63 protein-coding genes, 4 tRNA genes, 2 pseudogenes and 1 riboswitch (1 of these 70 cut by a window edge) are annotated in these 54,965 nt (G+C 57.5%); of the genes and pseudogenes, 15 read left to right on the top strand and 54 right to left on the bottom strand.

What is annotated here, in order from left to right; all coding sequences use genetic code 11:
- The 10 genes from brnQ to dacB form a co-directional block, all read right to left on the bottom strand.
- A protein-coding gene (brnQ, locus tag A6764_RS12130) for a branched-chain amino acid transport system II carrier protein (RefSeq protein ID WP_255309596.1) crosses the window boundary here: on the bottom strand, positions 1-1,027 show its 5' portion. Its footprint begins 284 nt before the window's first position; only the first 1,027 of its 1,311 coding nucleotides appear in the window; it begins with the start codon at positions 1,025-1,027; its stop codon lies off the left edge, out of view.
- A gap of 282 nt (positions 1,028-1,309) precedes the next feature.
- Positions 1,310-2,146, bottom strand: coding sequence for an alpha/beta fold hydrolase (locus A6764_RS12125; protein WP_065066402.1), 837 nt, complete (start codon positions 2,144-2,146; stop codon positions 1,310-1,312).
- A gap of 71 nt (positions 2,147-2,217) precedes the next feature.
- Positions 2,218-3,498 carry a purine/pyrimidine permease gene (locus tag A6764_RS12120; protein ID WP_065066403.1) on the bottom strand — a complete coding sequence of 427 codons (1,281 nt, stop codon included), beginning with the start codon at positions 3,496-3,498 and terminating at the stop codon, positions 2,218-2,220.
- A gap of 1 nt (position 3,499) precedes the next feature.
- Positions 3,500-4,291 (bottom strand): putative hydro-lyase, encoded by a 792-nt coding sequence (locus tag A6764_RS12115; RefSeq protein WP_035297595.1) that lies wholly within the window; start codon positions 4,289-4,291, stop codon positions 3,500-3,502.
- 87 nt (positions 4,292-4,378) lie between these two features.
- The gene (locus A6764_RS12110; RefSeq protein WP_065066404.1) at positions 4,379-5,566 is read right to left on the bottom strand and encodes an NRAMP family divalent metal transporter; all 1,188 of its coding nucleotides are present in this window, start codon (positions 5,564-5,566) and stop codon (positions 4,379-4,381) included.
- A 21-nt stretch (positions 5,567-5,587) separates the two neighbouring features.
- The gene (locus tag A6764_RS12105; protein ID WP_044898126.1) at positions 5,588-6,355 is read right to left on the bottom strand and encodes a LamB/YcsF family protein; all 768 of its coding nucleotides are present in this window, start codon (positions 6,353-6,355) and stop codon (positions 5,588-5,590) included.
- 11 nt (positions 6,356-6,366) lie between these two features.
- On the bottom strand, positions 6,367-7,371 hold the full coding sequence (locus A6764_RS12100; protein WP_065066405.1) for a 5-oxoprolinase subunit C family protein: 1,005 nt from the start codon (positions 7,369-7,371) through the stop codon (positions 6,367-6,369).
- Positions 7,368-8,111: a 5-oxoprolinase subunit PxpB gene (pxpB, locus tag A6764_RS12095; RefSeq protein ID WP_065066406.1), complete on the bottom strand. Its 744-nt coding sequence runs from the start codon at positions 8,109-8,111 to the stop codon at positions 7,368-7,370. Before pxpB ends, A6764_RS12100 begins: the two co-directional genes overlap by 4 nt.
- Positions 8,108-8,272: a hypothetical protein gene (locus A6764_RS12090; RefSeq protein ID WP_176703216.1), complete on the bottom strand. Its 165-nt coding sequence runs from the start codon at positions 8,270-8,272 to the stop codon at positions 8,108-8,110. Before A6764_RS12090 ends, pxpB begins: the two co-directional genes overlap by 4 nt.
- 171 nt (positions 8,273-8,443) lie before the next feature.
- Positions 8,444-11,338, bottom strand: coding sequence for a D-alanyl-D-alanine carboxypeptidase/D-alanyl-D-alanine endopeptidase (gene dacB / locus A6764_RS12085; RefSeq protein WP_264622244.1), 2,895 nt, complete (start codon positions 11,336-11,338; stop codon positions 8,444-8,446).
- Between the two features lie 199 nt (positions 11,339-11,537).
- Between dacB and A6764_RS12080 the strand changes: the two genes are divergently transcribed.
- Positions 11,538-12,080 (top strand): hypothetical protein, encoded by a 543-nt coding sequence (locus tag A6764_RS12080; RefSeq protein ID WP_051967910.1) that lies wholly within the window; start codon positions 11,538-11,540, stop codon positions 12,078-12,080.
- 139 nt (positions 12,081-12,219) lie between these two features.
- Positions 12,220-13,356 carry a glycosyltransferase family 4 protein gene (locus A6764_RS12075; RefSeq protein ID WP_035297582.1) on the top strand — a complete coding sequence of 379 codons (1,137 nt, stop codon included), beginning with the start codon at positions 12,220-12,222 and terminating at the stop codon, positions 13,354-13,356.
- 452 nt (positions 13,357-13,808) lie between these two features.
- Here the strand turns inward: A6764_RS12075 and A6764_RS12070 are convergent, their stop codons facing one another.
- The 9 genes from A6764_RS12070 to A6764_RS12030 form a co-directional block, all read right to left on the bottom strand.
- Entirely contained in the window at positions 13,809-14,843 is a 1,035-nt protein-coding gene (locus A6764_RS12070; RefSeq protein WP_264622243.1) for an ABC transporter substrate-binding protein, read from the bottom strand.
- Positions 14,844-14,858: 15 nt separating this feature from the next.
- Entirely contained in the window at positions 14,859-15,638 is a 780-nt protein-coding gene (locus A6764_RS12065) for an ABC transporter permease (RefSeq protein ID WP_044898117.1), read from the bottom strand.
- On the bottom strand, positions 15,638-16,414 hold the full coding sequence (locus tag A6764_RS12060) for an ABC transporter ATP-binding protein (RefSeq protein ID WP_264622242.1): 777 nt from the start codon (positions 16,412-16,414) through the stop codon (positions 15,638-15,640). Before A6764_RS12060 ends, A6764_RS12065 begins: the two co-directional genes overlap by 1 nt.
- Positions 16,399-17,079 carry a thiaminase II gene (gene tenA / locus A6764_RS12055; protein WP_065066421.1) on the bottom strand — a complete coding sequence of 227 codons (681 nt, stop codon included), beginning with the start codon at positions 17,077-17,079 and terminating at the stop codon, positions 16,399-16,401. Before tenA ends, A6764_RS12060 begins: the two co-directional genes overlap by 16 nt.
- An 8-nt stretch (positions 17,080-17,087) precedes the next feature.
- Entirely contained in the window at positions 17,088-18,356 is a 1,269-nt protein-coding gene (locus A6764_RS12050; RefSeq protein WP_413541991.1) for an acetylornithine deacetylase, read from the bottom strand.
- Between the two features lies 1 nt (position 18,357).
- Positions 18,358-19,131, bottom strand: coding sequence for a thiazole synthase (locus A6764_RS12045; protein WP_029099177.1), 774 nt, complete (start codon positions 19,129-19,131; stop codon positions 18,358-18,360).
- A gap of 1 nt (position 19,132) precedes the next feature.
- Entirely contained in the window at positions 19,133-19,336 is a 204-nt protein-coding gene (thiS, locus tag A6764_RS12040) for a sulfur carrier protein ThiS (RefSeq protein ID WP_029099176.1), read from the bottom strand.
- 231 nt (positions 19,337-19,567) lie between these two features.
- Positions 19,568-19,678, bottom strand: a riboswitch (TPP riboswitch).
- Positions 19,679-19,717: 39 nt separating this feature from the next.
- A complete protein-coding gene (locus tag A6764_RS12035) occupies positions 19,718-20,104 on the bottom strand; it encodes a kinase-associated lipoprotein KapB (protein WP_065066411.1) in 387 nt (128 codons plus the stop codon).
- A 27-nt stretch (positions 20,105-20,131) separates the two neighbouring features.
- Positions 20,132-21,352, bottom strand: a complete 1,221-nt coding sequence (locus tag A6764_RS12030) for an alanyl-tRNA editing protein (protein WP_065066412.1) — start codon at positions 21,350-21,352, stop codon at positions 20,132-20,134.
- 97 nt (positions 21,353-21,449) lie between these two features.
- Between A6764_RS12030 and A6764_RS12025 the strand changes: the two genes are divergently transcribed.
- Entirely contained in the window at positions 21,450-21,839 is a 390-nt protein-coding gene (locus A6764_RS12025) for a DUF2203 domain-containing protein (RefSeq protein ID WP_065066413.1), read from the top strand.
- Positions 21,840-21,881: 42 nt separating this feature from the next.
- Here A6764_RS12025 and A6764_RS12020 read toward each other — a convergent pair whose 3' ends face one another.
- The 3 genes from A6764_RS12020 to A6764_RS12010 form a co-directional block, all read right to left on the bottom strand.
- The gene (locus A6764_RS12020) at positions 21,882-22,109 is read right to left on the bottom strand and encodes a 50S ribosomal protein L7ae (RefSeq protein ID WP_065066414.1); all 228 of its coding nucleotides are present in this window, start codon (positions 22,107-22,109) and stop codon (positions 21,882-21,884) included.
- 104 nt (positions 22,110-22,213) lie between these two features.
- A complete protein-coding gene (locus tag A6764_RS12015; protein WP_065066415.1) occupies positions 22,214-23,497 on the bottom strand; it encodes a glycoside hydrolase family 18 protein in 1,284 nt (427 codons plus the stop codon).
- 66 nt (positions 23,498-23,563) lie between these two features.
- Positions 23,564-23,875 carry a thioredoxin family protein gene (locus tag A6764_RS12010; RefSeq protein ID WP_065066416.1) on the bottom strand — a complete coding sequence of 104 codons (312 nt, stop codon included), beginning with the start codon at positions 23,873-23,875 and terminating at the stop codon, positions 23,564-23,566.
- A gap of 202 nt (positions 23,876-24,077) precedes the next feature.
- Here A6764_RS12010 and A6764_RS12005 point away from each other — a divergent pair, with 202 nt between their 5' ends.
- On the top strand, positions 24,078-24,575 hold the full coding sequence (locus tag A6764_RS12005) for a GNAT family N-acetyltransferase (RefSeq protein ID WP_065066417.1): 498 nt from the start codon (positions 24,078-24,080) through the stop codon (positions 24,573-24,575).
- 88 nt (positions 24,576-24,663) lie between these two features.
- Here the strand turns inward: A6764_RS12005 and A6764_RS12000 are convergent, their stop codons facing one another.
- From A6764_RS12000 to tlp, 6 genes are all read right to left on the bottom strand, one after another.
- Entirely contained in the window at positions 24,664-25,038 is a 375-nt protein-coding gene (locus A6764_RS12000) for a DUF779 domain-containing protein (RefSeq protein ID WP_065066418.1), read from the bottom strand.
- Between the two features lie 33 nt (positions 25,039-25,071).
- On the bottom strand, positions 25,072-26,592 hold the full coding sequence (gene adh, locus A6764_RS11995) for an aldehyde dehydrogenase (protein ID WP_065066419.1): 1,521 nt from the start codon (positions 26,590-26,592) through the stop codon (positions 25,072-25,074).
- Between the two features lie 211 nt (positions 26,593-26,803).
- Positions 26,804-27,316: an ACT domain-containing protein gene (locus tag A6764_RS11990; RefSeq protein ID WP_035298325.1), complete on the bottom strand. Its 513-nt coding sequence runs from the start codon at positions 27,314-27,316 to the stop codon at positions 26,804-26,806.
- Positions 27,317-27,358: 42 nt separating this feature from the next.
- The gene (locus A6764_RS11985) at positions 27,359-27,685 is read right to left on the bottom strand and encodes a hypothetical protein (RefSeq protein WP_029099165.1); all 327 of its coding nucleotides are present in this window, start codon (positions 27,683-27,685) and stop codon (positions 27,359-27,361) included.
- Positions 27,686-27,706: 21 nt separating this feature from the next.
- Positions 27,707-28,819, bottom strand: coding sequence for a tRNA 2-thiouridine(34) synthase MnmA (gene mnmA / locus A6764_RS11980; RefSeq protein ID WP_029099164.1), 1,113 nt, complete (start codon positions 28,817-28,819; stop codon positions 27,707-27,709).
- Between the two features lie 127 nt (positions 28,820-28,946).
- Positions 28,947-29,168 (bottom strand): small acid-soluble spore protein Tlp, encoded by a 222-nt coding sequence (gene tlp / locus A6764_RS11975; protein WP_029099163.1) that lies wholly within the window; start codon positions 29,166-29,168, stop codon positions 28,947-28,949.
- Between the two features lie 161 nt (positions 29,169-29,329).
- On the opposite strand from tlp, the gene A6764_RS11970 reads away from it, so the two are divergent.
- Positions 29,330-29,542 carry a hypothetical protein gene (locus A6764_RS11970; protein WP_035297559.1) on the top strand — a complete coding sequence of 71 codons (213 nt, stop codon included), beginning with the start codon at positions 29,330-29,332 and terminating at the stop codon, positions 29,540-29,542.
- Here A6764_RS11970 and A6764_RS11965 read toward each other — a convergent pair.
- The 3 genes from A6764_RS11965 to A6764_RS11955 form a co-directional block, all read right to left on the bottom strand.
- Complete coding sequence (locus A6764_RS11965; RefSeq protein WP_065066420.1) at positions 29,539-29,889, bottom strand: DUF952 domain-containing protein; 351 nt, start codon at positions 29,887-29,889, stop codon at positions 29,539-29,541. The genes A6764_RS11970 and A6764_RS11965 overlap by 4 nt on opposite strands.
- Positions 29,890-29,912: 23 nt before the next feature.
- Positions 29,913-31,280 carry an FAD-binding oxidoreductase gene (locus A6764_RS11960; RefSeq protein ID WP_264622241.1) on the bottom strand — a complete coding sequence of 456 codons (1,368 nt, stop codon included), beginning with the start codon at positions 31,278-31,280 and terminating at the stop codon, positions 29,913-29,915.
- A gap of 74 nt (positions 31,281-31,354) precedes the next feature.
- Entirely contained in the window at positions 31,355-31,600 is a 246-nt protein-coding gene (locus tag A6764_RS11955; RefSeq protein ID WP_065066423.1) for a hypothetical protein, read from the bottom strand.
- Positions 31,601-31,802: 202 nt separating this feature from the next.
- Here A6764_RS11955 and A6764_RS11950 point away from each other — a divergent pair, with 202 nt between their 5' ends.
- Entirely contained in the window at positions 31,803-32,081 is a 279-nt protein-coding gene (locus A6764_RS11950) for a phospholipase A2 family protein (RefSeq protein WP_065066424.1), read from the top strand.
- A 91-nt stretch (positions 32,082-32,172) separates the two neighbouring features.
- Here the strand turns inward: A6764_RS11950 and A6764_RS11945 are convergent, their stop codons facing one another.
- Positions 32,173-33,870: a WG repeat-containing protein gene (locus tag A6764_RS11945; RefSeq protein WP_065066425.1), complete on the bottom strand. Its 1,698-nt coding sequence runs from the start codon at positions 33,868-33,870 to the stop codon at positions 32,173-32,175.
- Between the two features lie 430 nt (positions 33,871-34,300).
- Here A6764_RS11945 and A6764_RS11940 point away from each other — a divergent pair, with 430 nt between their 5' ends.
- A complete protein-coding gene (locus A6764_RS11940) occupies positions 34,301-34,525 on the top strand; it encodes a hypothetical protein (RefSeq protein WP_029099157.1) in 225 nt (74 codons plus the stop codon).
- Between the two features lie 267 nt (positions 34,526-34,792).
- On the opposite strand, the gene A6764_RS11935 is transcribed toward A6764_RS11940, so the two are convergent.
- Positions 34,793-35,815, bottom strand: coding sequence for a Delta(5) desaturase DesA (locus A6764_RS11935; RefSeq protein WP_065066426.1), 1,023 nt, complete (start codon positions 35,813-35,815; stop codon positions 34,793-34,795).
- Positions 35,816-36,268: 453 nt separating this feature from the next.
- Here A6764_RS11935 and A6764_RS11930 point away from each other — a divergent pair, with 453 nt between their 5' ends.
- Together A6764_RS11930 and A6764_RS11925 are read left to right on the top strand one after the other, a co-directional pair.
- A complete protein-coding gene (locus A6764_RS11930; protein ID WP_065066427.1) occupies positions 36,269-37,060 on the top strand; it encodes a DUF2935 domain-containing protein in 792 nt (263 codons plus the stop codon).
- A gap of 491 nt (positions 37,061-37,551) precedes the next feature.
- On the top strand, positions 37,552-37,716 hold the full coding sequence (locus tag A6764_RS11925) for a hypothetical protein (protein ID WP_176703217.1): 165 nt from the start codon (positions 37,552-37,554) through the stop codon (positions 37,714-37,716).
- A gap of 93 nt (positions 37,717-37,809) precedes the next feature.
- On the opposite strand, the gene A6764_RS11920 is transcribed toward A6764_RS11925, so the two are convergent.
- The 3 genes from A6764_RS11920 to A6764_RS11910 all read right to left on the bottom strand — a co-directional run bounded on the left by A6764_RS11920 (position 37,810) and on the right by A6764_RS11910 (position 40,037).
- Positions 37,810-38,163 carry a hypothetical protein gene (locus tag A6764_RS11920; protein WP_065066428.1) on the bottom strand — a complete coding sequence of 118 codons (354 nt, stop codon included), beginning with the start codon at positions 38,161-38,163 and terminating at the stop codon, positions 37,810-37,812.
- On the bottom strand, positions 38,148-38,390 hold the full coding sequence (locus A6764_RS11915; protein WP_065066429.1) for a LexA family protein: 243 nt from the start codon (positions 38,388-38,390) through the stop codon (positions 38,148-38,150). The genes A6764_RS11920 and A6764_RS11915 overlap by 16 nt, the downstream gene beginning before the upstream one ends.
- Positions 38,391-38,876: 486 nt before the next feature.
- The gene (locus A6764_RS11910) at positions 38,877-40,037 is read right to left on the bottom strand and encodes an iron-containing alcohol dehydrogenase (protein WP_065066430.1); all 1,161 of its coding nucleotides are present in this window, start codon (positions 40,035-40,037) and stop codon (positions 38,877-38,879) included.
- A gap of 398 nt (positions 40,038-40,435) precedes the next feature.
- Between A6764_RS11910 and A6764_RS11905 the strand changes: the two genes are divergently transcribed.
- A complete protein-coding gene (locus A6764_RS11905) occupies positions 40,436-40,882 on the top strand; it encodes a hypothetical protein (protein ID WP_029099150.1) in 447 nt (148 codons plus the stop codon).
- Positions 40,883-40,994: 112 nt separating this feature from the next.
- On the opposite strand, the gene A6764_RS11900 is transcribed toward A6764_RS11905, so the two are convergent.
- The 4 genes from A6764_RS11900 to A6764_RS11885 all read right to left on the bottom strand — a co-directional run bounded on the left by A6764_RS11900 (position 40,995) and on the right by A6764_RS11885 (position 43,693).
- Positions 40,995-41,981, bottom strand: a complete 987-nt coding sequence (locus A6764_RS11900; protein ID WP_029099149.1) for an NADPH:quinone oxidoreductase family protein — start codon at positions 41,979-41,981, stop codon at positions 40,995-40,997.
- A 205-nt stretch (positions 41,982-42,186) separates the two neighbouring features.
- Positions 42,187-42,981, bottom strand: a complete 795-nt coding sequence (locus tag A6764_RS11895; RefSeq protein WP_035289447.1) for a DUF817 domain-containing protein — start codon at positions 42,979-42,981, stop codon at positions 42,187-42,189.
- Complete coding sequence (locus tag A6764_RS11890; protein ID WP_065066431.1) at positions 42,978-43,265, bottom strand: hypothetical protein; 288 nt, start codon at positions 43,263-43,265, stop codon at positions 42,978-42,980. Before A6764_RS11890 ends, A6764_RS11895 begins: the two co-directional genes overlap by 4 nt.
- 221 nt (positions 43,266-43,486) lie before the next feature.
- On the bottom strand, positions 43,487-43,693 hold the full coding sequence (locus A6764_RS11885) for a hypothetical protein (protein ID WP_065066432.1): 207 nt from the start codon (positions 43,691-43,693) through the stop codon (positions 43,487-43,489).
- A 112-nt stretch (positions 43,694-43,805) separates the two neighbouring features.
- Between A6764_RS11885 and A6764_RS11880 the strand changes: the two genes are divergently transcribed.
- Together A6764_RS11880 and A6764_RS22425 are read left to right on the top strand one after the other, a co-directional pair.
- A complete protein-coding gene (locus A6764_RS11880; RefSeq protein ID WP_141669584.1) occupies positions 43,806-44,072 on the top strand; it encodes a hypothetical protein in 267 nt (88 codons plus the stop codon).
- A gap of 183 nt (positions 44,073-44,255) precedes the next feature.
- The gene (locus tag A6764_RS22425) at positions 44,256-44,441 is read left to right on the top strand and encodes a DUF6199 family natural product biosynthesis protein (protein WP_065066434.1); all 186 of its coding nucleotides are present in this window, start codon (positions 44,256-44,258) and stop codon (positions 44,439-44,441) included.
- 140 nt (positions 44,442-44,581) lie between these two features.
- On the opposite strand, the pseudogene tnpC reads toward A6764_RS22425, so the two are convergent.
- The 4 genes and pseudogenes from tnpC to A6764_RS11865 form a co-directional block, all read right to left on the bottom strand.
- A pseudogene (gene tnpC / locus A6764_RS11875) lies at positions 44,582-46,031 on the bottom strand (IS66 family transposase); the annotation flags it as partial.
- 4 nt (positions 46,032-46,035) lie between these two features.
- Positions 46,036-46,452: an IS66 family insertion sequence element accessory protein TnpB gene (gene tnpB, locus A6764_RS11870; RefSeq protein ID WP_083989723.1), complete on the bottom strand. Its 417-nt coding sequence runs from the start codon at positions 46,450-46,452 to the stop codon at positions 46,036-46,038.
- Entirely contained in the window at positions 46,446-46,715 is a 270-nt protein-coding gene (tnpA, locus tag A6764_RS22420) for an IS66 family insertion sequence element accessory protein TnpA (protein ID WP_413541990.1), read from the bottom strand. The genes tnpB and tnpA overlap by 7 nt, the downstream gene beginning before the upstream one ends.
- Positions 46,716-46,813: 98 nt before the next feature.
- On the bottom strand, positions 46,814-47,023 hold the full coding sequence (locus A6764_RS11865; protein ID WP_255309597.1) for a GNAT family N-acetyltransferase: 210 nt from the start codon (positions 47,021-47,023) through the stop codon (positions 46,814-46,816).
- Between the two features lie 314 nt (positions 47,024-47,337).
- On the opposite strand from A6764_RS11865, the gene A6764_RS11860 reads away from it, so the two are divergent.
- Positions 47,338-47,625, top strand: coding sequence for a DUF6440 family protein (locus A6764_RS11860; protein ID WP_065066433.1), 288 nt, complete (start codon positions 47,338-47,340; stop codon positions 47,623-47,625).
- Positions 47,626-47,855: 230 nt separating this feature from the next.
- Positions 47,856-48,050: pseudogene (locus tag A6764_RS11855) on the top strand (GAF domain-containing protein); the annotation flags it as partial.
- A gap of 34 nt (positions 48,051-48,084) precedes the next feature.
- Here the strand turns inward: A6764_RS11855 and A6764_RS11850 are convergent.
- The 9 genes from A6764_RS11850 to A6764_RS11810 all read right to left on the bottom strand — a co-directional run bounded on the left by A6764_RS11850 (position 48,085) and on the right by A6764_RS11810 (position 52,669).
- Complete coding sequence (locus A6764_RS11850) at positions 48,085-49,311, bottom strand: IS256 family transposase (protein WP_065068428.1); 1,227 nt, start codon at positions 49,309-49,311, stop codon at positions 48,085-48,087.
- Between the two features lie 507 nt (positions 49,312-49,818).
- Positions 49,819-49,892 (bottom strand) — tRNA-Gly (locus A6764_RS11845).
- Positions 49,893-49,919: 27 nt separating this feature from the next.
- Positions 49,920-50,005 (bottom strand) — tRNA-Leu (locus A6764_RS11840).
- A gap of 42 nt (positions 50,006-50,047) precedes the next feature.
- Positions 50,048-50,132, bottom strand: a tRNA-Tyr gene (locus tag A6764_RS11835).
- Between the two features lie 13 nt (positions 50,133-50,145).
- Positions 50,146-50,221 (bottom strand) — tRNA-Thr (locus tag A6764_RS11830).
- 113 nt (positions 50,222-50,334) lie between these two features.
- Entirely contained in the window at positions 50,335-50,643 is a 309-nt protein-coding gene (locus A6764_RS11825; protein WP_065066443.1) for a hypothetical protein, read from the bottom strand.
- A 355-nt stretch (positions 50,644-50,998) separates the two neighbouring features.
- A complete protein-coding gene (locus A6764_RS11820) occupies positions 50,999-51,565 on the bottom strand; it encodes a thioredoxin family protein (protein ID WP_065066435.1) in 567 nt (188 codons plus the stop codon).
- A gap of 337 nt (positions 51,566-51,902) precedes the next feature.
- Positions 51,903-52,103: a hypothetical protein gene (locus A6764_RS11815; RefSeq protein WP_029099144.1), complete on the bottom strand. Its 201-nt coding sequence runs from the start codon at positions 52,101-52,103 to the stop codon at positions 51,903-51,905.
- A 272-nt stretch (positions 52,104-52,375) separates the two neighbouring features.
- On the bottom strand, positions 52,376-52,669 hold the full coding sequence (locus tag A6764_RS11810) for an Mpo1-like protein (RefSeq protein WP_029099143.1): 294 nt from the start codon (positions 52,667-52,669) through the stop codon (positions 52,376-52,378).
- 316 nt (positions 52,670-52,985) lie between these two features.
- Between A6764_RS11810 and A6764_RS11805 the strand changes: the two genes are divergently transcribed.
- Positions 52,986-54,164: a CapA family protein gene (locus A6764_RS11805; RefSeq protein WP_065066436.1), complete on the top strand. Its 1,179-nt coding sequence runs from the start codon at positions 52,986-52,988 to the stop codon at positions 54,162-54,164.
- A gap of 218 nt (positions 54,165-54,382) precedes the next feature.
- On the opposite strand, the gene A6764_RS11800 is transcribed toward A6764_RS11805, so the two are convergent.
- On the bottom strand, positions 54,383-54,838 hold the full coding sequence (locus tag A6764_RS11800) for a hypothetical protein (RefSeq protein WP_141669585.1): 456 nt from the start codon (positions 54,836-54,838) through the stop codon (positions 54,383-54,385).
- Positions 54,839-54,965: the final 127 nt, after the last annotated feature.

Raw genomic sequence — 54,965 nt, 5'->3', positions numbered from 1 at the left:
GATAGATCGCTCCCAGGATCGGTACGGAGACCGCGAGAATTTGCGTCAGCCCCAGGTTGGCAATCGCCATGCTTACGAGACAGAGGACGCTCACCCAGGCCCGGTACGAGAGGCGCGGCAGCAGGCTGTTGAAGTACTGGCTGCACGAGGTGACCAGGCCGATGGAAACGCAGAGACAAGCCACCGTAAACACGACGCCCAGGAGAACTTTCCCGCTGGGGCCGAACAGGTAGCCCATCACGCTGGTCAGAATCTGCGCCCCGTTGTCCGCTTTTCCCAAAAACGAACTGGCGGAACCGATCATCCCCAGCATCACGTAAATGACGCCCAACAGCACGCCCGCCCCCAGACCGGCGCCGATCATGTAGACGGACAGGCGCCCTTTGTCTTCGATGCCCTTGGCGCGCAGCGTGTTGGCCACGACAATGCCGAAGACCAAAGCGGCCAGCGCGTCCATGGTCAGGTACCCGTCCAAAAACCCCTGAAACGCGGGATGTTCTGCGTACGGCCCGACAGGCTGCGCTGACGGCCCCATCGGAGACAGCAGGCTTTTGGCGAAGATGAGCACAATGATCGCCAACAGCGTCGGGGTCAACAGCTTGCCGAAGCGATCCACCAGCTTGGACGGGGACAGGCTCAGCCAGAAGACCACCGAGAAAAAGACGGCGGAGTAAACGGCCAGCCCCCACGGCTGCGCGGACCAGGTAGCCGGCAGAAACGGCGCCATTCCCATCTCGAACGCCAGGCTTCCCGCGCGCGGAATCGCCAGACCCGGACCGATCGAGACGTAGATCAAGAGCGGGAACAGCCAGGCAAAGACCGGATGCACGCGTTTGGCCAACGCGGAAAAGCTGCCCGCCTTGGCGATGGCCACCACCCCGAGAATCGGCAGCCCAACCGCCGACAGCAGAAAGCCTGCGAGGGAAAGCCACACCTGCTCGCCGGCCGATTGGCCGAGAAACGGCGGAAAAATGAGATTTCCCGCCCCAAAAAACATGGAAAACAGCATAAAACTGATCAGGACCATGTCCTTTTTGGACAGCGTATGTTTCACGGTGCAGTTCCCTCCTCCCATATCGAAAGGGATTCTATCAACTTTTCCGCCGCGAATCCAGTAGTAACGCGATATTCGTAATGTTCAAGAAAGTGAATGATTTCAATTTATTTTAAAAAAATCAGCTCCTGTACAGGATGGTACGTCGTGTCCTGTGGCCTGCACGCTGGAATTGATACTCGTGCTGACGACGGACGGGGGCGGCAGGTGCTGCAGATGTTGGCGGAAAAAAACCGGCAGTCTGTGCGACGCAGACTACCGGTTTTCCCTGCGAAGCTCCTCCTCCACGCGGTCCAGCCATTCGTGAACGAGAGCGGTAAACAGCCGGCTTTGCTCGATCTGCAGGTTGTGGCCCGCGCGATCCAACATGACGAAGCTGGCCCGCGGAAAATGCTCCAGGATCGTCCACGCGTCCCGGTACCCCGTGCGGTCATCCTGCCGTCCGGTCAGGATCAGCACCGGTTTGTCATACCGCCCGACCAGCGGTTCCACGTCAAACGAAAACGCGTACCGCCGCTTCAGCTTTTCCAGAAAGCGCATGTCGGCCATCCGCACGCCGGAGAGGATTTCCCGCTCAAAGCGCTCCCAGTTGCAGCGGTCCTGCACGACGGCAATGGAGGCAAACTCCTCTCGCTCTTCCGGCGTCAGCTCGGCCAGCAGTTTCTCATCCCGAGCCAGCACGGTAAAGGGGGGCAGGTCCCGTTTCTCCTTTTCCGCGTGAATGGCCGCACAGATCAGCAGCATGCCGGCCATTCGATGCGCCTGCCGGGTGAGCAATCCCCTGGCCAGATAGCCTCCGTAGGATTCACCCGCGACCAAAAACGGCGCCCCGGCCGGAATCAGCCGCTCCACCACCCGCTCGACGACCGCCAGCATGTCGTCCGATCCTGTGATCCAGTCCGCTCCTTTGGTCCGTCCCATCCCGGGGAGGTCCAGATAGATCCGCCGCCAGCCCGGGCGGTCGGCGAAGACAGGCTCCATGCAGCCCGTCATCAGCCGATGATCGGGTGAGAATCCGTGCAGCATCACTACAGGGAATCCCTCACCGTACTCTACATAATGAACCGTCACGTCGTCCAGCACGCATTCCATTCGCCCTTCCCCCTGACTCGAACATTTGTTCCGTCTGTTATCATACCACGTTTGCAGAAAAATGGAAAGAATCATTCGCTTTCCCGACTGAATGCAGGCCGCGAGCGGACCAGCCGCTCCAGTGCCATGCAGATCAGCACGCCCATCAGCAGCCCGTTGCTGACGAGCGGACTGATGTAGGGCGGAAGCTGCGCCAGGAATGAGGCGGGCAAAAACATGCAGCCGACACCGGCCATCAGCGCAACGCCGACGATATATCCCTGCCGTTCATCCAGCCCGCTTTTGGCGATCTCCCGGATGCCCATGCCAATCATGTTGGCAAACGAGAGAAACACGCTGGCGTACCCTACCGAGACGGGAATCGAGGCAAACCACAGCGTGACCGCCGGAACGAAACTGACCGCCACCAGCAGCAGACTGCCCATCAGAAACGGCCATTTTTCCTTCATCCGCGTGGTCAGGATAAAGCCGGCCGTGTAGGAAACCGGCACGAAGCCGATCGTGGAAAACGCGGCGGACAGCAGTTGGCTGATGCCCATGATCAGGCCGGACCGGTTGGCGCTGACGGGCTCGGCAGGGTGGACCACCCGTTCCACCGCTTCCATGCTGGCGATCAGGTTGCTCAGCAAAAGGACGGTGACGATGAGCGAGGTCAGCATGATTCCGCCGTCAACGTGCGGCCATCCCCACGACAGCAAATGAGGCAGGGCTACCCAGTTCTCCGCCGGGGCTTCGATTTTGTGGTACAGACCCGCCAGGACGAACAAGGACCAGCCAAACGCGATGGCGATCAGCACCGAATAGCTGCGCAGCAGTTGGTGCCGGCTCCTTGCAAGGACCAGCGACACGGCGAGCGTGGCGAGCGAAATCGTCGCCGCTTTCCCGTCAATCGCGCCCGATTTTGCGCCCAGGATGCCGGTGACAAACGGTCCGCTCATCTGCGCCACCAGCAGGAGGAAATAAGTGCCGACCACCGTCGGCGAAAACAGCCGGCGAATCGCGTCCATCCAGCCGCACGCGCTCACGGCGAGGAAAATAAGGCCGCTTGCGGCCAGACCCAGTTCCAGGGCGGGGAGCACCTCGCGCGGATGGAGTCCCATCGCGGGAGCCAGGGAAGCAAACAGGAGAAACACGCCCCACCACAACGCCGCGGGCCCTTCGGCGATGGGCAGACGGTGTCCCCAGAGGGCCTGCAGGACCGATACGACCCCCAGGACAAACAGCGAGCGCTGCACAAAGTCGGCGATTTCCGCCGGCGTCATGCCGTACGCCTGCCCGATGGCAAGCGGAGCCACCACGCTGCCGGCGAGGATAAACATGGCCCACTGAATGGTCGACAGCGCCTGCCGCATGTTACAGGACCCCGTACTGCGCGTCCCGTTGGTCGGTGATAAACATGTGCCCCGGAGCGTGGGTGATCATCAACTCCGGCTTGCAGCGCATCGCCACGGCTTGCGGCGTCACGCCGCAGGCCCAGAAGACAGGCACTTCGCCCGGATAAATCGGGACGGGGTCGCCAAAGTCTGGGGTGTTTACATCGGCAATCCCGATCTGCCGCGGGTCGCCGATGTGGACGGGAGCGCCGTGCACCGCCGGAAAGCGGGAGGTGACCTGTACCGCCCGCACCACCTGATCGTGCGGGATGGGCCGCATGCTGACCACCATCGGGCCGGAGAATCGGCCCGCCTTTGCACAGTCCAGATTGGTCACGTACATGGGCACGTTGCTGTTTTGTTCGATGTGGCGAACCGGAATGCCGCTGTCCAGGAGCGCCTGCTCAAAGGTAAAGCTGCAGCCCAGCAAAAAGGCGACCATGTCCTCCCGCCACAAATGGTCAATCCGGGTGACTTCCTCCGTCAGTTCACCGTTCCGGTACACGCGGTATCGGGGAAGATCGGTGCGCAGGTCGGCGTCCGGAGCCACCAGTGCCGGAACGGGTGATCCGGGTTCAGTCACATCCAGCACGGGACACGGCTTCGGATTGCGCTGACAGAACAGCAAAAAGTCGAAGGCGAGCGCCTTTGGCAAAATCACCAGGTTGGCCTGCGCATATCCGGCGGCCATTCCTGCCGTCGGCTTGTCCCAACGCCCCTCCCGCATCAACAGACGGGCCTCTTTCGGATGCATCGACGCAAACTCGTTCATTCTCAATCCCTCCCATTCGGTCGTGAATCGCACGGAAAACACCGCAGGCGGCGCGGCGAGCGTCCTGCGGCCTCTACCATTTTCCGATTATTGGAACAGTTTTGGCAGCTCGTTCACCATGGTGTACACGCCCATGACCGCCATGGTGACGGTGACGATCAGGCCGAAGATGGTCATCCACAGCGGGTGCTTGTAATCCCCGACGATTTTTTTGCGGTAGGCGGCGATCAGCATGACCCCGAGCGTGAGCGGGAGGATCAAGCCGTTCAGGGCCCCCACCAGGACGAGGATTTTCACCGGACGGCCGACCAGCACAAAGACCAGCGTGGAAACGGCGATGAAGCCGACGATGATCCAGTTGTGGAAACGGTCGATCTTTTCATGGAACGTACGAATAAACGAGACTGATGTGTAGGCGCTGCCGATGACCGAGGTGATGGCCGCGGCCCACATGACCACGCCGAAGATCTTGTACCCCACCTGCCCTGCCGCCAACTGAAAGACGGACGCGGGCGGATTGGACGGGTCCAACTGCAGCCCCTGGGCTACAATGCCCAGCGCCGCGAGAAACAGGATGATGCGCATGACAGACGCGATGACGATGCCGGAGACGGAGCTTTTCGTCACTTCCGGCAAGGAGGAAACCCCCTTGATGCCCGCGTCCAGGAGACGATGGCCGCCGGCAAACGTGATGTATCCCCCGACCGTGCCGCCCACCAGGGTGACGATCGCCAGCACGTCGATGGTGTCGGGAACAAAGGTTTTGATGACCGCTTCACCCACAGGCGGCGACGAGGTGACCGCGACGTACAGGGTCAGGGCAATCATGACAACGCCCATGAGCTGGGCAAATCGGTCCATCAGTTTGCCTGCCTCGCGCACGAGGAAAATCCCGATGGCGATGATTGCACTTACCAAAGCCCCCGTCTCTGCGGACATGCCAAACAGCACGTTCAATCCCAGACCCGCTCCGGCGACGTTCCCGATGTTGAACGCCAGGCCGCCCAGCACGACCAGCAGGGCGACGAGGTACCCCAAGCCGGGCAGGACCAGGTTGGCGACGTCCTGGGCCCGCCTTTCCGACACCGCGATAATGCGCCACACGTTCATCTGTGCCCCGATGTCGAGCAGGATCGACATCAGGATGACAAAGCCAAAACTGGCGGCCAGCTTTTGCGTAAAAACGGTCGTCTGCGTCAGAAAGCCCGGTCCGATGGCGGACGTAGCCATCAAAAACGCAGCGCCCAACAGCAAGCTGATTCTCGATGCTTTCATGAAATATCCCCCCGTTTGTCTCTACGCTGGATGATTCATCGCCTTGACCGCGATGCCGGACGCTTCCAGCGCCGCGCGAATGTTGCGGGCGAACGTCAGCGCGTGCGGACCGTCGCCGTGGATGCAGACGGTTTCCGCCGCAATCTCGATGTCCGTCCCCTGCCGTGTGGTCACCTTTCCTTCCTTGACCATACGGATCACCTGGGAGACCGCCTGTTCGTCATCGGCAATCAGCGCATCCGGTTGGCTGCGCGGCGTCAGCGACCCGTCCTGCTGATAGGTGCGGTCGGCAAAGACCTCGCTCTTTACCCGCAGGCCGATTTTTTCTCCCTGCGCAACAAGCTGACTGCCCGCGAGGCCAACCAGGTAGAGCTCCGGATTGACCCGGTAGACGGCTTCGGCAATCGCCCGGGCCAGCTCCGGGTTGGCGGCCGCCATGTTGTACAGGGCGCCGTGCGGTTTCACGTGCTGCATCGCGCCGCCTTCCGCCTGCACAAACCCCTGCAGCGCTCCCACTTGATAAACGACCAGATCGTACGCCTCCTGCGGGGAAATGGCCATGTTGCGCCGGCCGAAGCCCTGCAGATCGGGCAGGCCCGGATGGGCGCCGATCATGACGCCGTGTTCCAGCGCCAGCTTCACCGTCCGGCGCATCGTGCCCGGATCGCCGGCGTGAAAGCCGCAGGCGATGTTGGCCGACGTGATGTACGGCAGGATCGCTTCATCGTTCCCGATCCGGTAGGCGCCGAAGCTCTCTCCCATGTCGCAATTCAAATCCACGCGGTACATGCAAATCCCTCCTATGCGAGTTTGAACTGAATGCCCAGCTTGGCCTGGCGAATGCTGCACTCCCTGTCCAGCAGCAGCGCCTCCGCTTCGTCCCGGCTGATTTCGACGAACCGGATCACATCCCCCGGCTTGGTCTGGGCGATGAGCGGCAGATCGACACTGGCAATCTGGGCGATTTTCGGGTAGCCGCCCGTCGTCTGTCGGTCGGCCAGCAGCACGATGGGCTTTCCCTCGGCCGGGACCTGCACCGTGCCGAACGACACGGCTTCGGAGATCAGCTCCGTCTGCCGGACGAGGGACAAGACAGGTCCCTCCAGCCTGTAGCCCATCCGGTCCGATTGCGGCGTGACCCGAAACGGCTGCGAAAAAAACGCCTCCTGGCTGTCTGCCGCAAACCAGTCCCACTGACTGCCGCGGATGGCCCGAATCACCGGTTGGGATTCGTACATCGGCAGCAGTTCCGGTCCGATTCCCCACTCGGCCGAGACAAACGCGCCCTCTTCCGCGTGCGTGCGCAGGTGGCGGATCATCAACGCCGACTGCTCCGGCAGCGGACCGGATTTCAAAACGTCTCCGGCACGAAGCGGCCGCCCCTCATGACCGCCGATTCCGGCCCGCAGGTAGGTGGATCGGCTATTCATCACCACCGGCACCTGTATCCCCCCAGCCACGGCCAGGTAGCTGCGAGCCCCAAAACGGCAGCCGCCCGACTCCAGGACGGTGCCCTTTTTTACCCACACCGGTTTCCACAGCGGCACGGGAACGCCATCGATCGTGGGTGACAAATCGGCGCCGCAGATGGCGATCAGCGCGTCCTCCGTGAATTCGAGGGCGGCCCCGATCAGCGTCATTTCCAGCGTGGCGTCCGAATCGCGGTTGCCCACCAGCAGATTGGCCGCCCGGTGGGCAAACGGGTCCATGGCCCCGCTCACGATGACGCCGTGTTTTTGATAGCCGTAGCGCCCTGCATCCTGGACCGTCGTCAGCAGTCCGGGGCGGATGACGCGCATCGTCATGCCGATCCCTCCTCGTATGCGCGAAATTCCTCTTCGGTTACGGGAACAAACCGGACGCGGTCCCCCGCCTGCAGCAGGCTGGGCGGATCCGCTTCCGGACGGAACAGCCTTAGCGGCGTTCGGCCGATAATCTGCCAGCCTCCGGGTGTCTCCAGCGGATAGATGCCGGTCTGCTTGCCGGCGATGCCGACGGAACCTGCGGGGATGGACAGCCGGGGCGACTGTCTCCGGGGAGTGGCGATTTTCTCCGGCATCCCCCCGATATAGGGAAATCCGGGCGCGAACCCGATCATGTACACCTGGTAGTCGCCTGAGGCATGCGTTTCGATCACTTCCTGCTCCGTCAGGTTGTTGTGGCGGGCCACTTCTCCGAGGTCGGGCCCCATTTCGCCCCCGTAGAGAACGGGGATCTTCACCACCCGACCGCTGGCGGGGGCCGCTTCTCCCAGGCTGTTCAGCCTTTCGCGGATCTGCCCGCAGTACCATTCGTAGGGAGAAAACGGCGGCCGGCTTCCCCCGTCCGTCCGCTGCCAGCCTTTGTTCCGCTCGTATACCGCGACGGGGTCATAGAAAATCGTGACGGTGGCATAAGCGGGGATGTATTCCACCATGCCGGGCAGCGGATCCTGCTCCAGAGATGCGGAAAATTGCTTCACCTGCCCGTGGATGTGCTGGTCAATGCTTGTCCCGAACCGGACGACCACGGCATGATCGCCCAGCGGTTCCACATGTACCTTCATCGCCGATACCCTCCTGTCGGTTTTCTCCATCCCAGACCGTGAACGGACGTGTTCGGGTGACCGGAATGTTCGACCGTTTCCGACAGCGACAGCTGCCGGCGGTCAAGAAACAGCTGAAGCAGATTCGCCACCGTGCGGACCGTTTTGTTGATCTCCGACAAACCACACCCTCCGTTCCGATATTCGGAATTTTTGTTCCGTTTTCTATTTTTGTTTTTCATTATACGACAATTTTCAATCCATATACAATCGAGAATTTTCCGTTAATAGAAAACGCCCGCAAGCCACTTGCCGTCTTTCCGACAAGCGGCTTGCGGGTTCACCTTTTTCTGTCAGTCTTGAAAAGAGGCGAGCGCGATGGCGATCTGGTCCTGCATGTCGGTAAAGGTTTTGCCGTCTTTCGCATACCCGTTCAGCAGGATGGAGAACGCCAGTTTCTTGCCGTCCGGGGTGGTCACGTAGCCGGACAGGCTGTTTACGCCCGTCATGGAGCCTGTCTTGGCGCGCACGTTCTGTTCGGCCGCCGTTCCCTTCATCCGGTTTTGCAGCGTGCCGTCCACGCCGGCCACCGGCAGGGAGGCGTAGTACGCCTCAAAGGTCTCCTGCCTGCTCATTCCCTCCAGCACCGACAGGATGTGGCGGGCGGAGATGAGGTTGTAGCGGGTCAGACCGGAGCCGTCCACCATGTCGAAATTGGTTGGGCCCCCAAGCGATTGGACCGTGTCTCGCACGATCGTTGCTCCGGCGGCGGCGCTGCCTTCCTCGCCTTTGACTGCGCCCAGCGTTTTCAGCAGCATTTCGGCGTAGAAGTTGTCGCTTTTCTTGTTGAGATAGGAGACGATCTCCCGAAGCGGCTGCGACGCAAACTCCGTCCACTTGACCGCCTGGGCGGGAACGGTTCCGACCGATACCTTGCCGCTTCCGGCGAAGGTGATCCCTTCCTTTTCCAGCGTCTCCCGCAGGACTGTGCCGAAGTACAAGGCGGGCTCTTCCACCGGTACCCGTTCGTAGTCGCCTTTCGTTCCCAGCGGCAGGTTTCCGGTGACGCGGATCGTGTTCGTCCCTCGGTCGCGCGTGATGGCAAAGGTGTTTTCCTCACCGGCCGCGACCGTTTTCGCTTCGTTGATGACCTTGACGTACGCGGTCTTGGGCAGCAGATTTACCTGGACCGCCGCTCCCGCTTTCGCGCCCGGCTGGTACTCTACCATTACCGTGCCGCGGTTGAGGGCCAGCGCGCCGATCAGCGGATTGTAGTAGTAGCTCTCGTCGTCCCAGGCCCAGCCGAGGCCGAGCCGCTGGTCATCAAAATAGCTGTCGTCCAGCACGAGATTGCCGTTGATCCGCTTGATGCCCTGCGCTTTCAGCCAGCCGGCGATCTCTTCGACGGAAACGCCTTCCTGCACTTTCAGGCTGTCCTCCGTGTGCAGGGTGGGATCGCCGTAGCCCTTGACGTACAGATCGCCGTTCAGCACGCCGTTTTTCGGCAGGGGCACCGACCCGTACAGCTCCGTTTTGAATGTATACTCGCTCCCCAACTGGATGAGACTCGCAGCCGAAGTCAGCAGCTTCAGGTTGGAGGCCGGCGTCATCAGCGTGTCGGCGTTTCGCTCGTACCAGACGGCATCGTCCCCCGTTTCGTCCAGCGCCTTGACGATCACGCCCGCCGTAATTCCGGACTGATCGGCACCGTCGAGGATCGGGTCCAACAGCGCCGAGAGCTTGTAGGTGGCGGGCTCCTGCGCCTCGTATCCGTCCGGTGCGCTCAGCTCCGGGTACTGGGCCAGCAGGATCGCGATCTGGTCCTGCAGATCGCGGGCGTACTTCGATTTGTAGATGCCGTTGATCAGGATGGAAAACGCCAGCTTGTGGCCGTTCTTGGCGGTGACGTACCCGGACAGGCTGTTCACGCCTCCCATCGAGCCGGTCTTGGCGATGACGTTTCGCTCCGCCGGCGTTCCCTGCAGACGGCTTTTCAAGGTGCCGTCCACACCGGCGATCGGCAGGGATGTTTCCAGCGCATCCCGGTACTCCTGCTCCTGCACGAAGGCGAGCAGTTTGACCATCTGCTCGGCGGTGATCCAGTTGAAGCGGGACAGGCCGGAACCGTCCACCTGCTGATAACCGGCGTCTACACCGGCCCGCTTCAGCACGTCGGCGACCACTTCGCTGCCCGCTTTGGCGCTGCCTTCCCCTTTTTGCGTGGCCCCGAGCGTCTTCAACAACATCTCGGCGTAGAAGTTGTCGCTCTCCTTGTTCAGCTCTACGAGCAGTTCGGACAGCGGTTTGGACAGGTGCGTATGGAGCGGGACGCCCGTGGTGACCGTGGTTTTGGCCGTTTTCGCCTGGGGACGCAGCGTGATCCCGGCGGCGGCCAACTGCCGCTTCCACACTTCGGCCACAAACAGGGCGGGGTCTTCCATCGTCACGTCTTCCTGGTAGGGTTGGGCCTGGATGCCGATCGTCCCGGAAAAGACGACCGTATTTGTGCCGCGCGGCCGCGCGACACTGACCTCGCTTGTGGTGCCCTCGACGGTTTTCAGGTTGTTCACCAGCCGGATGTAGGACGTGTCCGGCTCCATCGTCAGCGTCGGCGCCTCTCCCGCTTGTTTTGCCGGCGTGACCGTTACGGTGATGCTGTTCTTATGTACCGCCAGTGCGCTCAGTTGGGCACTGTAGCCGTATGGCTCGTCATCCCACATCCAGCCGGAGCCGAGGCGGACGTCATCGAAATAGCTGTCGTCCACCAGCAGATCGCCGTTCACCTGGGTCAGCCCCTTCTCTTTCAGGGCGGCGGCGATACCCTGCAGGTCTTCGACGGACAGTCCGGGGTCCCCGTATCCTTTCACGATCAGGTCGCCGTTGAGCACGCCGCTCGGCAGCAGCCTGCCGGACGCGTACACCTCCGTCTTCCATTGGTAATCGGGGCCCAGTTTGTCCAGCGCCGCAATCGTGGTGAACAGCTTCAGGTTGGATGCGGGTACGTACGTTCGCTGGGCGTTGTGCCGGTACAGAAACGCCTTTTCGTTCAAATCGTAGACGGCGATGCCGGCGTGAAGACCGACGCTGTTCTCGTCCCGTGCCAGGTCGGCCAGCCGCTTGTCGATGTTGGCGGTCAGCGGGTCGGCTGCGGCCGCCGCGTTTTGGGCGAAGGCCGGCACCGCCGCCGCATTCAGCAGCAGCAGCAGCGTCAGCAGCCACACCCCGGTGCGTTTGAGCAAATGATTCATAATATCCTCCTTCTCCTAGTGTTGTGCCAGATTGAAAAATCTAGCAGCCCTACGTTCCATGATACCATTTTGCGGCATTTTTCGAAATATTGTTGCAACAAAAAAGGCAGTTTCTCCTGCATATCGTGCCGGATCGTATATCGCTTGCGGCAGCGTTCATACTAAAACGGAATGTGCCGTCTAGCGGGAGGGATTGAATGTGTGCAAAAAAGGACTGCTCGTTCTGATCGCACTGCTGCTGGCAGCCGTCCCGGCGTCGGCCCAGCCGGGCATTGCCAACCTGCGGGTGGACACCACTCCGGTCAAAGACGTGCGGGAGTTGGTGCGCCAGAGCACGCTGATCGTCGTCGGGACGACCGACGCCACCTACCGGTCATACCCGACAAGCAGACGAGTGGCCGCCGGGAGACTGGTCAATTTCGTGCAGATGGTGAAGATTGAACGATTCCTGAAAGGATCGGGGTCCCGGACGGTCAAGCTGCTCAGCACCGGCGTCCAGCCGCTGCCCCCTCCTCCCGATCCGATCAACCTGATCTACCCGGGTCCGCTCGGCGAAGGCAGGTACGTCCTGTTTTTGCGGGCTCTTCCCGGCACGGATGTAAAAAGCGCCGTCGGGATCTGGCAGGGCGTTTATCCGCTCATCCAGGGGCGAACAATCGCGCTGCGGGGGGCGGGCTTTGCGGAGCTGCACAACCTGACCGTCGCCGAATTGGAACGGAAACTGAGGGCGGCCGGCCGCTAGGGCCCCGCAAGGCCGTTTGTGTCCCCGCACGGGCGGCCTATTTTGCGAAAACAGGTAGTCGTCTAGGAGATCGCACCCCTTCCCTACATAGGATATACGGGCATAAGCTCAACACTCGTACACGTGGAGGGGTGAAGAGGTGCGCATCCTGGTTATCTGTCCAGAGCAGCTGCCGGTCCCCCCGATCAAAGGCGGCTCCGTCGAATCCGTCACGTACAACATTTTCAAGCGCATGGCGCAAAGCGAGAAGGTCGTGCTGCTCAGCCGCAGCCATCCCCGCTTGCCGCGCGTCAGCCGGTACGTCGGCGGCAACCTGCTGGTGATCCGCGTCCCCAGCCGCAAGCCGTTCGCCTACCTGCGCTCCGCATTGGGCAAAGTGGCGGGACGGTCGTTTCACATCATCCAGATTGAGAATCGGCCGCGATTTGTTCCGTACGTGCGAAAGGTGTTCCCTCGGACGCCGATCATGCTGTCGCTCCACTCGCTCACCTTCATGTCCCGCCTGTCCCAACCGCGGGCCAATGCCATTCTCCGTCAGGTGAACGGCGTCACTTCCGTCTCTTCGTTTGTCACCAACACGATGAGACGGCGCTATCCCGCCCACGCCCGCAAATTCCGCACCGCCATCCCCGGGGTGGATGCGGCAAAATTCCGCCCGTGGTCGGCCGCGTCGAAACTGCGTCTGCGGAGACGCATGGGATTGGCCGGGAGTTTCAACGTCCTGTTCGTCGGACGAATGGTCAGAGGCAAGGGGCTGCATACCCTGATCCGCTCCGTCGCCCTGTTGAAACGGCGCATTCCCAACATCCGCTTGGTGGCCGTCGGCGCCTCCTGGCCTGGCGTGAGGCGGCAGACGGCGTACATGCGGTACGTCCGCAGTCTGTCCAAGCGCTTGCGCGTCCCTGTCCGCTTCACGGGCTACGTGCCGCCTTCCCGCGTGCACCAGATGTTTCAGCTCGGAGATGTCTTCGTCTGCCCCACCCTGTTTCGCGAAGGCCTGGCCACCGTCAACTCCGAGGCGATGGCGTCCGGCATCCCCGTAGTCGCCTCCAATCGCGGCGGGATACGGGAAGTGGTCGTACACGGACACAGCGGCTTGCTGGTCAACCAGGCCGGCAGCCCGGCCGCTTTTGCCCGCGCCATCGCCCGCATCCGCAGCAATCCAGCGCTGCGGAGACGGCTGGTCGCCAACGGCAGGGCAAGGGTCCGCTCCGCCTTCAACTGGCACGGCACGGTCCGCAGACTAAAGACGCATTACCGGGCTGTCCGATCATAGGCCAACCGGCCAAAAAAAGCCACTGACCGGCGTCAGTGGCTTCATCGTTGTTCCCGTTTATTCAAAACAAGATCAGGTACATGTAAATGGCGACGGACAGCGTACAAATCAACACGCTGCCGACAAACGTCCAGATAATCAGCTTGTTGTAGCGATCTTCGCGATTGTCGTTCATCAAAACGTCTCCTTGTCTTGAATTCCCCTTTCCATTATAAGACGGCTGCCGGCAAAAAGAAAAGCGTTTGTGGGACCGAAAAGGGAAAACGCACGGTTTATCAGCGCTGGGAGGAATTTTATCGCTTGTTCTGCGACCGGATCGGCCAGCTCGGCGAGGATGATCTGTTTGACCTGGACTACGCCATCCATAAAATCATTCGGATCCTGGGAAAGCTGTGACAACCAGCGGCAGACAACAAAGCCCAAACACGTTGGTCCGTGTTTGGGCTTCGCGTTTACTTCAGCAGATTGAGCATGACTTCGTCCACGTTGACGTCTTTCGTGATCAGCTTCTCCTGTTTCATCCAGTCGATCAGCTTCTGCCAGGATTCGGCCGTCTGGCTGCCGAACGGCTGGTCGCCCGCGTCCATCAGCGGCAGCAGGATGTCCAGGCTCTTCGTCTCCACGTCTTTATCCAGCGGGAACTCTTTGGCCTGTTTGTCCAAGAGGAGCTGGAGCGCTGTTTCCTTGTGTTTCTCCACGTATTCCTGCCCTTTGGAGGCCGCGCGCAGGAACGCCTCCAGCGCCTGCTGCTTTTTGCCCAGGGTCTCGTCGCTGGTGGCGATGACCAGCTCGTAGTAGGAAGGCACGCCAAAGTCGCTGGGCTTGATCACGTTGACGGGCACGCCGTTTTTCTCCAGAATCAACTGTTCGTGGTTGATGTAGCCGCCCACGACCGCATCCACTTGTTTCGCCGTGAGCGCCGGGATGATGTCAAAGCCGATGTTGGTAAAGGAAAGGCCGGAATCATCCGCGCCCGCATGCTTCAGCACAGTGCGGACGATCGACTCGTCCAGCGGAATGGACGGGTAGCCGATGTTCTTGCCGGCCAGCTTTTCCGGCGTGTCCAGACCGCTGTCCTTGCGCGTCATGATCACGTTCAGCGGCTGGCGCACGAGCGCCGCGATGGAGACGACCGGAATGCCTTCGGAACGCGCCTGCACCACCTGCGGCTGGTAGCTGATGGCCATGTCCACCTTGCCGACCGCCACCATTTTCAGCGGGTCGTTGGTGTCCGACGGCATTTGCAGGTGGACGTTCAGGTTTTCCTCGCGAAAATAGCCTTGTTCTTCCGCCGCGTAGAGGAACGAGTGCACGGCGTTCGGATACCAGTCGAGCGCGATGGTCAGTTCGGTCGGCTCGCCGCCGCCCGCCGCAGGCTGACTGGCTTGCGGTGCCGTTTCGCTTCCCGTCTGGCTGCCGCACGCCGCCAGCCCTGCCGCCAGCGACAGGGTCATCAGTGTCTTGGCCCATCTGGAAAAACGTTTCATGGTTCAACAGTCTCCTTACTGTGATTTCATCTGTTTCGGTGTGTTCGTGCGCGTATGCGGTGCGAACCGCCGCTCGATCGTGCCGGCCAGCCAGAAGAGCAGCATGCCGAGGACGGAGAGCAGCAGCACGGAGGCAAACAGGGCGGGCGCCTGGAAATTGCCCGATGCCCGCCGGCCGAAATAGCCCAATCCCTCGCTCGCGCCCAGCCACTCCCCGATGGTCGCCCCCCCCACGCTGTACGTGGCCGCCACCTTCAGGCCGCTGAAAAAATGCGGCAGGCTGGCCGGAAGCTGCAGTTTGGCGAAAATCTGCCAGCGCGTCGCCCCCATCGTCCTCAGCAGGTTGACCATCTCCGGGTCGGCCGCGCGCAGGCCGTCATAGGTACTGACGACGATGGGAAAAAACGTGAACAAGATCGTCACGGCAATTTTTCCCGACAGCTCGTAGCCGAACCAGAGAATGAAGACGGGCGACAGGGCGATGATGGGAATCGTCTGCGAAATAACGATATAGGGATAGACCAGCCGTTCCACGGTGCGGCTGAGATTCATCGCCAGGGCGAGCGCAATGCCGAACACGATCGACGCCGCCAATCCCATCAGCACTTCCCGCAGCGTCGCCCACAGGTGCAGGCCGAATAGCTGCTCGCGCAAATCCCATACGGCCAGCAGCACGGCGCTTGGCGGCGGGAGAATAAACGGCGGGATGGCAAACAGGCGGCAGACCGCCTCCCAGCCGGCCAGGAGCAGCACGAGTGAGGCGCCAAACCAGATTCCCCGGTGAACCGTCCTCATCACGCATACCTCCCGACCGGCTGTGCCGCCGCCGATTGGCGCAGGAGCTCCCAAATCTGCTCACGCAGCGCCTGAAACGCCGGGTGACTGCGGCTCGACAGCGAGCGCGGCCGCGGCACCGGGACGGCCAGTTCCACCGGGAGGCTGATCGGGCTGCCGAGCAGCACGACGATCCGGTCCGCCAGAAGGATCGCCTCGTCGATGTCGTGGGTGATCAACAGCATCGTGCTGCCCGTCTGCTGCCACATCGCAAGCAGCCACTCCTGCATCTCCATCCGGGTAATGCCGTCCAAGGCGCTGAACGGTTCGTCCAGGAGCAGGAGGTCGCTGCCCGTCATCAGCGCGCGCAAAAACGAGACGCGCTGCCGCATGCCGCCGGAGAGCTGCGCGGGATAAGCGTCCGCCCAGCCGCCCAGACCGAAGCGGGGCAGTTCCTGCCGCACCCGGGCCTGCGCTTCTTTGCGCGGCATTCCCTGGATCTCCAGCGGCAGCGCCGCGTTTTCCACCACCGTCCGCCACGGCATCAGCAGATCGCGCTGCGGCATATAGGCGACCTGACCCAGCCGCCGGGCCGCCGGTTCGCCGTCCAGCCTGATCTCCCCGTCCTGTGGCTGCAGCAGGCCCGCTGCCAACTGAAACAGCGTGCTTTTGCCAATCCCGCTCGGTCCGATCAGGCTGACCAGTTCGCCGCGCCCGACCGCGAGCTGAAAACCGTCGAGAATGGCTTTCTCCCCGTAGGAGAAACGGACGCCCGCGAAGGCTAGTTTTTCTCGCACGGCCACATTTCCCTCCGGTACGCCATCTCCCAGAACAGGTACTCCATGCGCGACGTATTGAGAAAATGCTCTTCCAGCCGGGCCAGTTCCCGCTCGCTTTTGCCTTTCGCCAGTTGATCCATCAGCCCGATCAGCCACTGCGCCAGTTGGCCGAACTCGTCCGAGCTGTAGGTGCGCACCCACTCGCCGTAGAGCTCGTGATCCAGCGCGCCGTCCACCTGCGCCAGTTGCTTGCCGATCTCCCAATAGCTCCACATGCAGGGCAGAACGGCGCTGACCAGTTCGGCGAGCGTGCCTTGGTGGGCCACTTTCAGCATGTAGCTGGTGTAGGCCAGCATTACAAACGACGGCTGGGTCGCCTCCAGTTCTTCGCGGGAAATCCCGAAGCGGGCGGCGTACTGCCGGTGCAGTTCCATCTCGTGATGGAGCGTCGCCTCCTGCAGGGCGGCAAACTTGGCGCTGGTGGCCAGATCGTCCGCCTTGGTGCTGGCGATCGCGAAGAGTTTGGCGTAGTCGATCAGGTAGACGTAATCCTGCTTCAGGTAAAACTTGAACGATTCAACCGGCAAACTGCCGTCGCCCAAGCCGGTTACGAACGGATGGCGATGCGTGCGCTCCCAGATCGGGGCCACGCTGTTCAACAGGCGCTGTGTAAAAGTCGCCACGACGATATTCACTCCTTCTCCGTGTTGCACCAGTCTGCGAGAAACCGGGCCATGATTTGCGCAAAGCGGACCAGTTCGTCCGGATCGATCGACTCGTCGACGGCATGGGCCTGGGACAGCTCGCCGGGACCGAATATCACCGCCGGAATTCCGGCGTGGGCAAACCAGCCCGCATCCGTCACGGTTCCGGACATGTCCACCACAGGCGGACACTGCATCTCTGCCTCATAGGCCCGCTTCAGCCTGGACAGCGCCGGATGGCCGAGATCCAGTTCCAGCGAGGGGAAAATCTCGCCCCGCTCTTCGATCATCGACCGGCCTCCCCAGCGGAATGCGGGCGGGTGGTCCCGCAGCCACGGGTCGGCCGCGGCCGCCGCCAACACATGGTCTTCGATCTCGCGAATGATCGCTTCATGCGATTCGTTCGGGTAAAAATGGACGGTAATCCACAGCGCGCAGCGGTCGGCGATAAACGCCGCATGCCGGCCGCCTTCGATGACCGCGGGGTTGATCGTGTTGCTGCCCGGCGGAAATCCGGGGTACGTCTTCATCACCGCCCAGTGGCGTTCCAGTTCCTGCAGCGACGCGATGATCTTCATCATCTTCTCGATCGCGGAGGCGCCGTGCACTCGTCCGCCGGCGTGGATGGTTCTGGCCCGCATCCCGTCGTGCAGGGTGACGGGGCTCTCTACCGTGATCCAGCCGGTAATCACGCCGCCCTGTCCCTTCATGTGCAGGTGGCTGGTGTCCACGACGACGGCGTAATCGGCGGTATAGCCCCGTTCGATGGCGGCGAGCGTGCCTGCTTCGCCCGCTTCTTCGCCGATCACGGACTGGAAGATCAGGTCGCCTTTCAGCTCGATTCCGTGCTCGCGCAGCATCTGAATGGCAAACAGGCTGGCTGCCAGGCCGCCTTTCATGTCGGCGACGCCGCGTCCGTACAGGCGTCCGTCCCGGCCGCGGGTGAGGGCGAACGGCGGATACGTCCAGCCGCTGTCGTCGCCCACTTCCGCCACGTCGACATGTCCGTTGACAATGAGGCTGTTCGCCCGCTCCGGTGCGGTGCCCCGCAGGCGGCCCACCACGTTGTCATCGCCGGGAAAGACCGTCCAGCGGTCCACATCAAAGCCCAGCTCGCGCAGCTTTCGGGCGATCAGGCTCTGCGCGCCGCCGCTGTTGCGGGCGGGCGGGCTGACCGTGGGATGGGCGATGAGCTCGGCCAGCAGGGCGAACAGCTCTTCTCTCCGCTCGGCAATGGCTGCCGTGACGCGTTCCACGTTATTCAATCATCCCTTCTGTCGGACTGCTGGCCGAGGCGTAGCGCTTTTTCGGGATGCGCCCGGCGAGGAAGCCCTTGCGCCCCGCTTCCACGGCCAGTTTCATCGCTTCGGCCATCAGCACCGGGTTGTCCGCCAGCGCCACCGCCGTGTTCAGCAGGACGCCGTCCGCGCCCAACTCCATCGCCTTGGCGCAGTCGGCCGGCGACCCGATGCCCGCGTCCACGATCACTGGAACCTTGGCGTCTTCGATGATGAAGCGCAGGTTGTGCTCGTTGAGTATCCCTTGGCCGGAACCGATCGGCGACGCCCCCGGCATGACCGCGTGCACGCCCACTTCCTGCAGCCGTTTGGCGAGAATCGGGTCGTCGTTGGTGTAGGTCAGCACGATAAAGCCTTCTTCCACCAAGATGCGGGAGGCCTCCAACGTGCCGATTGGATCGGGCAGAAGCGTCTTGGGATCGCCGATCACTTCCACCTTGATCATGTCGCACAGCCCCGACGCCTTGGCCAGCCGGGCGATCCGCACCGCCTCCTCGGCCGTGTAAGCGCCGGCCGTGTTGGGCAGCAGGGTGAATTTTTTCAAATCCAAACGTTCCAAAAAATTGGGCTCGTGCGGATTTTCCAAATTGAGCCGGCGCACGGCAAAGGTGAGAATCTCCGCTTCCGATACGGCCACCGCCTGGCTCTGCGTGTCCAGATCGGGAAATTTGCCGGTTCCCAGCAAGAGGCGGGAACGAAACTCATACGGTCCAATTTTTAATGTATCCATCATGTCAGCCTCCTCCGACAAAGTGAACGATTTCGATCCGATCGCCGTCCGCGACCGGCGTGGATTCGTAACGGGCGCGGTCGACAATCTCGCCGTTGCGCTCGACGACCACGATTTTCTCCTGCAGTTGGTAGGACAGAAGCAGGGCCCGGACGGTATTGACCTCGTCGTCCAGCTCCACGCGCTTGCCGTTCAACTGTACCAGCATGTTCCCCCTCCTTTTGTCAGCGCCGTCGGGAATGGCCGGCCGCCTGTCGCCTTCCTGCCGTAAAAAAACGGCTTCCCTGCCTGACCGAACCCCAGACAGAAGAAGCCGTTCGCACGGATATCGGGCGGACGGCAAACAAAAAAACCATCCGCCACGGATGGTTTTGGTTGCGCATGTGCAGTGGTCGCACTCCGGCGCGCGTGACGCGGCACGGAATCACGACAGTGCGTTGATGCAGCCGATACCTCTTCCTCCGCTGGCATGACCCAGGTCAGGTTCAACGGTCAGTAACACATTCGTTACAATCTCAGCCGACTATGCTCGGCTCCCGTTTGGTATTGCGCTATGCGGTTTTGCTTGCTTGACTACTACAGTAGCACGCTATCCGTTGTTTGTAAAGGTCTCCTTGCGCAGTGCCTCCAGCTCGTCGAGACAACGCTGGGCCCACGTGACCATCTTGCGCAGTTTGTCCATCTCCCGCTCCAGAGCGGTCTGGACCGATTCCTTGTAGTCGGGCACCGCTCCGCCGTAACGGATCACGGTCTGACTGGGCACCATGATCTTTTCCTGATAGGACAGGGCGGGACGCTGATGAAACAGCGGCACATCCACCTCGTACGGGTTGTGCAGGTCCCCCTGCGTCGGGTATTTCAGCACCGCAAGCACCTTGACCAGCAGTTTGTCCCCGTGATCTTCCAGCACTTCCGTTACGTATTCACCCGTCTTGTAGGAGACGCGGACCAGGTCTCCCGTGTTCCAGATCGACATGCCTTTCTCTCCTTTCCTGAAAAAACGTCAGTCCTGTTGGACCCTGATCGATTCCTCCAGCAGCCGGCGGGCGTGGGCCAGCACCGCTTCCGCAGGACGGACCGGCGCGCCCCCTCCTTGGGCCATCGCCGGATTGCCGCCCCCCTTGCCGTCGATCAAGGGCAACGTATCCTTCAGCAGTTGGTTCATCGGCAGCGCTACCTGCTCGCCGCGGGCGAACACGAGCTGCAGCTTTTCTCCCTCCGCCGCGAACAGACAGACCGCGTCCGCTGCCTGTGCCGTTACCAGTCTGGCGAGCTGCTGCAGCTGCTGCATGCTTCGACCGGCCAAAACGGCCTGGACCAGCCGCATGTCGGACAGACGGGCCGCCTGCGCCAGCAGGGACTGCGCCTCGCCTTCGAGCAAACGTTTTTCTTTCTCCTCCAGCGTCTCTTTCAACTGCTCCCGTTCCGCCACGAGCCGCTGCGCCTGCTCGGCCAGCTCCGCCTCGCCGGCGTTCAGCGTGCGGGTCAACTCGCGCAGCAGGAGATGCTTGCGGGAATAGTCGGAGAGCGCCCGCCAGCCGCAGAGGAACGTTACCCGGATGTTGCCGCGGTGCCGCTCCCAGCCCGTGATTTTGATCGGCCCCACTTCGCCGGTCCGGGCCGGATGGGTGCCGCCGCAGGGGTTGTAGTCAAAGTCGGGGATGATCACCACACGGATGTTCTCGCTGACGGTCGGCTGCTTGCGGAGAGGCATGACGGCCAGTTCGGCGTCCGTGACAAACCGTGCCTCGATGGGCCGGTTTTCCAGCACGATGCGGTTGGCCAGGGCCTCTACCCGCTCTGCCTGCTCGACGGACAGTTCGTCCAGCCGGACGTCAATGGTGACGTGATCCCTGCCGAGGTGAAAGGCGACGGTCTCCGCCCCCAGCGCCTCGACGAACGACGCCGAGAGAATGTGCTGCCCGGCGTGCTGCTGCATGTGGTCAAACCGCCTGGGCCAATCGATCTGTCCCGTGATCCGCTGCCGCTCCTGAGACAGCGGAGCTTCCAGCCGATGGCGGATGTCACCGTCCACTTCCTCCACGTCGATGACGCGGATGCCGTCCAGCTCGCCCCAGTCGCAGGGCTGCCCTCCCCCAGTCGGGTAAAAGGCGGTGCGGTCCAGCACCACGTACGGGGTACCGTCGGGTTCCGTCCCCTGCTTCAGCACGTACGCTTCAAACGTGTGCAAATACGGATCGTCATAGTACAATCGGTTGTTCATAGCCACTCCTTACTGCCGGTTCCTGTCTTCCTGCCGGCGTTCTGTCCATTTCCTCCGCTCGCGGTTCTCCCTATAATAGAACCAGGAGGTGGGATGCTTGGCAAAAAAGTATTTCACGGTGGAAGAAGCCAATCGGATGCTGCCGTATGTACGCCAAGAGCTTTCCTTTTTGCAGGAGGCCAAGCGCCAATTCGCTGCAACCTATCAGGAGCTGGAGCAGGCAAAGAAACAGCAGCCCCCGGACGACGGCACGGTCTTTACGCTGGAATGCCGCCTGGAATTCATGGAACTGGAGGCGCAGATGCGCATGAACCGGCTCTACGAACAAGGCGTTCAGGTAAAGGATATCGATATCGGCCTGTTCGACTTTCCTTCGGTGCTGAACGGGCAGGAGGTGCTGCTCTGCTGGCGTCAGGGCGAGCCGACAGTCAGCCATTACCACGGCATTCACGAAGGGTACGCCGGCCGCAGGCCGATCGGCGAATAGCGGGTCGGTCTCGGACAAGCGGCGCTCATGGATAGGCTGCTCTCATCCGGCCAGACGTGCCAGCTTTTGCTCCCGTTCCGCCCGTTCCTCCGGCGAAGCGAGATCGTATTTTTTCAACAGGTGGAACAGTTCGTTCAACGTCTCCTGGGACAGCGGCGTTGCGAGCAGCCCTTCCAGGCGGGCAGCCAGCGCTCCGGGCAGGTAGGGCGTCTGCTCCATCAGCTTCGCCCGCACGTCTTCCGCGCTGTGATTCAATCTGCATTCTCCCATAGGCTCTCTCCTTCTTCCGTTTTGCACCATCATACCATGATTGGCAGGCGGAGAAAAAGGCGTACACCCCGTTCGGTGGTACGCCTTTTGTTTCGCCGCTTCGTTCACGCCCGCTTGCGCACGCGAAAATTGTCTTCGATCAACAGCCAGTTCTGCGGAAACGGCAGCCCCAGCTTCCAGTAGCTGACGCCGCGCAGTCCCAGTTCCTTGACCAGGTTGAATTTGGCCTGGATCGAACGGGCGTCTTCGAACCAGACGCGATGGCGGTTCTGCTCGTCGTCCGAATACTCGAAAAACGGCGCCTGCGCCCGATAATCGTACTGGATGTTGACATTCCTCTCCAGCGCCAGCGCGACCGCCGCCTGCGGACTGAGGGCGCGGGCCGTCGTACCGGGCCGGAAGGGCAGTCTCCAGTCGTACCCGTACAAGTTTTGGCCCATCAAGATCTTGTTGGCGGGCATTTCCGTCAAGGCGTACTGCAGGACCCGGCGAACGGGACCGATGGGCGAAACCGGCATGGGCGGACCGCCGCTGTATCCCCATTCGTACGTCATGATCACGACAAAGTCGACGATCTCTCCGATCGCCCGGTAGTCGTGGGCGGGGTACCACAGCCCCGGCTGATCGGCTCTGGTCTTGGGCGCCAGGGCGGCGGAGACCATTTTCCCCACTTCGCTCGCCCGCTGGCGGGCGCGGCGCAAAAAGCGGACATAGGCGTCCCGATCGGTGGCGGGCAGGGCTTCCATGTCGAAGTGAATGTCGCCAAAACCAAGCCGCTGCGACGTACTGATGATGTTGTCCAGCAGGCGGTTTTGCACCGTCATGTCGTTCAGCACCAGGCTGCCCAGTTCCGAGCTGAACCGTTCCCCCTCCAGGTTGGTGACCACCAGCATCAGGACGTTCCGATTCGCCTGGGCAATCTCCGCAAAGTCATTCAGCGGCGGGGGCGACAGCGTGCCATCCCGCCTGATCCGAAAGCTGAACGGAGCCAGGTACGTGAGATGCGGCGACGCTCGGCGAACGTCCGCCTCCAACGCCGGCGGCACCGTCCGGCGCGGCTCGGCATAGGCATTGAAGTCAGCTGCAGGTCTCGGGCGCGGCGGAATGTACAGCCGCATTCCCACCTGTAGAGGACGGAATTGTGAGATTTGGTTGACCCGGGCCAGCTCCGCGGCACTGATCCCGAAACGCCGGCCGATGGTGTAGAGCGTATCCCCCTGCCTCACCCAGTAATAGCTGCCCCGAATGGGGATTACCAACGCCTGTCCGATGACAAGCCTGCCGGACTCGGGGAGCTCGTTCGCCCGCGCAATCGCCTCGACCGATGAGTCGTACGCCTGGGCGATGCCTGACAGTGTCTGCCCCTGCTGTACCACATGAATTTGCATGCGCCTCCTCCTTCGCGTTTTGTCTCTCTCTTCCATGTATGCAACGCGCGGGAGATAGGTGTTTGTCTAGGCAAAACGCTTGAGCACATGATACAAAAAATCGACCGAGCGAAGCGCGTAGTGCCGTTCGGCGACGGCCCCCCGCTCGAGGATGAGGAGCGCCGGCACGCTGGTCACCCGCCACATCTCCGCCAGTTCAGGCAGGAGGTTCAGATTGGCCCGGTACAGCGTCAAGCCGGGCAGCGCCTCCTGCACCACCGTCAGCATGCGCTCGGCCAGCTTGCAGGTGCCGCACAGCGGCGTGTAAACGAACACGGCTGCCGGTTTGTCCGTTTGGCTGGCGAGCGATTCCATGTCCGTCTTCGTCCATTCCCGCACAGGTGTTCTCTCCGTTTCTACAGTCAAGTCAATCGTCTTCTCATGCTAGCCGCAGGGGGAGCCGGTGTCAAGGACGTCGTCTTCTCGAATGGTTCACGGAAAACGGCCCTGTGCTTGTGATCACAAAAAAATGGAAGCGACCCCTTGATCATGTAAGAAAACCTCACATATAATTGCCTCAAATGTGCAGGTGGTGAACCATATGTCAAGGATTCGTGTACGAAAGGCAGCCGAATGTGACCTTCCCTCCCTTTTGGACATCTACAATTACGTTGTGCGCACTTCCGCTGCCACGTTTGACCTGGAGGAGCAGACCTTGGAGCAGCGGCGGAAATGGTTTGCGAAATTTGATGAGCAATACCCTTTGCTCGTCGCCGATGAGGAAGGGACCGTCGTTGGCTACGCTTGTTTGAGCAAATTTCGCGACAGGCCTGCCTATCGCCAAACAGCGGAATCATCCGTCTATGTGCACCAGGATCATCATGGGAAAGGAATCGGCAAACGGTTGATGACCGAACTCATCGGTCTGGCACAAACGCTGGGGTATCATACCATCGTCGCCGGCATTACCAGCGGCAACGAAGCCAGCGTGAACCTCCACGTACAGCTCGGATTTCAGCCGATCGGCGTTTTTCGTGAAGTCGGCTTCAAGTTTGGCCGCTATCACGACGTCACTTTCTACCAGCTCTTTCTGCGCTGAGTGTTTTCGTCGTAAAAACAGAGGCATCCCGAAGATGATCCTCCGGGATGCCTCGTTTCCTGATGGAATGGCGCCGTGCCGCCGCTTGTCACAGCGCGCCGGTTTCTTTCAAGGTGCGGTACTCCTCGTCGGTAAACACCCGCGAGCGGGTGAGGAACCGGACGCCCTCCGGCCCTTCCAGGGAAAACATGCCCCTTCTCCCTGGCACCACGTCGATGATGAGCTGCGTGTGCTTCCAGTACGCGTACTGGGCGGCGCTCATGTAAAAGGGCGTCTCGCCGATTTCGCCCAGCAGGACGTCGTTCTCGCCGATGAGAAATTCTCCGCGCGGATAGCACATCGGCGAGCTGCCGTCGCAGCATCCGCCCGACTGGTGGAACAACAGCTGACCGTACCTGCCCTTCAGCCGCTCGATCAACCGCAGCGCCGCTTCCGTCGCCAGCACTTTCGGCACTGTGCCCATGCACTTCCTCCTTTCGCCGGGGCTTTGTCCCGATCAGAAGAAACCGAGCGCATCCGGGCTGTAGCTGACCAGCAGGTTTTTCGTCTGCTGATAGTGATCGAGCATCATCTTGTGCGTCTCGCGGCCGATGCCGGATACCTTGTACCCGCCAAACGCGGCGTGCGCCGGATAGGCGTGGTAGCAGTTGGTCCAGACGCGGCCGGCCTGGATTTCGCGCCCCATCCGGTACGCCAGATTCACGTCGCGGGTCCAGACGCCCGCGCCGAGGCCGTACAGCGTGTCGTTGGCCAGTTCCAGCGCTTCCGCCTGGTTCCGGAAGGTGGCCACGGAGACGACCGGGCCGAAGATCTCTTCCTGGAAGATGCGCATCTTGTTTTGTCCTTTGAACACGGTCGGCTTGACGTAATATCCGTCTTTCAGGTCGCCGGAGAGGATGTTGCGTTCACCGCCAATCAGGCACTGAGCCCCTTCCTGTCTGCCGATGTCGAGGTAGGAGAGGATCTTTTCCAACTGCTCCGCCGACGCCTGGGCGCCTATCATCGTCTCCGTGTCGAGCGGGTTGCCCTGCTTGATCGCAGCGACGCGGGCCAGCGCTTTTTCCATGAACTGGTCGTACACCGATTCCTGGATGAAGGCGCGAGACGGGCAGGTGCAGACCTCGCCCTGGTTGAGCGCAAACATGACGAACCCTTCCACCGCCTTGTTGAAAAACGCGTCATCCTTGGCGCAGACGTCCTCAAAGAAGATGTTCGGCGACTTGCCGCCCAACTCCAGCGTCACCGGGATGATGTTTTGCGACGCGTACTGCATGATCAGGCGGCCGGTGGTCGTCTCGCCCGTAAAGGCGATTTTGGCGATCCGGCTGCTGGTGGCCAGCGGTTTGCCGGCTTCCAGTCCAAATCCGTTGACCACGTTGACGACACCGGGCGGGATGAGGTCCTGTACCAGTTCGAGGAAGACCAGAACGGACGCGGGCGTCTGTTCGGCCGGCTTCAACACGACGCAGTTGCCCGCCGCGAGCGCCGGAGCCAGTTTCCATACGGCCATCAGCAGCGGGAAGTTCCACGGGATGATTTGGCCGACGACGCCGAGCGGCTCGTGGAAATGGTAGGCCACCGTGTGGTTGTCGATCTGGCTGATGCTTCCCTCCTGGGCCCGGATGCAGCCGGCAAAGTAGCGGAAATGGTCGATCGCCAGCGGCAGATCGGCTGCCAGCGCCTCGCGAATCGGCTTGCCGTTGTCCCACGTTTCCGCCACAGCCAGCATTTCCAGATTGGCTTCCATGCGGTCGGCGATTTTGTTCAAGAGGGACGCCCGCTCCGCCGGCGATGTGCGCCCCCACGCCTCTTTTGCCTCGTAAGCCGCATCCAGCGCCAGTTCGATGTCATCCGCCGTGGAGCGGGGCACTTCGCAAAATGCGCGTCCCGTCACGGGCGTGACATTTTCAAAGTACTCCCCTTTTACCGGCGGAACCCATTTTCCCCCGATAAAATTTTCGTACCGCTTTTTGAACGAAACCTTTGCACCTGATTGTCCCGGCTGCGCGTAGATCATCGACGGTCACGCCTCCTCATCGAATTGTTTTTCCATACCTTTCCATCCGTATGAGGTCGGCGGACAAAACAGAAGCGTTTCTCTGCCCGGGTCTCGTACAATATTCGGGCCGCCCGATTCCGGCCATCAGGCCAAATACAGCGAAATTCCCCCTCACCCCTCTGCCCATGCAAGCAAAACAGCCGCCCGCGGTTGCGGACGGCCGTGTCCTTCATTGGAGGGAAAACACGCGGGTGATCTGCGGCAGCTTCTCGATGGCGGCGATCACGTCCGGCGTGATGGCTTCGTCGGTAATGGAAACGAGCAGCGCGTTTTTCCCTTTTTGCTCTCGGGAGACATTCAGTTTGGAGATGTTGATTCGATTATCGGCCAAAATGCGGGACACGTCGTAAATCACGCCGGGATAATCGATGTGATAGACGAGCAGTCCGTGCGATTGCGGCGGAATCCGGCACGGACAGTAATTGATCTCGGCGATGTACACCTCCCGCCAGTCCTGGGCGATCGTGTACTTGCTGCCGCCCACCCGGAAAACGGCCAGGTGGTTGGCGTACTCCCCCGAGCTGGTCTGTACCGGTACGTCCGCACCCAGCCCTTCCACCAACGCCTTGGCAATGTCATCGCGTTGATCGTATGCCAGGATCGTCAGCGACGCTCCCGCCAGATTCGGCTCCAGCCTGCGGATCAGGCGTGCCAGGTCGCGCAGTTTTTCCGCATTGGTCATGGTCATGCACTCACGTCCTCTGTCGTCTCTTTGTTTCGGGTTTTACCTGGGGAGAATCCACGCTTCTTCCTCCTTGATGATCGAGGAATGATTGATGGAGCGATACCACGCCGTCAAGGTTTTGCCGTCCTTTTCGTACGTGATTTTGTAGATCGTGTTACCCTTGCCGCTCTTCTCAAACGGGCTCTCATCCACGGGGACGACGGTAATGGTTGTGACCCTTCCCCCTTGGCTGGCGATCTTCTCGTTAATGATCGACACGTGCTCCTGCCCCGTGGCGTACATGCCCATGTAGGCTAGTCCTCCGACGAGAAGCGCCCCCAGCAAAAACAAAACGATAATCAGCTTTGATTTCTGTGTCGCTTCCACGCTCCGATTCTCCCATCCGCGCTATTTCTCGGCATCCAGCAGCGTCACCCGGTCGATGATTCCGCCGCCGAGGCACTCCTCCCCGTTGTAGAAGACAACGGCTTGTCCCGGCGTAACCGCTTTTTGCGGCTGATCGAAGACGACCTCCACCGTGCTGTCTTCGCGCAGATGCACCGTCACGCCCTGATCCGGCTGCCGGTACCGAAACTTGGCTGTACAGGTAAAGGAAGACGCCGGCTCCTTGCCGCTGATCCAGTTCACATCGGTGGCGATCAGACGGGTGGAGTAAAGGCGGGGATGGCCGGCCCCTTCGGCGACGATCAGCACGTTGCGCTCCAAATCCTTGTCGACCACGAACCACGGCTCACCGGTCTTTCCGTGTCCGCCGCCGATGCCCAGACCCTGCCGCTGCCCCAGGGTGTAATACATCAAGCCGTCGTGGCGGCCGATCACTTCGCCGTCCACCGTTTCGATGTCCCCCGGCTTGGCGGGCAGATAGTTTTGCAGAAACTCGCGGAAGTTGCGTTCCCCGATGAAGCAGATCCCGGTGCTGTCCTTCTTCTTGGCGGTGGCCAGACCCGCTTTTTCCGCGATCTCCCGCACCTGCGGCTTGGTCAGGGAACCAAGCGGGAACATCGTTTTGGACAGTTGGTGCTGATCGAGGGCGTTGAGAAAGTAGGACTGATCCTTGTTGGAGTCGACACCGCGGAGCAGCCGGTACGCGCCGTCCCGGAACTCCACCCGGGCATAGTGGCCGGTCGCGATGTAATCGGCGCCGAGGTCCATCACCTTGTCCAGCAGTTCGCCAAACTTGATTTCCCGGTTGCACATGACATCCGGATTGGGCGTGCGCCCCCGTTTATATTCATCCAAAAAATACTGGAACACTTTCTCCATGTATTCTTTTTCAAAGTTTACCGTGTAGTACGGGATGCCAATTTGTTCGCAGACGCGCCGGACGTCCTGGAAGTCGTCTTCCGCCGTGCAGTGGCCGAATTCATCGGTATCGTCCCAGTTTTTCATAAAGATGCCGATGACGTCGTATCCCTGTTGTTTCAGCAGGTAAGCCGTCACGGAGGAGTCGACCCCTCCGGACATGCCGACGACGACGCGTGTGTCTTCTGGTCGCTTCATGGTCTTTCTCCTCTTTTCACTAAGGTTCCCTATCAGCATACCACGTTTCGGTCGACAATTCATGTGTGGATATGCTGTGGAGTGCGAAAAAAGCACCTGCCGTTGGTCCGGCAGGCGCTTCTCGCCGTCATTGCAGCCGAGCGTTCTCGTCCTGGATCTCCGAGCGGAACCCCTCGATGCTCTCTTCGCGGCGCTGGTTTTTCTGTTCGATGTTCGCCCGTTCTTCGGGCGTCAGCTCGTCCGCGTGCGCCTTCACGTAATCGCGCGATTCGCGGATGTTTTCCATCGTGTTCTGGATCATCTCCTGCAGTTTCTCCACGTTGTCCGAACGATCATCCGGCTTCGCCATCGGGGACACTCCTTTGCATGGGTAAGTTTGGACGTACCTTACCATTTTGCGCCCGCGGCGGCGGGATTATGTACGCCGGAATCAGCCGACAAACCGGCGAGGACACCAAAACGGCTGTGGTATAATGCAAACAGGAGAGTGTGAGAACCGGAGGGAATGACATGTCTTCGTTGGATTTGCTGGAACGAAAACTCCTGCGCATCCTGGCAGAGACGGAGCCGGTCCGGCTGAAACGGCGCTGGATTCAAAGCGGTGCGCCCGTTTCGGAAGAAGAGCAGCGGCAGCGGATCAGCCTGCTCCTGCGCCGTCTGGACTCGCTGCCGGAAGCCAAGCAGCAGGAAGTGAGGGAGCTTCTGAAATGGTACAACGGTTAACGGGACGGGCAGGAGGCGCCGATGCTCCAGTGCCCTTCCCGTTTTTCCATCTGCCGCACCTCGACGATGGCGTCCTGGTTGAGCGGACCGTAGATGTGCGGGTACAGCCGCCCGTCCTTCGCCTGTTCGTATGTGACCGGTGACGTGACGCGTTCCTCATCCACCACCAGCACCAGCAGGTCGCCGGTAAAATCGGCATAGACCCGATCGGCCACCCGGCCCAGCAGCTCCTCCCCTTTTGTCGCGTGAATAAAGCCTTCTTCCTCGTAATCGCGGGGCAGATAGACGTCCCGTTCCGCCCACAGCTCCCAATACGCCTTCGGTACCAGACAGTAGATGATGTGCATGTGCCTGCTTGTCTCCTTTGGTGTCAATCGATCGGCAGCTTTTTCCCCGGGTTGAGGATGTTGTGGGGATCAAACAACTGTTTTACTTGTCTCATCAGATCGAGCGCCTCTCCGTGTTCGCGGCGGAGGTATTTCAGCTTGCCGACCCCTACCCCGTGCTCGCCGGTGCAGGTGCCGCCGCAGCGCAAGGCGTAGTCGACGAGATTGGCATTGACCCGCTCCGCCCTGTCCAGATCGTCTTGGTTGGTCGGATCGACCAACAGCAGGGCGTGGAAGTTCCCGTCGCCGACATGGCCAAGCAGGCCGCCCTCCACTCCGGCCGCCTCAATCTGCTCGCGGGCGTAGGTGATGGCCCCGGCCAGTTCGCTCAGCGGCACGCAGACGTCGGTGACCATGATCTTCTTGCCTTTCGAGCCGTGGACAAACGCGTAGGCGAGGTTGTGCCGCGCTTCCCAGAGGGTGTTCCGCCCTTTGGCATCCGTTTCAAACGCGAAGCCGCTGCACCCGTGATCGGCAGCGAGGTCCTTGGCGAACTGCACGTCCTGCTGCAGCCCGGCTTCATTGCCGTGAAACTCCAGAAAAAGCGTCGGCGCTTCCTCATAATGCGTACCGCTGTGCCGGTTCAGCTTTTCCATCGACACCCGGTCGACCAGTTCCACCCGCGCGATCGGAATGCCCACGGCCAAGAGGGAAACCGCCGTGCGGACCGCGCTTTCGACGCTGGGAAAGCTGGCCCGCGCCGCCAGGATGGACTCGGGAATGCCGTAGACCCTGAGCGTCAGCTCCGTAAAGATTCCCAACGTCCCTTCCGAGCCGACAAACAGGCCGGTCAGGTTGTAGCCGGCAGACGACTTGACCGCCAATCCGCCCGTGCGGATGATCTGACCGTTGGCAAGCACCACTTCCAGATCCCGCACCTGGTCCCGCATCACGCCGTAGCGGACGGCCGTCGTGCCGCTGGCGTTGGTGGCCGCCATACCGCCCAGGGTGGCATCGGCTCCCGGATCGACCGAGAAGAAGAGGCCGTATTTTTTCAGCTCCTTGTTGAGCTGGGAACGCGTCACCCCTGGCTGTACCCGCACCAGTTGGTCCTCCGGGCGAATCTCCACAATCTGGTTCATCCGTTGAAAATCGAGCGTAATCCCGCCCTGGTAGGGGATGACGTGTCCCTCCAGACTGGTGCCCATGCCAAAGGGCACGACAGGAATGCGGTGGCTGTTCGCAAACTTGACGACTTCGCTGACCTCGGCGGCGTTTCGCGGAAAAACGACGACGTCGGGCGTGTGCGGCCGATGATAGGATTCATCGCGGCTGTGCTGTTCCAGCATGGTCGGATTGACGCTCACCTGCTCGTGGCCGACCAGTTGACGAAGCGCTTCCGTCAGATTCATGTGCTTCCCTCCCCCAGCATGACTCGCTGCTTTTTCGCCCAATTTTATCCGCTTTTGGCAGCCCTGTCTATGGGTTACCGGCTGGTAAGCGTTCGTTCAATGTGGCGGATCGCCTTCCAATAGGCCCGTTCGTCCAGCCGCCCCTGCTCACGCTGCCACTCGATGTAATTACGCAGGGAGAGGAGGTCGACCCAAGCTTCCTTGGACTGTGGGTTGTCTCCCGGCACCTCGCCGGTGATTTCGCCTTCCCGCACCAGCTTGGCCATTTTCGTGGGATGGATGCCGATTTGATAGGCGATCTGGTATAATGCCGTTTTCATGGAACTCTCTCCTTCGTGAAACGCTTCGGCCCTGTACAGGGGACCCGGCTTGTCCTTTTCATTCTGCCAGTCTTGACGCCGGCTGCCAATCCCCGAACGGGTGATGGTGAGAAAGTTGCGTCAGTCGATCAGGTATGCGTCCAATCACTTTTGGCGAAACCCGATATGGTAGTAGTAACACCATCCACGGCGGTGATGCGAGATGCCAAGCCGCAAGCGGCGTTTTGGATCGATTCCCTGTTTTTACGGCAATTGGTGCGGTCCCGGCTGCTCGGGGCCGGAACCGCCCATTGACGAGATAGACCGGTGCTGCATGATGCACGACAAGTGCTACCGAAAACGCGGCTATTTTGCCTGCAGCTGCGACAAAAAGCTGGTGAAGTGCCTGAAAAAGCACCTGGATCGCACGACGGAGAAGGGGAGAAAAGCCTATCTGATGTATCTGTATTTTCGCAACAGCATCTGCGACCCCAAGCGCTAAGCGAAACGTAACACCCGCCTGGGATCGCGAAACCGGTTGTCCACCTGTCATTCGTCCCTCGCGTCGATGCGATCGGGCCGGATCCATCCGCTTATTCCGTTACGCGGTTCCCTCTTTTATCGATATAGGTTTGATCGTTCGAACCGTCCGCTGTTACCAGCGCCAATCCGTCTTGAAAACTGCGCGCATTGGAAAATTGCGGCGGAATCACGAATGTTCCGGTTTTGTCGATAAATCCGTCTTTTCCCTTGATCCGGACGCGCGCGAGCCCCTCGGAGAATGGGTCTGCCGCATCAAATTGCGCGGGGATCACCATTTTCCCCGTCTTGTCGATATAGCCGAATCGGTAGCCAACCCTCACCAAAGCCAGGCCGTCAGAAAAATCGGTGGCATAATCACCCGTTTGGTTGCGGCTGTCAAAAGCGGGCGGAATGACGGTCTTTCCGGTTTTATCGATATACCCGTACTTCCCGTTGATCATGACCAGGGCCAGTCCCTCGTGAAAGTCAAACAGCCGCGGCGCGCCGCTGTAATTGTAATTGAGCCCCTCCACCGAAAATTGCGGCTTGATGACGTAGGCACCGGTTTTACCGATATAGCCGTACCGACCGTTTCGCGCTACCGCAGCCAGGCCTTCATGAAAGTCGTTGGCGATGTCGAATTGCGGTTTGACGGCCAGTTTTCCGGTTGTGTCGATATATCCCCACAGGTTGCCGACCCGCACGGCGGCCAGTCCTTCCCGAAACGGCATGACCTCGTCATACGCTGCCGTGACGACCTTTCCGCTTTTGTTGATGAAGGCGTATTTGTTCCCTTGTGCAACGACGGCAAACCCCTCGTGAAAATCGACGCCTCTGTCATACTCGTAGAGGGACCCCAGTGGATAGACGGGGTTGATGACCCACTGCCCTTTTTGATTGATGTACCCGTACTTGTAACCGACCCGCACGGCAGCCAGTCCCTCACTGAAATCTTTCACATCATCAAACTGCAGGGGAATCGCCAGTTCGCCATTGGCTCCGACAAATCCCCATTTGCCGTTGAGGTATACAGCCCCCAATCCTTCCCGAAACGGTCTGGCATTGCTGAACTGCGGATCGACCAGGACCCGGCCCGCCGCATCCATGTATCCCCATTTGCCGTTTTGGGTAAACGGGTACAATTTCGCACTCGGCGGAATGAGCGGAGCAGACGGCTGATCGGGCGCCTGTTTGGCCTGGACGATGGAGTTGTCCGCCAAATTCTTGATGAATTGAACCGCTTCCGTCCGGGTGAGGTACGATTCCTTGGCGAAGCCGGTCAAGCTGGCCGTTTCCCCCCGCCCTTTTACCAGCCCCTGGTTGTACAAATACTGGACCGCGTTGTTCGTGTCGTAACGGAAGCCCTGCGACGCCGCAATCAGTTTGGCTACGCTGCCCCGTTTGATCGGACGGTCCGACTGCTCCCGGGACACCGGCCAATGATACGCTTCGGCCTGCCGGTAATAAACGTCAGCCCAGTATGTACCCGCAGGCTGAAGCGTCAGCGCGTTTCCGCGGTTTGCGTAATAACGGAGCAGCATCGCCAAAAACTCGCTTTCCTTGACGAACTGATCCGGCCTGAAGGTGTGGTCCGGGAAACCGGAAATCAAACGCTGCTCCACACCCCATCTGATCGTATCGTATCCCCAGTAGGCCGGGGAAACGTCCTGAAACGAAACGGATTCCGCCGCGGCCGTCAATCCGACGCTGCTCCAAGCCAAAACGCCGGCGGTCACCATGTTCAAGCAGTTCTTCCTGTACTTCTTCATGTGACTTTTCCTTCTTTCGTGAAATGTGCTGCAATTGTAAAGACGCGAAAGGGAAGGAAAAGTTTCGAATACCAGTAAGGTATGAGACTGCCAGCCTGCGTTTAAGAAAGTGGCACAACCTTATCGAGAGAGGGAATCCAAAAAGGACTCCGCAGCGTCGTCCAACAGCTTTTCCCGGTTCGGATCCTCATTTGCGTCGCTGTCAACCTCAAGCTCTCCACCGTTGATTGCCGACGTGTCCTCCGTCTGTTCGGTGATCAGCGGGGTGTCCATCAGCCGGGGATGGATCGGACAGACACACTCTTACTATGCGCGGTCAGCACGAGAATTATTTCCGGGAAATCACAATCCTCTCCGTTTCATCAGAAGGGCTATTTCTGCTTGCTTCCATCCCCGTTGGGGCATACTAACGCGTAAAGGAGCGTGGACCATGTTGGATAACAAATCGACGTACTACGTTACAAACTGGGACGACGCGTGGGAGTATACGCGGGCACTGGAGGTGATGAACATCCCGTACGTCGTCGAATCGCCGGGCTCTCCCCTCCACCTGAACGAGGGGGAACTGGCCATTGTGTTTCCCCACCTGACCATGAGAACGTACGCGAAGGTGCGGACCCTCTTTGGCGGTGACGGAGAACGGTATCCGGATTAGCGCGGCCCCCTTGCCAACCATGTTTTGGCAACCTGCCGTCTGCCGGGTCCCATCCAAAGCCTCGCATGGACGAAAAATGGACCGGCGGCAATACTTGTCTTTGTCAGGCCGGGGATCGAACGGAGCCCTGTCCACAGCGGAAACGGATAACTCCAGGGGGCATGCCCGCTTAACAGGGGCCGCGTCAAACGATAAAGGGGCTTTTCCCGTACGGTCTGCATCGAAGGGATAATTTGACGAGACGGCCGTTACTCATGTGCTGCTTTTTCAAATGGAATCCGTTTCGTTGCGCTTGGCCGAAATTTGCTTCAAATCCTTGAATCCCACAAATGTCTTGCTGCACTCGTTCCACAATCGGAAACGGAGCGATCGCAGGCTGGACAGGAGCGTCAGGGTATGTACTTCCTGAAAACGCGGGTGATTCCTGTGAACCGCTTCCAGGTAATAGTTGGGGATCCGCGGGCTCAAATGGTGAATATGGTGAAAGCCGATATTTCCGGTGAACCAGCGCAGGACCTTCGGCAGCTTGTAGAAAGAACTCCCCTGCAGGGCTGCCTTCACGTAGTCCCAATTTTCTTCCTCTTCAAAATACGACTGCTCAAACTGGTGCTGGACGTAAAAAAGCCAGATGCCGACCATACCGGAAAGGAAAAAAATCGGGCCGTGAACCAGGAGAAACGCTTGCCATCCTACTGTCCAGCAAAGCAATCCAGCCACCGCAGCGATGCCAAGGTTTGTCACGTAGGTGTTGATGCGTTCCTTCAGCCCGGCTCGTTTTCGGTTAAACCGATACGCGATCAGAAAAATGTAGATCGGGCCTACGCCAAACATGATGAGCGGATTACGGTATAGCCGGTATGCCAAGCGTCGCAGCAGAGGCGACGACACATATTCCTCCACCGTAAGCGTCCAAATATCCCCCGTCCCCCGCCGATCCAAGTTGCCGTTGGTGGCGTGATGAACGGCGTGGCTGTGCTGCCATTGGGAATAAGGGCAGCAGGTCAGAATGCCGGTGAACGTCCCGACAATCTTATTTGCCGCCCGATTTTTGAAGTACGATTGATGACAGCAATCATGAAAAATGATGAAAATCCGTATCAAAAATCCACCGGCAAGAATGGCCAGTGCAAGGGTAAGCCAATAGGAAACCGACAGACTCAGATAGGCGGCGTACCAGAGCAGAAAAAAAGGCAACAGGGTATTGATGATCTGCCAAACACTGTACTTCACACGTGGTCTTTCGTAAGGTGCGATGTCTTTTCGCCATCCGGCTTGTTCCTCATGAGACATTCGTATAGATCTTCCCCTCTCCGATTCCATTCTGTAGGTATCGTATGCTGAAAATCGTTCAAGTTTCCATCACGTCCTGAAAATTCCACGATGTCTGTTACGCATCCCCAATGAACCAACCTGTACCCTTCTCAAAGCATGTTTGAATCATATCATAGAATTCCTTAAAAAACACAGCTTTTTCCACTTATCGAAGGCAGTTCATACCGTCAAACCGTCTCATCATCCGCAGCCATTTCCTGGGGCTTTCTTTTACGAATTGGGCTTATATCCCTTACGTTGATGTAGGCGTGAGCCCATTCCATGCTCTGGGTACATACATAGAGATATATCGTACTTACAAATACAGGAGGAGTCGTCTGCAGATGCGAAATCGAGGTTTGGAAAGTCTGTCCATTCTTAGTGTGCCGCGTTTGCGCTATGCGACACAAAAATACATGGGGGAGGCGCCGTATGGCAGATGCATTTGTTGATAGGTCGTTAGATGAAATCAGATTTTGGTCGAGAATCATGAAAGAACATTCTCTTTTCCTTAAATTAGGGTTTCATTGTGACGATACCAAATTAATCGACGAAGCAAACCGGTTTTACACCATTTTTGAAGACATTGAAAATCAGGCCCTTTCCCTCTCACCGGATGTAGACCCGCAAAGAATTTTCGATTTTAACAATACCGTTCACAATGCGGTTTGTCACATTTGGAAGTTCAAACGAAAAGTACTTGACTTGATTATTCGTTGCAGGATTGGAGGGAACAATTTTCCGTTGTTGGTCGATCATGTCAGCAGGGAAGCTGCATATTTCATGAAGCGATTAGAGCAATTAAATACGGGAACCCTTGATCCCTTACCCGATGCCATCATTAATGAAAATGTATTCTTCCTAAGAATCATGGCCGACCACGCCAAATTTATCAACCACTTACTTGATCCTTCCGAAAGAAAACTTGTAGAACAGGCTCGTGAGTTTAGCCACGACTTTGATCAACTCCTTTTTCAAGCGATTGACCTCAATTCCATGCGACCTCAGTCCCAAACCCTTCCTCTCCTTGATCAATTTGTAGATCAAAATCGGGTTTCTGTTCGTCAATTACGTGACTTCAAGAAGACAGCTCGTGATCTGATTGAGGCATGCAGAATAAAAAGCATTATCCCACCGCTGCTCGCTGATCATGTATTCAGAGAAGCATCACACTTCCTCGAAATATTGGATTCATTAGAGTTGGCTTTGTCCTCCTCGAAATAAATAGATCGTCTCGTCTTATCCGTCTGTAAACATTCACGATATGCCCCCACATTGGGGGTTTTCCTTTTTTCAAAAAGGGCAGCCTTGATGATCCTCCTTTCCACTTTCTTGCTGCAATTTGCCCTCTCCGATTACACATTATGGAAAAAGTCGGTTTCGTTCCAGCGTGAAAACCAGATTAGGTTGAGGGGAAAGTTCCTTCAACAACAAAATGGACATTTTGTCTTCATGGTTCGTCCAATCATTTCTAGCGATTATTCATACAATAAAGTATCAAACACGAAAGAGGTGGTATTATGTCATTCTGTTTCAGACGTCGTCGCCGCCGCTGCTGTTTCCGTCGCCGCCGCCGCTGCTTCTGATCACCAAATGTCCGGATAGTTATATTCGGACGTTTATCACTTTATTACCTCCCACAATTTGCAACATTTGACCAATTGAGAGATTTGTTGTAAGGTGAATGGGAATGACCAAAAAAGGTGTGTGCTTTTATGGCGAAAGAGTATGCGGTTGGCTGGGGAACCTTGGCGCTGATCAATGCCGGATTGGCCCAGACAAAAAATCAAAGCGGACTTTTATGGTTTTTCCTCTCCCTGTTACTCGGCCCCATTGCAACCTTTATGATTGTTGTTTTGGTGAAGAAAGATGAACATTGATCGAAATCTCCCGGTCTGCGAAGAGACGGACAAAACCGAATCGTCCGGACGATCTGCGCCGCCTCCGCGGCTTTCTTCCATGATGCGGCCAGCTTAACCGGTGAACGATTTCGTCACGCGCACGACATCCTCTACCCGAATCCACACAGAATCCCAATCACTGACCAGCAGGAACCGACGTTCGTCCGGGTCAATCTGCTTTACGATCCCCCATGCCGTTTCAAACACGCCGCGTCCTCCGTACATTTCCCGGAACCATGTAACGTTGATCGCGTAATCGTACTGCGTTGAGTCATAGATACGAAAACAGTTCTCATCATAGTCGATCTCATCGACAACTGGTCTCCCTGCGAGCACCTCATCCGCGTTCACACGCCGGCTTTCTGTTTTCTGTTCCGGCTGTACCATCCGCATGGATCCGAACCAATCCTCTATCTTCCGCTCCATCTTGATGTCTCCTTTCGTTCCCACGCTTCCAGCAGCTTGATGTCGTCCGGGCGTGATCGATCCCATTCGATGTACGCTTTCCGTGCCAAGGCGGCCAGTACTTCCATGACGCCGCCGCGGCTGCGGCCGGTTTTCACGCACAGTTCGTCCACCGTCGGGGTGCGCCGACGACCAACGGAAAAGTTGGCGATGATACGGAGCACCTTCCGTTCAATATCCTGCAGCACGATGTTTCACCACTGGCACAGCGGCAAGGATGTTGTCAACGGAAAATACGCGAAACGCCCGACGCGCAAAACAGTAGGCTTTCACATTCCCCCTGCTGATCTCATGGATCCGGACGGTTCGCTTCGACGTTCGCCCGTGGCGATCCACATAGATGATCTCGACAAGCTGACCGCTGTTCATATAGCGCTGCAAGTTCCCGAGCATAGTCGTTCCCCCCTCGTGAATGCGAACGTTTGTTTGTATTATATGCGAACATGAGGCGAACATGCAAGAAAAAATGCCCCACTACCAGTGGAGCAAGTGATGGAAAACAATCTTCGGCCAACGTGTTGATTGCGTCAGATATGCAGCGCTTTAGAATCGCTGTTAGCCTGGAACCATTGGGGCTCCGGTATTCCCTCGAGGAACTCCCTTTCCCCTTTTTTCCGCTGTACTGTATTTTTGAAGCACCCGGGGACTTTTACCGGCAATTGTTTCCGTCCTTCTTACGACCGATACGCCTCCTCCAGAATGCGCAGGTAATCCTTCGCCGTAATCGTCCGCACATTGCTTGGCGTGGAGCCGTTTTGCACCGACAGCTCCACGATCCGCGGGAAGTCCTCTTTGCGGACACCCGGCAAGTCCTTCAGCTTTGGAATGCCCAGGCCGTGCGTAAAGGCCTCGATGCCGTCAATCAGCTTTTCGACGGCGAGCTCGTCCGCGTCGGCATCGGCGGCAAACCCCATGTAACGCGCCAGTCTGGCGTGCATCGGCTTGTTTTCCGCAGCGTTGAACCGAAGCACATGAGGCAAAAATACCGCATTCGCGACGCCGTGGGGCGTGTCGTATAGCCCGCCGAGCGCTTCCGCCAGACAGTGCACAGCCGCGACATCCGCCGAGCCAAAACAGAGCCCCGCCAGCAGACTGCCCTCCAGCATGGCGGCACGGGCCTCTTCGTTCCGACCATCTGCATAAGCAGCCGGCAGTGCGGAGACAATCGTCTGCATCGCGCGGGCGCCGAGGGCTTGCGAGATCGGATTGGTCACTTTGCAGGTATACCCCTCGATGGCGTGAACCAAGGCGTCGACGCCGGTGGCAGCGGTGACGGCGGGCGGAACGCTGAGCGTCAGGCTGGGATCAAGCACGGCGAGCGTTGGGCGCAAGGCGGCGTGTTTGAGCGTCATTTTTCGGTGGGTGGCCGACTCGGTGATGACTGCGGAGCGGGTCACTTCCGATCCCGTCCCGGCTGTAGTGGGGACGCAAATGATCGGGGCAATGTTCGCGTAGGGAAGCCGTCCGTCCGCGTAATCGGCGGGAGTTCCGCCATTTGGTCCGCACAGCGCGATCGTTTTCCCCGTGTCCATGGCGCTTCCCCCGCCGATGGCCAACACCATGTCGGCGCCGCTGTCACGGAATTGTTCCGCTCCCGCCAAGCATTCCGTATCCCGCGGATTTTGGCTGAGCGACGCAAACAGCGACACGGCAAAGCCCGCTTCCTCCAAAGCTGTCTGGATCGGTTCGACCAGGCCCGCGCGGATCACGCCGGGGTCGCTGACCAGCAAAATGGACGAGCCGACCTGCAGGGAAAGCAGCAGGTCCGGCAGGTGGAGAGCCCTGCCCATCCCCATTTCAATACGCGTGGAGCAATAGTAGTGAAAGGCATTCATCCGGTTTCCTCCCGATTTCTACAAGCTCGTGTCAGTACCATCATACAGGCTGGGAAAGAGGGTTTCCACAAAAATTTGAAATATTCGGCTTATTGAAGGGAACAAAAATGTGAAACGAACAGAAAACGCCATACGAAAACTCCTTTCCTTGGGAAAACACTCGTTCCCTATTCGTAACAAATGTTTGGAAATGTCTCGTTCTCTTGCTTCAGGCGTTCGAAAATATTTTTCGACGTGACTTCTATCTTCGCGTGGGATGAGGTTTCCGTAGATGCACCCTTTCCTTTCGTCAAGCGTATCCCTTCCATTTCTCTCCCGAACCGCTTCGTTGTTCACGTAACCAAATAGACGATCCGTTCGTCATACGGTATGAACTCCAGTTCCAAGGGGGGCTCGCGGTGATAAAAAATGGCTGGTATGTCATTACAGGTTCCTATTTTGTTACCCTATTCCTTACGTCATGGATGTACACCGCTATCACGAAGCTGCCGATTGACCGGTATCGAGACATTTCGGGACTGGTCATAGGCTCTGTTATGGTGGTCATCCCGTATCTTGTTGGTGGTCTTTACGCAGGGATCTCTCATAAACGAGGAGCAACAAGAGCAGCCGTGTGGATCAGTATGGTCCCCGCCATCTCGGAAAAGTTTCTGATTTTTCTGATTGGCGCCTGCTTTGTCGCGGTGGAAGGGAACCGTGTCACGTGGGAAAATGTCATGATGTTCGTCAGCGCCGAAGCCGTTCCCTATTTTACAAATGCGTACCTATTGACATTCCCCTTGTCTGTTCTGGTAAGTGTTGCGGCAGCAGCGTGCATCCATGTCCGAACCGGATCGAAGGAATAAACGATGCTTCAAACGGAACGGATGTGTTGGCAAAAAAACCTGCCTCCGCGCAGGAGGCAGGTTTTCCTGACGAACTGCCCGACAGCGTTAGGTGTCAAGGCATGTGATTCGCTTACAAGCGAACAATGGTTCTTCCGCGCACGTCCCCTTTTAGGATGGCGGAGACGGCCAAGGGAATCTCATCCAGTGCGATTTCGTATCCGATGCTGTCCAACAGGTTCTCCGGCTTGAGATCCTCCGCCAATCGCTCCCACAGCTTCACACGGACGTCCATCGGGCAGTAGACCGAATCGATTCCCAGCAGATTGACGCCCCTCAGGATAAAGGGAAATACCGTACCGGCAAATTCCGATCCGCCTGCCAGTCCGCTGAGCGCAACAGATCCCCCGTATTTGATGGAGCTTACGACAGAGGCCAGGGTTTTTCCGCCAACCGGATCCACAGCAGCCGACCACCGCTCTTTTTGCAATGGACGGGTGTCGGTCAGCTCGTCACGACTGAGGATTTCCGCTGCTCCAATCTTATGTAAATACTCATGTTCAGACGCTTTTCCCGTGCTTGCTGCCACATGATAGCCGTTCTTGGCCAGCATCGCCACTGCTGTGCTGCCAACCCCGCCAGTCGCACCCGTTACAAGAACAGGTCCCCGATCCGGATTCACCCCGTGTTCTTCCAACCGTTGGATGGACAGTCCCGCCGTAAAGCCCGCCGTACCGAGTGCCATCGCTTCTTTCAAGGTCAGCCCCTGCGGCAGTTTCACAACCCAGTCGGCCGGCACGCGGGCGTATTCACTGAATCCGCCAAAATGGGACACCCCCAGTTCGTAACCCGTGACAATCACGTCGTCCCCTTCGCGGAAACGGGGATCGCGCGATGCCGCAACCGTGCCGGCCAAATCGATGCCCGGAACAAACGGGTATGATTTGACGATCCGGCCATTCGGAGTGCATGCAAGACCGTCTTTATAGTTGACGCTTGAATACGCGACCCGAATGGTGACGTCACCGTGCGGCAAATCGTCGAAGGTCAATTCTTTTACGTTCAAGGATAATGAATCTTCCGTCTTTTCAACCACCAATGCACGAAAATGAGTCGTCAATGGTTTCACCCCGCCAGAACATATCGTCTACGATGGTCTTATTCTACCAAACGAAACAATTCCCTTCATGAAATGAAATGTGGACGGAAAGGCGTGCGCATTGCAGCATGTCTGGTTCGGCAATACATTTGTGCCGACAGCACCGGTTGCGCACGCCTTGATCATCGTCCATTTCGTTACCGGCTGGAGGTTTTTACCGGGGAGACTACACCGGCTTGTCCTGAGAGGAGTGCTGCACGAGCTGCTGCTTGACGTACTTTAGTTCAGCCACGATGATAAAGCTGACGATCACAAGCAAAAACCAGGAGCTGATCTTGCTCAGGTGCACCAGCTCCCATCCTTCCCGCTGATGCGGATAACGCCAGGCACCGAAAAACGTCGCGATGTTTTCGGCAATCCAGATAAAAAAGCCGATCAAGAAAAACGACAGGGGCAGCGGCATCCACAGGCGTTCTTCGGCCACGCGAAAGGTGACGCGGGTACGCCAGAACACCACGAAGATAGCGGCGGTCAACACCCAGCGCATGTCCCAAACATAATGATGGGTAAAAAAGTTTAGATAGATGGCAGCCCCGAGCGTCACGACGAACAAATGATGCGGCCGGCCCATGATATCGACCTCCAGACGGCGCCACGCCTGGCACAGATAGCTGGCCACGCTTGCGTACATAAAACCGCTGTAGAGAGGCACGCCAAATATCTTCGTGTAGGCCTCTTCCGGATACGACCAGGACCCCATGTGCACCTTGAACACCTCCAGTATCAGGCCGATCAAGTGAAACACGGTAATGACCTTGAGCTCGTCCTTTGTTTCCAACCCGCTTTTCACCATCAGCACCTGAAATGCCAGGCAAAGCAGGAGCAGCAGGTCGTATCGGGGAAGACCCGGTATGGCGACGAGCTTGGACAATGCCAGGGCAGCGAAAATGAAAACCGGAAAGAGGCAGGACATCGCCTCCTGATAGGTAAAGTGCAGAAGAAGCCGAACAAACCGTCTCATGTGATAACCTCACCCGCAGATGTGTGGGCTGCTGCCGGAAGGTCATCGGGGTACCCGACTCTCCCGCATCCGGCGTACAGTCGGGCATCGGGGGAACCGGCGTGTACGTTTGTTTCATTGGACAGATCCCGTTGCAAAGAAAGATCCTGCGCCTTGGGGATCTGCTCCTTGCGATTCTGTTCCACCCCGTGAACAGCATGATTGACGGCGAAACGGCTTTCGCTAACCGGCAGGTCGTCTGGCAGGTATTCATGCAACCATTGCGGCGATTCGAGTGCTTGCATCCTTTTTCCTCTTTTCTGTTTTCTTCCTCATAGCAGATGGTTTCTATTTTTCCACGTTGATTTTACCATGGTTTCGCCGTGTGGTACCAGTGGCGCGAACGTTCTTTCCCGACTTTCCTATATTTCCCGTGTCCCCCAGGATCATGGCCGGCTCATTTCTTGCCGGAACCGTGATTGTCATAGGATAGCAGCGTCGTTGTCGAAACAATCTTCTGACGGCCTCAGGTACTGTTGTGGGAAATCAGCCCGCGTTCTTGATGGTCCAGTGAAATGCATCCGGTTCGTCCTCCCGCTTGGCTCAATGCTTCATGATTGTGATGGCACACCGCCTTTTGCACCTTCTTGGTCTGTTGAGTAATCGGGATATGGACGGCTTTGATCCGCTTCTCCTGACTGTCCGAATCGTACGTTCCGACTTTCATCCCCATTCCCGTACCTCCATCCATCCTATCGGGTTGTGTTACGGAACTTAATCATTTACACTATCTTTTAAAACCATTGCCAAATTTTTTCAACATTCAACTGGAGAGAGTTCTCACAATGAGTACGAATAAGAGAAAACAACCTATATGGGCTTGGATCGTGATTGTTTTAACAGGGGGATGCCTGATTCTACTTGGTTCTTCAGCGTGGGCGCTTTTTGCCATTCCACTGCTGATGGCAGGTTTTTCTACTGATTCACCAAGTACTCCAAAATACGTGCCAATCCTGATATTGATTATCGGTTACGGCATATTGATCGGCTGGGTCCTGCTTTTCTATACTTCGATTCGTTCTGTTATACGAGCGTTTAAAAAGAAAGCATAACGCAATCATGTTCTTCTTCAAATAATGGAGCAAGTTTAGAAAGGAATGCCGGACTATACTGGTTAGTCCGGCTTTTTGCATTCCTCCGTGTATTTGGAAGTAGCAGAACCCGAAACCTATCGAAACGTTTCATGCAAAAAAACGTAACATGAAAGTAGTTATCATGATCCAAAGGAGGCCAACATGTTCCTTTTTGGTGTACTTCTCATTCTGCATGGCCTGTTGTCCATCATCTCTCCGCAAATCTTGTGGTTTCTAACGCAAGGATGGACATTCAAAGATGGAGAGCCGTCAGATGCCGTCACCATCTTTGGCAGAATCTTCCGGGTATTTGCTCTTGTTGTCGGTATATACCTCGTCTCCCGTTGATGACACGTTGAGCAATGTGTGAAATGGCCATAAAGCATCTCAAGCTCTGACCACGGTTTACATGGTATCCACGGCAAAGGAGACTGCATCCAAGCTGGACAAGTTTGATCCGCGCAAACAGCAGATAAAATGATTTCGTCAACGAATAGGTACGTCAGATACTTGTATGGGCTAAGCCCATTTTCTTTCGCGGTTTCAATCACACTGTAGATGACGGCGCTGGCCTTGGCTCCGCGAGGCGTATTCGCAAAAAGCCAGTTCTTGCGTCCGATCACAAACGGCTTAATCGAACGCTCGCTGCGGTTCGAGCCGTCCATCTTGCAAGAACGCCTTCAGCTTGTCCCACTGATTCAAGCTGAAGGCAATCGCCTGTCCCAGCAGACTTTTGGGAAGTGTTCGGATTGCTGCTGACGCAGCCATGCCAAATAAGCGTCCAAAACAGGCTTGCTTCGCTCCATTCGGACGTTACGGCGTTCTTCCGGCGAGACTTTTTTCAGTTCCCGCTCAACGGCAAACAGTTGATTGCAAAATTGCAATCCTAGCTGGGCGGTTGTTTCAGATGTAGATTCACTGGCGGGCAGCCCCTTCAGCGCCTCGTCAAACTTGCGCCTGGCGTGCGCCCAGCATCCGACCAGCGTTACGCCCTGCACCTTGTGATAGCCGGGATACCCGTCCACGTGCAGATAGCCTCTAAATCCCGCCAGAAAGTTTCGGGGATGCTCGCCGCCGCGCGATGGCTGGTAATCGTACAAGACGATTGGCGGTCCCATGCGTCCGGTGCGATACAGCCACAGATATGACTGTGTTTCAGCGGATTTTCCCGGCTCCCGCAGCACCTGCAGTATCGTCTCATCGGCGTGCAGGATGTCCTGGCTCAGCAGATGCTCCTTCATGCGGCTTGTTAAGAGCAACAACCACTTGTCCGCCCCGTACATCATCCAGTTTGCCATTGTCTGCCGAGAGATCGTCAGCCCCATGCGGGCAAACTGTTGCTCCTGCCGGTACAGCGGCTGGCTTTCCACATATTTCCTGATCATGACATACGCCATGCTCGAAGGGGACGCCAAACTTCCCGGGTAGACCGGCTTTGGCATCGGAGCCGTCACGAAAGGCGTCTGGATTTCCTCACGCTCGCAGCGGCGGCAAGCATATACCTTGCGCACATGCCGTACGACTTTGACTTCGGCCGGGATGACCTTGATTTCGTTACGCGTCTCGGTGCTCATTTCGTGAAGCGCACGGCCGCAGCACACACATATTTGTTCCGCTTCCCCAAGCTCATGCGTTACGGTCTCAACCGGCAGCTTTTCCAAATCGGTTTCGCGCTTGCCGGTTTGTTTGCGGCGCTCGTACGTAATGCTCTTGTCCTTCAGGCGTCGCCAGCACTTCGGCTTCATTGAACAGATTGAGCTGCATTTGATCCGGATGCGTTTTCTCGCTGGAGGCGCCAAAGCGCTTTTGCTGAGCCAGACGGAACTGCTCTTCGTACCATTTGAGCTTGGCAGACAGTTCGGCGTTTTGTTGCTCCAGCGTTACAACTTGCTGCTTAAGTGATTCGTTTGTCGGTCTGGTTTTCGCTCGATTTTCCATAGGGTTATATATTCGATAGGACATCCGCCAACCCTGTCGGTAAATACGACGAAACAAGAAAAACAATTGTTGCTAAATCACGGTTTCGGCTAGGACTTTCCGCCTGCCGCTGGCTGAGCGCAAGTCCGTCCAAAAGCCAGCGAAGCTCTCGGCTGGAGACCGTCACCGTACCCTCTTTGCCGGTCGGCCACTGAAACCTGCCGCGTTCCAGTCGGCGATAAAAGAGCCAAAAGCCATTATGATCCCAGTACAAAATCTTGAGCTTATTCCGCGCACGGTTGCAGAACACAAAGAGATAGGGAGAGAATGGGTCGAGGCCGAAGCCCTGTTGAACGAGTGCGGCCAGTCCGTCGATGGATTTGCGTAAATCAGTTGATCCGCAAGCCAAATAAACACGCTGGGCGCCGGATAGCGTCAACATGATGACTTCAGCGCATGAACGACTTCACGCAGCAGTTTCGGGTTGAAGCCAGGGTGAAGCTCGATGCTGACTTGGCCAATGCGAACGACAAGCAATGGCGCAGAAAGAGGAGCACCTGTTTGGTCGGTTACGGAAAGCGGCACAAAACGTGCAGCAGGAGCCGACCCTGTGGATGCAGGCGATGATTTGCCAATTTTCGATTTGTAGAGCCAATATTTCATTTGGCTGATTGAACATTGATTTGCAGCGCACCAAGCAGAAATTGTAAGGCCGCTTGCCCGAAAATCCGTGATACGCGCAAGCACTCGTGGCGGCGTTGTTCTTTGGCATTCATGAGGTAACCTCCCGGATTAGGATGCCCTCATGATCTCACAGGTTTTTGGGATGTTGAAGGTGGGTAGGATTTGACGCTTACGTAAAAACGATGCGCATTTTGCCTCTCTTTCCGATTTCCACTATTCAATCCGATAGAGATGGCGCCTTGTTCTTTTGCCCATTTTTCCGCTTCATTTACCAGCATTTTACCTATACCCTGGTTTCTGATTTTTGAGTCAACAACTAAAGCGACGATTCGAACATAGCTTCCGTTATGTTCGTAAAAATAACCTACACACAGTCCACAACTTTTCCTTCATACTCAGCGACCATAGTATAGTAACGTGGATCTGCGCTAATATTTTTGTAGCGTGCTCCATGTCTTTAGCCGTAGTAGGATATCCCAACTGCCCCATCAACTCAGCCATTTCAACGATATCTCTCATTTCTGCCTGTCTTACCCGCTAATTTTACAAATCATGTGACAAGTGAAACATTTTATTCACTTTGTCGTCTAATATACTGACTGCTAATAACATCCAAAATAATTTTGTGAAGGGATTGATATTCATGAAGAAGACCTTAATTTTTCTAGGATTCACATTTGCATTTCTTGCCGGAAATTTGGTATCCCCTCTGTTTAATGAGAAGGTAGCTAATGCAAACCAAAAGGAATTCCAAATTGTTGGTCAGCCAAGCCCTTTTAACATGTTTCAAGATCCAGAAAAACCAGACCACCCCAAAATCATTGTCGATAAAAGAACTAAAGTTCAATACATGCAATCAACTTCGGGAGATATTACATTAATCGTCGACCAAACTGGAAAACCGCTACTGTATACCGGAAAACTATATTAAGCTTTTTGGCTAAGTCCTCGTTTGCATTGAGGACTTTTTCTTTTTACCGGTGTGTTTCGTGTGCTACCTTGTCCTTGATCGCGGCCCCTCCCAGAGTCAGTCGGTACTGCCCCCGTGTATCAGGTTTCTTTTTGACCAATCCCTCGCGCATTAGGGCCTTGAGAGGAAGATTGGTAAGATGCCGTGTGGTATCCTATCTTGTTTGCGATCTGCGCCGGCGTCTGCCACCCGTCGGTTTTTATCTCAATGATGGAAATGAGCTGGTGCATGGGCCATTTAAAGGACTCCCTGCATGTGTGCGTATCCCTTTCGGAAAAGGAGTATGTGGCACCGCAGCAAGTAAACGGGAAACCATTCGAGTAGATGATGTTAACTTATTTCCTGGTCATATTGCTTGTGATGCCGCATCTCAGATCAAGTCCGTATTTGTGTGTAAATTCCCCTCGGTAGAGAAATAAATTAGCCAATGCGAGTCACTTTAGACACCGCTTTTGTTGCCTGAGTTTCTCGCCATTCCAAATACTCTGCCATATCGAGATACTTTTTGCCACTTGCCCATTTTTCGTCTATCTCCATAAGCAAAGCTCCGATTAGGCGAATAACCGATTCACGGTTAGGAAAAATGCGAATGACACGTTCTCGTCGTCGAATTTCTTCGTTGAGTCGCTCCATGCCATTTGTTGTCCGAAGTCGTTTACGGTACTTTTCGGGCAGCAGAAGAATGGCTGTGGCATCATCAAAACCATTCTCCAAAACCGAAATCGCCTTTGTAGCTTTGGCCTCGTATATTTCCACCGTTTGTTGCAACAACAACCGTGCCGTTTCAAGATCAGGGGCATCCAAAATCGCACGAACACGGGGATACAACTCCTCCTGCAGCTGCTTGGGGGTGGCGTCAAGAATATTTCGCATAAAATGAGTCTGACACCGTTGCCACGTCACCCCTTGAAAATGAGTACGAATGGCTCGTACGAGCCCACCATGTTGATCGGACACAATCAGTTCTACGCCTCGCAAGCCTCGATCTTTCAGCCAGCTAAAAAACTCACTCCAACTGGCCTCTGATTCACTATCTCCAAGCATCAGTCCAAGGACTTCTCGGTAGCCTTCCTTATTCACCCCGTAGGCCAACATCACGCCACGAGAGCGTACACGCCCCTCTTCACGCACCTTTAAAACGAGGGCATCTACAATGAGAAATGGATAGAAGCTCTCTCGTAGATTTCGGTTGTTCCAAGCCGTTACAATCGGATCCAGGCGTTTACACAGGTCGGAAACAGTAGACTTAGAGAATTCGGTTCCACACAGTTCCTCCGTGATTTGGGCAACTTTTCGAGTTGATACCCCATTCACCACCATTTCCATGAGAGCTAAAACCAAGGCTTGTTCACTTCGCTGATAGCGGGCAAACATTTCTGTCGAGAACTTTCCGTTTCGAATTCGTGGCACCCGAAGGGTGACCGTTCCCACACGCGTGGTCAATTGATGAGGATATGTACCGTTTCGATAACCTTGACGTTCATCTGTACGTTCGTACGGTTCCGCAGAAAGCTGTTCCGTAGCCTGGGCCTGCAATACCTGATTCAATACCGATTCCAGCAGCTTGGCCACCCCCGAATCCTGCGAATTTCCGAGAAATAGTTGCTGCAAAAGCTGCGAATCTACAGTAATCTGGTAATGAGCCATTTTCAAAATCCCCTCTCCTGGAATGTTGTCTGGACAACTTCATTCTAACCGAGGGTTTTTTGAAATGGCTCTCTTATTTTAAAGAGACTCCGTTTTTACACAATTATATGGACTCAACTGCATCTCAATCAGAAATCGTATTGGCGATTATAAAAAACGATGAGTTAATTGGGTGTTGTGTTAAATTTGTATTGAGCCATCAATAACTTAATCTGGGTGACAAGGATGTTTAACAAGATAAGAAATGATCTGATTTACTACCAAAAAGCTCATCAAAAGGGTCTGTCAATGATTTTGTGTAAACTCCAATAGCCGTTACAGATAGCCAGAAGCACCGTTGGCATGTACGAGATCGATACGAAAAAAGTAAGTAAAGAGGTGGCGGCAGCACTCGAAAAATATGACCCGAAGAAATCCGTCCCCAATTCGTCCCCAACGAGTCATTTTTGACATCACACACTCACCGTGAAAATAAGAAAAAGCCTTGATTTCTCAAGGCTTTTCGTATGGAGCGGGTGATGGGAATCGAACCCACGCCGCCAGCTTGGGAAGCTGGAGTTCTACCATTGAACTACACCCGCATCGGCGAGAGGATTGGGCTGGGAAGATGGTGCCGGTGAAGGGACTTGAACCCCCACTCCATTGCTGGAAACGGATTTTGAGTCCGTCGCGTCTGCCATTCCGCCACACCGGCACGTCTGTATATTGTTATAGCAGATTGGTGAGAAATCGTCAATGGTGGGGAGAGACGGATTCGAACCGCCGAACCCAGAGGGAGCAGATTTACAGTCTGCCGCGTTTAGCCACTTCGCTATCTCCCCGTATGAATGCCCGTGGTGCCGGCGATAGGAATCGAACCCACAACCCCCTGATTACAAGTCAGGTGCTCTACCAATTGAGCTACACCGGCAGGTAAGCGCCCTCTCCCATTTCCCATTTTTATCCTCAGTGAAAAAGGAGGAGACGCTTTTAAATCTATCATATTAAACTATCGCATGTCAATAGAAAATTTCCGAGAAAATTTCACTTCCCCTGTTCTTCGAGAATGCGTCTCGCCCACTCGTGAAAAACCGGCAGCGCCTGCTCCACGTCGGGGAACACCTGCTCCGCTTCGCATACGAAGTCGGGAAAATCGGTGATGCGGTTCTTGCGGATGCGGACGCCGTCCGATTCGCACTTGATCTCCAGAAAGTGCGGGACCGGCTCGTCCACGCCCCATTGATTCTCCACGAACTCATAGGTACGTACCCATTCCAGAATGCGAATTTCCCCTGGTTTCAGGCGGAGCACTTGTTCCAGGGACATAATCGTCTCATTTCCGTAGTAATGCATGATCGTCATCCCTTCTGCTGCACCTCCGGTCGTGTTTCGCGTTTCGCGCCTGGCCGGAGGATTTCAGTACGGCCGCTACACTGTCGGGGCAGCGTTTTCCTGTTGAGGTCAGCGCGCCGGCGTGCCCTTTCATTGCCGCAAAGAAAGACGGGATCGCCGCGTCTCCCGTCCCGTTTGCTCTCCCATCGCAAGAACCCCTCTGTCGCTCTATTGTCCCCAGATGAACGACCGGGGCTTGGGGGAAGTTGTTCTTTGCTGCATCGGGCAGCCGGCACGCAAATCAGATACGTTCCGATACCGGACTTGCAAGAGAAAGAGAACCTCCCCACGTTGCGGCCGGAAGCCCATCTTTCACCTAGATCGAGGAAAGCAGTTCTTTCAGTTCTTTGACAATCACCGCCTGGTACCCCGTTCCCTCGCCGTACTTCTCCAGCATCTCCGCGCGGGCAATCTTGATTTTTTCCTCGTAATCCGGCGCGCTGCGGTCCGGGTTTTGCTGTTTGAAGGCAACCATTACGGCTTGGACGTGCTGCGGGCGCGGTCCCCATTTCCCCAGCACATGGCCGCCCGTGTCGGCAAAGATGGCGATGGGAATCGCTCTGCCGCCCATGGTGAGAAACTGGTCCATCAGATCGAGATGTTCTTCCATCACCAGTACTTCCACAGGCATTTCCGTCTCTTCCAACGCGCGGAACAAGACGGGCACATTGCGCACGACGTCTCCGCACCAATCGGCGGCCAAAATCAGACAGCGCAGGTCGTCACGGTGGCGCAGCGAGGCGAAAAACTGCCGCTCCTCTTCACTCGGCCAGGAAAATGCCTGATACCACCCGGCAAAGGCTTCCTTGTTTTTGCTCATGGTGTCCATGAACGCCTGGGGCTTCAATCCGCTTCCAAACTTGTGGGCCACATTGACCGTCATGGTTTCCCCTCCTCGATTTCCACTGTACCGTTCTAGCTTTCCACACGGCCGAACGAAAATCCTCTTTCTCCCCGCACGCAGCGAAGATCCCCGCGGCTTTTGCGGCCAGGAAAGCTCTCATCTCCCCAAAACAAGTCCTGCCCCGGCCTGCAGAGCCAGCGCAGGGACCATCGCTCTCCGTCTGCAACTGTTCGCCCCCGATTGCATCGGCCTTTCGCCTGCGCGGATGGCGGCACCGGCACCAGGGCTCGTCCCGTGCGAGGTTTTCCTGCCGTCGCCTTCATTCCAGACCATCCCCCAAAAAAACAAACAGCGCGGGATAGCGCTGTCGTTTCCATCAAGACCGGGGAGCCGTAAGAATGCAGGGCACACCGCAGCCGATCGCCCCCGGGCGCGACATCTTGTCGACGTACGCCATCCCTCGAGCGCACGGCTGCTTGCACACTTTACAGGTCTCGGACGTGACGATTTTCAGATTCAACTGGTTGGGATGCTGCCGGGATTCCCGATTCGTCTTTGCCTTTTTCGGTTTTGCCATCCGTTCTCCCCCCTCCGTCCCTGGATCGATTTATTGTATGAAGGAGAACAACCCTGTTCTTTAGGCAAGGACACAAAACGGAGAGACCCGCCGGAAATTGGGCCGGGAGCGGAAAAGATGCGCCCGGTTTCGGTTCGCCCGGAGCGGAATAGATGCGGCACGGTTTTGGTTCGCCCGGTGTCTCGCCATGACGGTGTCGGCACAAAACAGCCGGCGCGCAGCAAGCGCCTCCGGCCGTTCGTCATGACCCCGGTCCGCTGTGGATTACCTCCTCACCGGTACGGCTGGCCGGTGAGAAACCCCCACAGCCGCTTCAGAATCCACCACGGTCCGATCAGCAGAAAGACGGGATTTTTCAGAAAGGAGGGAGGATTCCCCTCTACGTAGTGACCGACAAATTGGAAGATCCACCCGACGATGAACAGGCCGAGCGCCCACTTCCAGCTCCAGAAAAAGAGCGGCAGGGAAATGACGATCATGGGAATGCCGAACGCGTGGGTCAGCTTGTTGACGGGATGCTGGTGGTCGCGCTTGTACCGTTCCAAAAAGGACACCTTTTCCTCCATGTGAAAGACCTCCTTTTTTTCAATATTCTAACACTTTGGGGTGCTGCCTTGGAAGCCGTTCACTGCCGTATTTTCGCTGCTTTCCCACGACGGATCGCCCATTCGTCTCCCCATCTGGGCCTCATGACCGGATGGACGATTCTTTGGTAACGGGAAAGACGGCCGGGTGGAACCATACGGTCGCTCGTGAACGGAGGACTTGCGCATCATATTGGCCGTCATAGGCCGCTTTTCATTGGGGATCGCGGTAAAGGATGGTATAATGAGGAAGCGTGTGCTGTCAGAGAAAAACCGTGATGTTACAGGTGGGAGAGCGATGGATCGGACCAGAACGGAACGGGTCAAGGCCGAACAGAGGAAAAAACGGCGCAGACGCTTGTACATGACGCTCAACGGCGTCATGCTCGGCGTGCTGTTCCTTCTGTTCTTCGGGTTGTATCGGATGGAGAATCCGCACAGGGAGACTCCCCAACAGAGCGGAAGCGGTCAATCGGAACAAGCCGGCGAGGCACCGGCAGGCATCGACAGCGGCGGCGAGCCGACCGTCACGCTCAGCTTTGCGGGAGACACCATGATGTCCGGCCACGTGGAAACGAGGTTGAGGGAGAACGGCTTCGATTTTCCGTTTGTGCACGTAACATCGCTGTTTCAGCAGGATGATTTTACCGTCGCCAATTTGGAAACACCCGTGACCACGCGCGGTACGCCCGCTGCCAAGACCTTTGTGTACAAGTCGCCGCCGGAAGCGGTTCCGGCGATGAAAGCGGCCGGGATTGACCTGGTCAACCTGGCGAACAACCATTCCATGGACCAGGGCGTACAAGGCCTGCTTGACACGTTTCGCGTACTGGATGAAAACGGGATCGCCTATGTCGGCGCCGGCGCAGATGCAGCCCGCGCGTACGCTCCGGTGTTTGTCGAACGAAACGGCATCACCATCGCGTTCTTCGGCTTCAGCCGGGTTGTTCCGGAAGTCAGTTGGTACGCCGGCAAAAACAAGCCGGGGCTCGCCGTCTCGTACGACCCGACCCGCGCTGTGGAAGCGATTCGCACGGCACGACCCGAGGCCGACCTCGTCGTCGTGATCGCTCATTGGGGCAAGGAGAAAGTGGATGTCCCCGTCGATCACCAAAAGGAGCTGGCCCGCGCCTACATCGACGCCGGCGCCGATCTTGTCGTCGGCGGTCATCCGCACGTACTGCAGGGGTTCGAATCGTACCGCGACAAGTGGATCGCGTACAGTTTGGGCAATTTCATTTTTACGCGTGCCGCGGAGCCGAAAACCTGGGAGACCATGGTGCTGCAGGCGACGTGCACGAAACAGGGAGCCTGCACCCTGAAGATGCTGCCGTACCACGCGGAGTTGGGTCAGGCGGTGCCGATGAACGAGGCGGACGGCGCCCACCTGCTCAAGCGGATCGAATCCATCTCGACCCATGTCAGGATCGACCCGGACGGCAGCGTGCACGACGGGACTGCCCAGACGGCGCAATGAACACGCGGCAGGAAACACCCCGCCCGCACGCAACCCTCTCCGGAACGCAAGCATCCCCGAATCGTGCAGCGGGTTTCCGGCATCCGCTCGGTCTTTCCCCACCGGACACAAGCCAAGGCGCATTCGGGGCGGCCCCGTTTACGCCCCGCGCCGACGTATGACCGCAAAAAAGGAGCCGGGAATCCAGGCTCCTTTTCATGTACGTATCGAAGCACCTTTCATTCATGCAGGGGACGCCATCTCCATTCGTTTCTGGCTGCCCGTTTCCCCATCCACTCGTAAACCAAATACCCCAACACGTTACAGAAGGCAAAGACAAGGATCCACCCCATGTGCAACCGGCCATGATGATACGCATTGATCGATGCCCAAATCGTGAACAATGTCGCGTAAATCGCAGCACCTACAAAGAACACAAAGGGGATCACCGGAAAAATCCGCTTTGATTCCATATGCACGTACCAGTCGGCACCGCCAATATCATACCCCAGGTCCATCAGCATCCAATCAGGCGCCGATACCGATTTTTCGTACTGGTAGGCGGGTATCGCTTCATTTCGATGGTAGGAGTGGATGCCCGTTTCGTTTTCCCTTTTCACATCATCCATGTGATAGATTTGAACGTGGACAATCTGTTCTTTCTCATGTACCAAGGTTTTTATGTCCTGTTTCATGTCGTCGGAAATCGCCTCTTTCTTTCCTAACATTCCGACTATTTGTTCCGCGACAGCGAGGTTTTCCTTCCGATGTCCGTCGTCAACTGCCCATTACACTCCACATGCAATGGAAGTAAGGACAAAG

This window comes from Brevibacillus sp. WF146 (assembly GCF_001673705.2).
Lineage (GTDB): Bacteria > Bacillota > Bacilli > Brevibacillales > Brevibacillaceae > Brevibacillus > Brevibacillus thermoruber.
This window is presented reverse-complemented; position numbering and strand designations above follow the sequence as displayed.

Coding starts and splice junctions, on each gene's coding strand:
- A6764_RS12125 (WP_065066402.1), bottom strand. CDS start 2,146: ATGGAATGCGTGCTGGACGACGTGACGGTTCATTATGTAGAGTACGGT.
- A6764_RS12120 (WP_065066403.1), bottom strand. CDS start 3,498: ATGCGGCAGGCGCTGTCGACCATTCAGTGGGCCATGTTTATCCTCGCC.
- A6764_RS12115 (WP_035297595.1), bottom strand. CDS start 4,291: ATGAACGAGTTTGCGTCGATGCATCCGAAAGAGGCCCGTCTGTTGATG.
- A6764_RS12110 (WP_065066404.1), bottom strand. CDS start 5,566: ATGAAAGCATCGAGAATCAGCTTGCTGTTGGGCGCTGCGTTTTTGATG.
- A6764_RS12105 (WP_044898126.1), bottom strand. CDS start 6,355: ATGTACCGCGTGGATTTGAATTGCGACATGGGAGAGAGCTTCGGCGCC.
- A6764_RS12100 (WP_065066405.1), bottom strand. CDS start 7,371: ATGACGATGCGCGTCATCCGCCCCGGACTGCTGACGACGGTCCAGGAT.
- pxpB (WP_065066406.1), bottom strand. CDS start 8,111: ATGAAGGTACATGTGGAACCGCTGGGCGATCATGCCGTGGTCGTCCGG.
- dacB (WP_264622244.1), bottom strand. CDS start 11,338: ATGAATCATTTGCTCAAACGCACCGGGGTGTGGCTGCTGACGCTGCTG.
- A6764_RS12070 (WP_264622243.1), bottom strand. CDS start 14,843: ATGAAACGTTTTTCCAGATGGGCCAAGACACTGATGACCCTGTCGCTG.
- A6764_RS12065 (WP_044898117.1), bottom strand. CDS start 15,638: ATGAGGACGGTTCACCGGGGAATCTGGTTTGGCGCCTCACTCGTGCTG.
- A6764_RS12045 (WP_029099177.1), bottom strand. CDS start 19,131: ATGATGGATACATTAAAAATTGGACCGTATGAGTTTCGTTCCCGCCTC.
- thiS (WP_029099176.1), bottom strand. CDS start 19,336: ATGCTGGTACAGTTGAACGGCAAGCGCGTGGAGCTGGACGACGAGGTC.
- A6764_RS12035 (WP_065066411.1), bottom strand. CDS start 20,104: ATGTCGATCTGGAACACGGGAGACCTGGTCCGCGTCTCCTACAAGACG.
- A6764_RS12030 (WP_065066412.1), bottom strand. CDS start 21,352: ATGAACAACCGATTGTACTATGACGATCCGTATTTGCACACGTTTGAA.
- A6764_RS12020 (WP_065066414.1), bottom strand. CDS start 22,109: ATGGGAGAATGCAGATTGAATCACAGCGCGGAAGACGTGCGGGCGAAG.
- A6764_RS12015 (WP_065066415.1), bottom strand. CDS start 23,497: ATGCAAATTCATGTGGTACAGCAGGGGCAGACACTGTCAGGCATCGCC.
- A6764_RS12005 (WP_065066417.1), top strand. CDS start 24,078: ATGTCAAGGATTCGTGTACGAAAGGCAGCCGAATGTGACCTTCCCTCC.
- A6764_RS12000 (WP_065066418.1), bottom strand. CDS start 25,038: ATGGGCACAGTGCCGAAAGTGCTGGCGACGGAAGCGGCGCTGCGGTTG.
- adh (WP_065066419.1), bottom strand. CDS start 26,592: ATGATCTACGCGCAGCCGGGACAATCAGGTGCAAAGGTTTCGTTCAAA.
- A6764_RS11990 (WP_035298325.1), bottom strand. CDS start 27,316: ATGACCAATGCGGAAAAACTGCGCGACCTGGCACGCCTGATCCGCAGG.
- mnmA (WP_029099164.1), bottom strand. CDS start 28,819: ATGAAGCGACCAGAAGACACACGCGTCGTCGTCGGCATGTCCGGAGGG.
- tlp (WP_029099163.1), bottom strand. CDS start 29,168: ATGGCGAAGCCGGATGATCGTTCGGACAACGTGGAGAAACTGCAGGAG.
- A6764_RS11970 (WP_035297559.1), top strand. CDS start 29,330: ATGTCTTCGTTGGATTTGCTGGAACGAAAACTCCTGCGCATCCTGGCA.
- A6764_RS11965 (WP_065066420.1), bottom strand. CDS start 29,889: ATGCACATCATCTACTGTCTGGTACCGAAGGCGTATTGGGAGCTGTGG.
- A6764_RS11960 (WP_264622241.1), bottom strand. CDS start 31,280: ATGAATCTGACGGAAGCGCTTCGTCAACTGGTCGGCCACGAGCAGGTG.
- A6764_RS11955 (WP_065066423.1), bottom strand. CDS start 31,600: ATGAAAACGGCATTATACCAGATCGCCTATCAAATCGGCATCCATCCC.
- A6764_RS11950 (WP_065066424.1), top strand. CDS start 31,803: ATGCCAAGCCGCAAGCGGCGTTTTGGATCGATTCCCTGTTTTTACGGC.
- A6764_RS11945 (WP_065066425.1), bottom strand. CDS start 33,870: ATGAAGAAGTACAGGAAGAACTGCTTGAACATGGTGACCGCCGGCGTT.
- A6764_RS11940 (WP_029099157.1), top strand. CDS start 34,301: ATGTTGGATAACAAATCGACGTACTACGTTACAAACTGGGACGACGCG.
- A6764_RS11935 (WP_065066426.1), bottom strand. CDS start 35,815: ATGTCTCATGAGGAACAAGCCGGATGGCGAAAAGACATCGCACCTTAC.
- A6764_RS11930 (WP_065066427.1), top strand. CDS start 36,269: ATGGCAGATGCATTTGTTGATAGGTCGTTAGATGAAATCAGATTTTGG.
- A6764_RS11925 (WP_176703217.1), top strand. CDS start 37,552: ATGGCGAAAGAGTATGCGGTTGGCTGGGGAACCTTGGCGCTGATCAAT.
- A6764_RS11920 (WP_065066428.1), bottom strand. CDS start 38,163: ATGGAGCGGAAGATAGAGGATTGGTTCGGATCCATGCGGATGGTACAG.
- A6764_RS11910 (WP_065066430.1), bottom strand. CDS start 40,037: ATGAATGCCTTTCACTACTATTGCTCCACGCGTATTGAAATGGGGATG.
- A6764_RS11895 (WP_035289447.1), bottom strand. CDS start 42,981: ATGAGACGGTTTGTTCGGCTTCTTCTGCACTTTACCTATCAGGAGGCG.
- A6764_RS11890 (WP_065066431.1), bottom strand. CDS start 43,265: ATGCAAGCACTCGAATCGCCGCAATGGTTGCATGAATACCTGCCAGAC.
- A6764_RS11885 (WP_065066432.1), bottom strand. CDS start 43,693: ATGGGGATGAAAGTCGGAACGTACGATTCGGACAGTCAGGAGAAGCGG.
- A6764_RS11880 (WP_141669584.1), top strand. CDS start 43,806: ATGAGTACGAATAAGAGAAAACAACCTATATGGGCTTGGATCGTGATT.
- A6764_RS22425 (WP_065066434.1), top strand. CDS start 44,256: ATGTTCCTTTTTGGTGTACTTCTCATTCTGCATGGCCTGTTGTCCATC.
- tnpB (WP_083989723.1), bottom strand. CDS start 46,452: ATGTTGACGCTATCCGGCGCCCAGCGTGTTTATTTGGCTTGCGGATCA.
- A6764_RS11860 (WP_065066433.1), top strand. CDS start 47,338: ATGAAGAAGACCTTAATTTTTCTAGGATTCACATTTGCATTTCTTGCC.
- A6764_RS11850 (WP_065068428.1), bottom strand. CDS start 49,311: ATGGCTCATTACCAGATTACTGTAGATTCGCAGCTTTTGCAGCAACTA.
- A6764_RS11825 (WP_065066443.1), bottom strand. CDS start 50,643: ATGCATTACTACGGAAATGAGACGATTATGTCCCTGGAACAAGTGCTC.
- A6764_RS11820 (WP_065066435.1), bottom strand. CDS start 51,565: ATGACGGTCAATGTGGCCCACAAGTTTGGAAGCGGATTGAAGCCCCAG.
- A6764_RS11815 (WP_029099144.1), bottom strand. CDS start 52,103: ATGGCAAAACCGAAAAAGGCAAAGACGAATCGGGAATCCCGGCAGCAT.
- A6764_RS11810 (WP_029099143.1), bottom strand. CDS start 52,669: ATGGAGGAAAAGGTGTCCTTTTTGGAACGGTACAAGCGCGACCACCAG.
- A6764_RS11805 (WP_065066436.1), top strand. CDS start 52,986: ATGGATCGGACCAGAACGGAACGGGTCAAGGCCGAACAGAGGAAAAAA.
- A6764_RS11800 (WP_141669585.1), bottom strand. CDS start 54,838: ATGAAACAGGACATAAAAACCTTGGTACATGAGAAAGAACAGATTGTC.